Source organism: Achromobacter sp. GD03932 (assembly GCF_029839485.1).
Taxonomy (GTDB): domain Bacteria; phylum Pseudomonadota; class Gammaproteobacteria; order Burkholderiales; family Burkholderiaceae_B; genus Achromobacter; species Achromobacter bronchisepticus_A.
Genome location: NZ_JAOCAT010000012.1, coordinates 1 through 54243, shown reverse-complemented (window position 1 = coordinate 54243; position 54243 = coordinate 1). Strand labels below are relative to the sequence as shown.

Genomic DNA, 54243 nt, shown 5'->3' with positions numbered 1-54243 from the left:
ACCCAACCATCCTCAATCAGAGCAAGGAGCATCCATGAAGGCAGTAGTCATTCACGGACATGGCGGTCCGGAGGTCATGCAATATGACTCCGCGTTCCCCGATCCGAAGGCGGGCGAGGGCGACGTGATCCTGCGGGTCAAGGCGACGTCGATCAACTATCACGACGTCTTCACGCGCCGGGGCATGCCGGGCATCAAGCTGGATTTCCCGGTCATCATGGGCCTGGACGTGGCCGGCGAGATCGTCGAGGTCGGCCCGGGCGTCGAGGGCTGGGCGGTGGGCGACCGGGTGCTGGTCGATCCCATCAACCGCGCCGAGGGCGGCCTGATGGGGGAAACCGTCCACGGGGGCCTGGCGGAGCTGTGCAAGGCGCGCGTGCACCAGCTGATCCGCATCCCGGACGGGGTGAGCTACGAGCAGGCGGCGGCCTTGCCGGTGGCCTTCGGCACGGCCTACCGGATGATGCACACCATAGGCCAGGTCCAGGCCGGGGAAAAAGTGCTGGTGCTGGGTGCCAGCGGCGGCGTGGGCGTGGGCTGCGTGATGCTGGCGAAGATTGCGGGCACCGAGGTCGTCGCCTGCGCCAGCAGCGAGTCCAAGATGCAGCGCCTGCGCGAACTGGGCGCCGACCATGTCATCAACTACTCGCAGGCGGATTTCGCCCGCGCCATCTACGAACTCTATGGCAAGCCGCACCGTCGCAAGTTCGATGGCGGCGTCGACGTCGCCGTGAACTTCACCGGCGGCGATACCTGGGTCAAGTCCATGCGCTGCCTGCGGCGCGGCGGCCGGCTGCTGACTTGCGGCGCCACCGCGGGCTACGACCCGCAGACCGATCTGCGTTTCATCTGGACCTTCGAGCTGAACATCCGCGGCTCCAACGGCTGGATGCGCGAGGATCTGGATGCCTTGCTGGCGCTGGTGCAGTCGGGAAAGATGCAGGTTCCGGTGGACCGCGTGCTGAGCCTGGATGAGGCGGGCGAGGCGCTGCGCCTGATCGAGGATCGCGAAGTCATGGGCAAAGTGGTGGTGACGCCATGAGCGAAGTGATGACGATCGAAGAAATGCAGCAGCGTCTGCAGCGGGCCCCCTTCAACAGCTTCATGGGGCTTACCGTGCTGTCCGCCGACTACGACAGGCAGGAGATCGTGATGCAGATGAAGCTGCGTCCGGAATTCGAGCGCATGGCGGGCAGCGGGCAATTTCATGGCGGCGTGATCGCGGCGATGATAGACGCGGTCGGCCAGTACGTGCTGATGATGATGCTGGGCAAGCCGCTGGCGACCATCAACTTCCGCACGGACTATCTGCGTCCGGCCACCAACACCAGCCTGCGCGCCGTGGGCCGGGTGCTGCGCATGGGCAAGAGCATATGCGTGTCGGATGTGGAGGTGCGCGACGATGCCGACAAGCTGGTGGCGGTAGGCCGCGCCAACTACGCCACGCCATCCTGAACGCGGCCGGAGCCATTACAATCATCAACGCTTGCCCCCCTCTGATCGAGGCCGAATTCGCAGCCGCGGCGAACGTGATCCGCTCGCCGCCGCGCCGTCTCCCGCCGTGATGCCCGGCGGCCGGCGCAGGCTTCCGCAGCCCAAGACGAAAACAATGAACATGACAAGCATTGAACCGGCGGAAAAAGGTCGACGCGCTTTCTCGCACGTGCTGGAGAAGCTGCGCGAGATGGTGATTTCCTATGAAATCAAACCCGGCGAACGCCTCAACGAGGTCGCCCTGGCCGAACGCCTGGGCGTCAGCCGCACGCCGGTGCGGGAGGCCTTGCATCTGCTGGCGCGAGACGGTTTCCTGGAGGAAGCCGGACGCGGCTATGTGCGGCGCCAGCTGAATCTCAAGGAAATGATCGATCTCTACGAGACCCGCGAGGTGCTGGAACTCGCCTGTCTGCAACTGGCCTTCGAGCGCGCCACGCCGCAGAAGCTGGATGCGCTGGAGGCTTTCCTGGCGGACAGCCGCAGCAAGTCGCCGGACCTGCCGGTCACGCAGCTCGTGCACCTGGACGAAACTTTCCACCAGATGCTGGCGGAGATGTCGGGAAATCTGGAATTGCAGCGGGTGTTGGGCAACGTGAACGAACGCATCCGTTTCATCCGCTGGATCAACATGGAACGCATAGGGCGCGACAAGACCCAGGCTGAGCATGTTGCGATACTGGCCGCCCTGCGCGCGGGCGATCTCGCCGCCGCGCAGCGGAACCTGCGCAGCCATATTTCCAAGCGTACCGAACAGATCAAGGAATCGATCGCGCAAGGGTTGGCCCGGATCTACCTGGACGGGGTCGAAGACCTGCACGACGCCTGAAAAGGAACACACAATGAGAACATCCTTGCTTTTCCTGGCCGCCATCGTGACGGGCTGCGCCAGCGGTTCCAGCGACCTGCTGACCGAATCGAAGGTGGCCGCCATCAAGCTCAACGTCACCACCTACGAAGAGATGGTGCGGGACTACGGCCCGCCCCGCTCGCAAGGCGTCGGCCGCGATGGGCTGACGACGGCCACGTGGTTCTATTTCGACAACAGCGCCTATGGCGCGATGGACAACCAGCAGACGCTGACCGTGATCTTCAACAAGGACCGCACGGTAAAGGACTATGTGAACGCGTCCGCCGGGTCCGGCAAAAGCCGCTAGGCTGCGCAGGGGGCTGCGGCCCTGGGGGTCAGAGCACGAGCTTCAGTCCGATCGCGAACATGGCCGCGGCGACGCAGCCGTCCAGCACCCGCCACGCATTGGGATTGGCGAAGACCGGCCGCAGCAGGCGCGCGCCGTAGCCCAGCGCAAAGAAGAAGGCGAACGACGCCGATATCGCGCCCAGCGCGAAGGCGGTCTTGTGGCCGTCGTACTGGCTGGAGACCGAGCCCAGCAGCACCACGGTGTCCAGATACACGTGCGGATTGAGCCAGGTCAGGGCCAGGCAGGTCGCCAGCGCGGCGGCGCGTCCCGCGGTCTGGGTGGACGAGGGCGTGAGGCTGTCGTGGCGGGCGCGCAGCGCCGATATCAGGCTGCGCGCGGCATAGGCGAACAGGAATAGCGCGCCGCCGTAGCGCAGCGCGGACTCGAGCCAGGGCAGGGCGCCTACCGCCAAGCCGAAGCCGGCCACGCCGGCGCTGATCAGGATGGCGTCGGACAGGGCGCAGGTCAGGCAGACGGCAAAGACATGTTCCTGGCGCAGGCCTTGGCGCAGTACGAACGCGTTTTGCGCGCCGATCGCCATGATGAGGCTCAGGCCGAGCAGGAATCCGGGAATGTAGGCGGTGGTCATCGTCAACCTTGGATCAAGGGCGACAGACTAGCCTTGGACGCAAGATTAGGAAAACTAATTACCCTAATCCTTATTTAGCTGACCTAATTCAGCGCAGATTCCGGCAGCCAGAGAATGGCCGACGATGGCGGCAAGGGACCGGCGTTGTCCGATGCCGCCAGCAGCGATGCGATACCTTCAACTGCCGCCCTGGTCGGCAGCGCGCAGGATGCCGTACAGCTTGTCCTTCAGGTGCAGTTTTTCCTTCTTGAGCACTTCGACCTCGTTGCCCGACGCCGGCTGGATACCGGCCTCCATGTTCTTGATTTCCTGGTCCAGGTCATTGTGACGCTGGAACAGCGCGGAGAAATGCGCGTTTTCGGATTTCAGTTGGGTAATGAGGTGGCGGTATTCAGGGAACATAGGGGCCTCTTTAAAGAACCGGTTGATGGGCACTGCGGGAAACCGGGGAACCTGATGATCCATAAAGCTTTCGATTCCATGACACGCCAACCCCGCGCCCTTGTCAACCATCCGGGTGCATGCCTTCCGTCTGAGAATTGATACCGCGCAAAGCGGGGGCAGGGACGCCATTCTGTCGCGCCTGATCACGTTTTATTACATTGAGATCCGTCCCCGGCGATAAACTCGCTTCCCCGTGGTCTGCCATAAATTTGAAATGAATCAGCGCGCGTCCATCCTTCGCCAGGTCTTACAGCTTTTCAAGCAGGACGGCAGGATCCACCCGGGTACGGGCATGATGAGCGGCGTGATCGCGCTGTTCCTGGCGATCCTGGCGGTCCTGGGCGTCCTGGCGTTTCACTTCCCCGCCTACCTGACCACGCCGGAGCTGCGCAGCTTCTACAACGTGGACGCGATGCGGGGCCTGCTGTTCACCGCGCTGTTGATTTCGGGCACCATCGCGCTGGCCAACACCGTGCTGGGTCGGCAGCGCTGGCTGAACATCGCCGCTTTCGTGCTGGTGTGCGGCGCGGTGGCCGCCGGCGGCAGCAACGTGGTGGTGACCACGTCCAACACCGGCCACCATCCCTACCTGGGCCTGGACTGGTTCATCCTGGACCTGCTGGCTTCCAGCACCGTCTTCATCATTTTCGAGAAGCTGTTCCCGCTGTACCCGGGCCAGCCGGTGTTCCGCGGCGAATGGCAGGTGGACATGAAGCACTTCCTGTTCAACCACCTGTCGGTGGGGGCGGTGCTGCTGTGCATCAACTTTTTCGTGCACCGGCTGTTTTCCTGGGCGGCCTACGAGCCGCTGCAACAGGCCATCGTGTCGCTGCCTTACCTGGTGGAGCTGTTCCTGGCCGTGCTGGTGGCTGACCTGGTGCAGTACGCGGCGCATCGCGCCTATCACGAGGTGCCGTTCCTGTGGCGCATCCATGCGGTGCACCACAGCACCCGCACCCTGGACTGGCTGGCCGGTTCGCGGCTGCACATCGTCGAATTGCTGATCACGCGGGTCGCGGTGCTGGGCGTGCTGTTCGCGCTGGGCTTTTCCAAGCCGGTGCTGGACGCCTACATCATCATCGTCGGCTTCCAGGCGGTGCTGATCCATTCCAACGTGAGGCTGCCCTGGGGCTGGTTGCGCTACATCATCGTGACGCCGGACTTCCACCATTGGCACCACTCCTCGGATACCGAGGCCATCGACCGCAACTACGCCGCCCACTTCTCGTTCATCGATTACGCGTTCGGCACGGCGGTGCGCGGCGTGAGCAAGCGCCTGCCCGAGAACTACGGCATCCTGGACAACGACATGCCAGGCACGTTCCTGGCGCAGCAGGCCTACCCGTTCGCCCGCAAGAAATGAAACGGCGGCGCGCCCGGAGCGCGCCGCCGTGGAAGTCCGCGCCAGCCGGTCACGCGCCTGGGCGCGGCCGGCGGGGACCTTACCTGCTGCCCTTGACGGTGGAGTAGGCCGCCATCAGGTTGCGATAGTCGGGGATGTGGTTGGAGAACAGCGTCCCCAGGCCTTCGATGTCGTTGCGCCAGTCGCGGTGCAGCTCGCAGGCCACGCCGAACCAGCTCATCAGCTGCGCGCCGGCCTGTTCCATGCGGCTCCAGGCGGCATTGCGGGTCACCTCGTTGAAGGTGCCGGACGCGTCGGTCACGACAAACACCTCAAAGCCTTCCTCCAGGGCCGACAGCGCCGGGAAGGCCACGCAGACCTCGGTGACGACGCCGGCGATGATCAGCTGCTTCTTGCCGGTGGCCTTGACGGCCTTGACGAAGTCCTCGTTGTCCCAGGCGTTGATGTTGCCCGGGCGGGCGATGTAGGGCGCCTTGGGGAATTTGTCCTTCAGTTCCTGCACCAGCGGGCCGTTGGGGCCGTCTTCGAAGCTGGTGGTCAGGATGGTGGGCAGCTTGAAATAGTCGGCCAGGTCGGCCAGCGCCAGGACGTTGTTCTTGAACTGGTCGGGCTGGAAGTCCCGGACCAGGGACAGCAGGCCCACCTGGTGGTCGACCAGCAGCACCGCGGCCTGGGTCTTGTCGAGTTTCACATAGGGCTTGGTCATTGCGTACTCCATGAGGGAATTGCGCGCCCTGCGGCGCGCGGGGAACATCCGGGCGGACTCAACGTTGCGAGTCGAGCTGTTCGCCCTTCTTGATGACTTCCTGGGCCCGGTTGTAGCTTTCGATCAGCAACTGGTAGGGCGGGAAGATCTTGGTGTAGACCTCGGCCCACTTGGCCGCGTCTTCGCGGTGCCAGGTCTTTTGCAGTTCGGCCGCGACGGCGCCCGTGTCCATGGGTACGACGCCGGCCTGGACCACGCGCGCCAGGGTGATTTCCTGGGCCATCTTGCTGTAGGTGCCCGAGGCGTCGACCACCACGAAGACCTTGTAGCCCTCGGCCACCGCGCTGATGGCGGGGAACGCCATGCAGACGCTGGTGATGGTGCCGGCAATGATCAGGGTCTTGCGGCCGGTCGCCTTGACCGCGGCAACGAATTCAGGATTGTCCCAGGCATTGATTTCGCCCTTGCGCGCGACATATTTCGCGTGCGGGGCGTTTTCATGGATTTCGGGAATCAGCGGGCCGTTGGGGCCCTGCGGCACGGAGGCCGTGGTGATGACGGGCAGCTTCGCCAGGGTGGCCATGGAAGCCAGCGCGCCGGCGAGCGAGCGCAGCTCGGTCATCGGCATGTCGGCAACCGTCTGGAACAGGCCGCTTTGATGGTCGATCAGCAACATGACCGCATCGTTGGGATCGATGACGGGGCGCTGGCCATTGAAGTTGGCGGGGACGCTCATGGTGTGCTCCTGGTGACGTGGGGCTAATCATCCTAGGAGCAACGCGGGCGGCTGGGTAGGCAGGAAAAATGGGTTTCTGCGTCCCACTCGTCGGACGCTGCGCGAGCATGCTGCTACTTCAAGGTGGGCAGCTTGTGGCGCACTTGCGTGTCGTGTTCGCGCTTGGCCACGTCCTGATACTCCGAGCTCAGGAAATCCAGCAGCTCCCGCACGCCGGGCAGCAGGCCGCGGCGGGACGGGAAAATGGCATGCACGCTGCCCGCTTCCGGCTGCCAGGGGGCGCCCACGTCCACCAGGGTGCCTGCGTCCAGTTCGTCGCGAATCATGAGCAGGGGCAGGGCGACCACGCCCACGCCGCGCAAGGCGGCCTGCTTCAGCGCCAGCATGTCATCCGTCACCAGCCGTGGCGTGAACGGCACGACGATGCGCGCGCCGTCCGGCCCGTCCAGCCGCCAATGGGATTCGCGCTGTTCCGTGCCCAAGGCCAGCGTGGGCAGTTCGTTCAGGGCTTGCGGATCCGCAGGCAGCTTGATGCTGCGCGCCAGCGCCGGACTGGCCACCAGGCACTGGCAGCTCATGCCCAGCGGTTTCATGATGAGGTCGCTGCTCTCGATGGGGCCGAAGCGCACGCGCACGGCGATGTCGAAGCCCTCGCGCAGCACGTCCACGGGGCGGCTGAAGCTCTTCAGGTAAACGTGGACCTTGGGGCAGCGGACCATGAAGCGGGCCACCAGGTCGCCCAGGAAGTAGTAGATCAGCGCAGGCGGCGCGCTCAAGCGTATGGTGCCGGCAGGTTCGGCGCGGGTGCGGTCGATGACTTCCTGGGCGGCTTCCGCGCCTGCCAGCATCGACAGGCATTGCTCGTAATATTCCTGACCCAATTCGGTCACGGCGAAGCTGCGCGTGGAACGCTGGATGAGCCGCACGCCCAGCCGGTCTTCCAGCAGCGCAATGCGCCGGCTCAGGCGGGATTTTGGTATGCCCAGCGCTCGCCCTGCGGGTGCGAAGCCGCCGTTCTTGACGACCTGGACGAAGTAATAGAGGTCATTCAAGTCATGCATCGCTTCCCCGCTGTTCTGAAAATAGGACGTCAAGGGGAGCATATAACGGCTGCGGCGCCGTGCGGGCAGGTTTTCTTTTACATTTGAGCGTACCCTCAGGAGCCACCATGCCAGCTTCCGACCTCGCGGCGCTTGCCCGCGAAATCAAGGCGGCGCAGGACCATGCCTCTTACATTGCGCCGGTCACGGCACGGCGTCCGCGCTTCGACCTGGATGCCGCCTATGACGTGGCTGCTCGCATCCATCAGGCGCGGCTGGCCGAAGGCGCGCTGCTGGTCGGCCGCAAGATAGGTTTCACCAACGCCGCGATGTGGGCGGCGCTGGGCGTGGAATTTCCGGTGTGGGGGCGCGTCTATGAACACAGCGCGGTCTATGACGACACCGGCGAAGTCCATTGCCGCTTGGGCCGCTATGTCGAGCCGCGCATCGAACCCGAGATCGTGCTGCATTTCCATTGTGCACCGCCGCGCACGCGGGAGCCGGCCGCCATATTGGAATGCGTGGATTGGATCGCCCATGGGTTCGAACTGGTGCAGTCGCACTATCCCGCCTGGCAGTTCCAGGCCGCCGATACCGTGGCGGACAACGCCTTGCATGGCGCGCTGTACATCGGGCCGCTGATGGAGCCGGCCGAGCTCGGCCCGGGCCTGATCGAACGGCTGGCGGACTTCCGGGTGGAACTGTCCTGCAACGGCATCCGCCGTGAAACCGGTACCGGCGCCAACGTGTTGGGCAGTCCGCTGGCGGCGCTGGCCCATCTGCTGGAGGTGGTCGGGGAACGCCCGGCCGACGAGGCGATCCAGGCGGGCGAACTGGTCACGACCGGCACGTTGACCAAGGCCTATCCGGTGCACGCGGGCGAAACCTGGAGCACCAGGCTCGACGGCATCGGCTTGCCGGGCCTGCGCATCGTGTTCGACGAGTGAGCCCGCGCCGGTTGCCGACGCGCAGGGGACGCTAGGCGCTGGCGCGCTGGTTCAAGGTCAGCGGGAACACTTCCTGGCGCGCGGCGGGCGCGCCGCCATTCAGGCGTTGCAGCAGCAGTTCTCCAGCGCGGGCGCCCAGCTTGCGGCTGTCCACGCCGATGGTGCTCAGGCCGGGCTCGATTTCGCGGGCGATGTCGGTATCGCCGAAACCCAGGATGGCGATGTCGCGCGGAATCGCCAGCTTGCGGTCGCGCGCCTCGAACAGCGCGCCCACCGCCAGCAGGTCGTTGGCGCAGAACACGGCGTCGAAGGCCTGGCCCATGGCGAGCAACCGGCCCAGGGCCGCGCGTCCGTCGGCGATGGTTTGCGCATTGTCCACGGCCAGTTCCGCCACCACCTGCAGGCCCAGTTCGGCAGCGGCGGCATTGAAACCCTGGCGCCGCAGTTCGCCGCGGCCGCCCTGGCGCGCCACGAAGGCGACGCGGCGATAGCCGCGTTCGGCCAGATGGCGCGCGGCCATGACGCCGCCGTCATAGTTGGAAAAGCCCACCAGCATATCGATCGGGTCGCGCGGATAGGCCCAGGTCTCCATGATGGGGATGCCCAGCTCGCGCAGCGACTGGCGGTTTTCCTCGAGCTCGATAACGCCGGTGAACAGCACCGCCGCGGGCCGCAAGGCGCGCAGCGACGCGATCATGCTGGTTTCCTTGGCGTAGGAATACGAGGTCTGCCCGACCATCAATTGATAGCCCTGCGGCTCCAGCACTTCGGCGCAGCCCTGCACGGCCAGCGCGAACTGCTGGCTGAGGATGTTGGAGACGAACGCCGCCACCACGCTGGACTGCCCGGAACGCAGGGCGCGCGCGTGCGGATTCGAGGCATAGCCGGTCTGCGCCACCACCTGCAGGATGCGGTCGCGCTTTTCCTGAGCCACTTTCTCGGGCTGGCGCAAGGCCCGCGACACCGTGATGGGCGATACGCCCGCCAGCCTGGCCACTTCCTCGATGCGCGGCGGCTTGGCGGGGGCGGCCGCGCGCGCGGGCGCGGCGGCGCCCTCGGGACGCACGCGCAGCACGTCGTCGTAGGTGGGGGCGGAAGGAGGCGCGGGCCGGTGGGTCATGCGGTTTCTTTTGATTGTTCCGGGATCAGGCGGCAGGCGTCAGGATATCAGCCTGGCCGACGGGACGCGCAACCTGGATCAGGCTGTCGCCGGATTCGCAGTCGGTATGCAGCCGCCGCGAAATCACGATACCCGATACCCGGAAGCGCAGGACTTCCTCTTCCGTGTCCAGCTGGTTGAGGTCATGGTAGTAGCCCGCGACGTCGCCCGCGCGCACGCTGGCTCCGATGTCCACCGCCGGCTCGAACCAGCCGCGCCGGGTGGCGAAGATGTTCTGTTCGTGGCTGTCCAGTTCCAGCAGCTGCATGGCGGGCGCGCCGGGCTGGTGCGGGCCGAGCACGGGTGCGTCGGTCACGCCCAGCTTCTGCAGCAGGTTGTCGATGGCGCGCTGGGTCGCGGCCAGTGTGGCGGGTGTCAGCGTGCCGCCGCCGCCGAACTCGCCGCTGATGCCGATCGCGCCGGCGCGCGCGGCCGCCGCCATGGAGGTGGGCGCATCGCGGCCATTGGCGGCGACGAAGGCGTGGCCCATGCCCAGCGAGCCCATCAGGTCCAGCGCGCGCGCCATGCGCCCGGGCGAGTCCTGGCGCTCGATCAGGGCGGTGGGCAGGTGCGCCATCGAGGTGCCGCCGGAATGGATGTCGAACACCACGTCGTGGCGCGGGAACAGTTCGTGTTCGAGGAAGTGCGCCAGGCGCTCGGTCGGGGTGCCGCCGGGCACGCCGGGGAAGGCGCGGTTGAGGTTGCCGTTATCCAGCGGCGAGCGCCGCCGCGCCGCCATCACCGCAGGCAGGTTGGCGAGCGGCAGGATGGTGACCTCGCCGCGCATGCGGGCGGGATCCAGGCGGCGGATCAGCCGGCCCAGGGCGACTTCGCCTTCGTATTCGTCGCCATGGTTGCCCGCCATGAGCAGCACGCGCGGGCCGCTGCCGTTGCGGATGCGGCAGATGGGCGTCTTGATCTGGTAGTAAGGCGAACGGTCCACCGAGTAGGGGGTGCCCAGGAAACTGAGCGCCTTGCCGTCGGCATCGAAATCTATGTCGTGAAACAGGCCGGTATGCATGGGGAGATACAACAGCGCCGCGCGAGGCGGCGCGAAGAGGGATCGGAAGGCCGCAGCAAGGCGCGCTTAGCGCAGCGCGGCGACCGCGGTCATTTCGACCCGCAGGTCGGGGTCGGCCAGGCGGGCCTCGACGCAGGCGCGGGCCGGCGGATTGGCGGGGTCGACCCAGGCGTCGTAGACGCTGTTCATGGCGTCGAAGTCGCCGATGGCGGGCAGGAACACGTCCACGGCCAGCAGGCGCGATTTGTCGCTGCCGGCCTCGGCCAGCAGCGCTTCGATCTTGGCCAGCACTTCGCGGGTCTGTGATTCCAGCGAGCCCTGGCGATTGTCGGCCACCTGGCCGGCGATGAACACGAAGCCGTTGTACGAGACGGCCTGGCTCATGCGCGAGCCGGATTTGTAGCGTTTGATCATGCGAGTCCTTTGATGAAGCCGTTTACATCTGCGGCAGGGTCTGGGCTTCCTTGAACCACTTTTGCTGCAGCGCCGGCAGCTTGCCGTTCAGGCGGTTGGTGAAGAGGAAGGTATTGATCCAGTTCAGCAGGTTCTGCTGGCCCTGCTGCACGGCGGCGTGGGCGGGCGATTGGCGGATGAGGAACTTGAGTTCGGGCGCCTTCGCGGCGTTGTCCTCGGCCACCTTGAGCGCGATGGCGCTGTTCTCGGCGAACGACTCCGACTGACCGGCCAGATAGGCGGCCACGGCCGAAGGCGTGTCCTCGAAGCGCACCAGCTTGGCGCCCGGCGCGTTGTCGGTGAGCCAGATGTCCAGCGTGGAGCCCTTGGCGACGGCGATGCTGTGGCCCTTCAGTTCGTCCACGGTCTTGGCCTGCGGCATGCTGGCGCCGCCGTAGACGCCCAGGTTCACCGCGGCATAGGGCTGCGAGAACATGACCTGCTGGGCGCGTTCCGGGGTGGCGCCGGCGGCCGCGATCAGCACGTCGACCTTGCCGGCCAGCAGGCTGGGAATGCGGCTGGCGCCGGTGACCTGCACCAGCTCCAGCTTCACGCCCATGTCGGCGGCCATGAGCTTGGCCAGGTCGATGTCCAGGCCCGCGGCCTCGCCCTTGGCGTCCTTGAAGCCCCAGGGCGCGGCGTCCATCAGCACGCCCACGCGCAGCTTGCCCGCGCCCAGCACGTCCTGCAGTTTGTCGGCGGCCGAGGCGGGCGCGGCCAGGGAGAGACAGACGGCCGCGGCGGCGGCCAGCTTGGCGAACAGTTTCATGCAATGACTCCAGTGGCGGATGACTTAGTGGGAGGAAGGCGCGGCCGTGCCGATGAATTGGCGCAGCTCGGGGGTTTGGGGGTTGGCGAAGAGTTCGGCGGGCGGGCCTTGTTCCCAGACGCGGCCCTGGTGCATGAACACGACCTTGGAGGCGACGTTGCGGGCGAAGGCCATTTCATGCGTCACCAGCACCATGGTCATGCCCTGGCGCGCCATGTCTTCCATGACCTTCAGCACCTCGCCCACCAGCTCGGGGTCCAGCGCCGAGGTGACTTCGTCGAACAGCATCAGTTGCGGCGCCATGGCCAGGCAGCGCGCGATCGCCACGCGCTGTTGCTGGCCGCCCGACAACAGGGCCGGATAGGCGTCGATCTTTTCGGCCAGGCCGACGCGGCGCAGCACGTCCAGCGCCAGCGCGCGGCCCTGCGACTTGGCGATCTTGCCGTTGAGCGTGGGCGCCAGCGTGATGTTGCGTTCCACGTTCAGGTGCGGAAACAGGTTGAACTGCTGGAACACGATGCCCACGCGCTGGCGGAACTGGCGCAGGCCGGGCATGCCGGCGTGGATCCGTTCGCCGCCGATGCGGATGTCGCCGTCATCCACCGTCTCCAACGCGTTCAGGCAGCGCAGCAGGGTGGACTTGCCCGAGCCGGAGCGGCCGATGATGGTGACGATCTCGCCTTCGTTGACCTCGAGCGAGACGCCGTTGAGCACCGCGTTGGCGCCGAAGCGTTTGTGGATGTTGGAGACTTCAACGAGCGCCATGGAAGCGGCCCTCCAGGTTACGGGCCCACATCGTCAGGGGCAGGCACGCCGCGAAGTACAGCAACGCGACGCAGGAATAGACCAGCAAGGGCTGGAAGGTGGCCGCGCTGGCGATCTGCCCGGCGCGCGCCAGTTCGACAAAGCCCACCACCGAGGCCAGCGAGGTGCCCTTGACGAGCTGGACCAGGAAGCCCACGGTGGGCGGCAGCGACAGGCGGAACGCCTGCGGCGCGATCACGTGGCGGAACTGGTGCCACTTGGACAGACCCAGGCAGGCGGCCGCTTCCCATTGCTCGTGCTTCACGGCCTGGATGCCGCCGTACCAGATCTGGCCCAGGAAGGCCGCCGTGTAGATGATGAAGGCGACGCTGACGGCGGTCAGCGCGGGCACCTCGATGCCCAGGAACACCGGCATGCCGAAGTAGAAGAACATCAGCAGGCCCAGGAGCGGCACGCCCTGGACCAGTTGCTGCATGGCCGCGGCCAGCCAGCGCAGCGGCGCCGAACGGTGGCCGCGCAGCAGCGCCAGCCCCAGGCCCAGCGGCGCGCCGATGGCCAGCGCGATCAGCACCAGGGCCACGGTCCATTGCAGCGCGCTGAGCAGGGAGGCGAAATCACTCAGGGTAAACGTACGCATGCTCGCGACTCCTAGCGGCGCACGGGCCAGGTGAAGGCCAGGCTGCCGGCCAGGGCCAGCAAGGCCTTGGTGATCAGCACCAGCGTGAAATAGATGCCGCAGATCACGGCATAGACCTCGAAGCTGCGGTAGGTGCGGCTTTCGATGAAGCTGCCGGCATGGAACAGGTCCTCGGCCGATACCTGCGAGGCCAGCGAGGTGCCGAGCAGCAGGATGACCAGCTGCGTGCCCAGCGCGGGGTAGACGTTGCGCAGGGCGGGCGCCAGCACGATGTGGCGGTACACCTGCCAGGTGCTCAGGCCCAGGCAATGGCCGGCCTCGATCTGGCTGCGCGGAATGGAGTCCAGGCCGGCGCGCAGGATCTCGATGGCGTAGGCCCCGAAATACAGGCTGAGCGCCAGCGCCGCGGCCACGAAGGGCGGCATGCGCAGGCCCAGCCCCGGCAGGATGAAGAACACGACGAACAGCTGGATCAGCGACGGCGTGTTGCGGAACACCTCGACATAGGCGCGCAGCGCCAGCTTGACCGGCCTGGGACCATGGCGCGTCAGCAGGGCGCCGGCCAGGCCGATGGCCAGCCCCGCGACCACGGCGATGACGGTCAGCTCCAGCGTGACCTGGATGCCGTCCCAGAGCTGTTCGCGGTAGCGCCAGATCTGTTGGAAGTTCAGCTGTTGCATGGCTTATCCGAAGAACGTGCGGTAGGCCGACTGCACGCGGCCGTCCGCGTCCAGGCCGAAGAAGACGCGCCAGCGGTCCAGACAGGTGCAGGGATGCGAGATGCCGAACTCGATCACGTCGCCCGGCGCCAGCTCGCTGGCTGGCGCGATGGCGAGGAAGGCGTGCTGGTCGTTGAGCCGCGTGACGCGGGCTTGCATATCCCAGCCGGGCAGGGCCGCGCCGCCGCGGAAGGCGGCCAGCGGCGCGGGCAGGTCCTGGTCGTAGGACACGTCGCGCATGCCGAAGCCGCAGATCGCCAGGCCCGGTTCCGGGCGCGACAGGACTTCGCCCCACAGGCGCAGGGCCGGCCGGAAGTCGGCGGCGGCGTTGCGCGCCTGGCCGTTGACCTGGAAGCCCGCGCGGGCGTCCATGGCCTGCAGCGCGCGCTGGTAGGTGCCGTGGTCATGGAAGAAGATGGCGCCGCTGCGCAGCACCAGCTGGGCATTGCCGTCCTCGGCCAGCCAGCCCTTGGCCGCCTGCGTGACATGGTCGAAGAAGGCCGAGCCGCCCGCGGTGAACACCAGCGGCGCGTGCGGCGCCAGCGCGCGCACTGCCTTGAACGCGCGGGCGGCGCGCTCCATCAGCGCGGCGATATTGCTGGCGGTGAGCGCCGCGTCCGAGCTGGCGACGGCGCCTTCGTAGGTGGCCACGCCCGCCAGCGCGAGCTTGTCGCCCTGCTCGCGGATCGCGGCCAGGATGGCCGCGACCGCGGCATCGTCGCGCGCGCCCGCGCGGCCACCGCCGACTTCCACCAGCACCTCCACGGGCCGGCCGGCTTCAGCGGCCGCGGCGGCCAGCGAACGCACGGTGTCGGCGGAGTCCGCGAACGCCAGCAGGCGCGCGTCGGGGTAGCCTGCAAGCAGCTTGCCCAGGCGGGCGCCGCTGGCCGCGCCGCCGATCTCGTTACCCAGCATCAGGCGGGATACGCCGGCGCGCAACAGCACGGCGGCCTGCTGCAGGTTGGCGACGGTGGCGCCCCAGGCGCCTGAGTCGAGCAGGCGCTGCACGATCTGCGGCGACATCGGCGTCTTGGCATGCGGCGCCAGCGCCGCGCCGTGGCTGCGGGCGTACTGGAAGATCTGCTCGACGTTGTGGGCGAAGGCGGCCTCATCCAGCGTCAGGACGGGCAGGGCCATGTTGCCGCTCCTGGGCTGCCAGCCCCGGGCTGCGACGCCGCGCAGCGGGACGGCGGGTTCGCCCGGAGGAATGCCCCGGTAGGTGTCGTCCAGTGGAGTATCGAGCAGGGTTTCCAGGAAGGGATTCATGTGGCCGCCGAAGAAAAATCAGGGTTATGACAACGTTATCATTTGATGGCGGCAGTCTAATGGTAACGTTGTCAAATTAGGATTAGGGCAATCCCCTAGGGATGCCGGACCGGCGGCTCAGGCTGGCGCCGAGGCGGTTTCGTCCTTCCAGCGCTGCTTGTCGCGCAAAGGTGGCGAACCGAACAGGCGGCTGTATTCGCGGCTGAATTGCGACGAGCTTTCGTAGCCCACGGAATGGGCCGCCAGCGCCACGCCGGCGTCATCGGTCAGCATCAGGCGCCGCGCTTCCTGCAGGCGCAGGTGCTTCTGGTATTGCAGCGGGCTCATGGCGGTGGCCTGCTTGAAATGATGATGCAGCGAGGACACGCTCATGTGCACGTCGCGCGCGATCTCTTCCACGCGCAGGGGCAGGGCATAGTTGTCGCGCAGGATGCGGATGGCCTTGGCCACGCGGTTGAGCTGGCTGTCCTGCAGCACCGACTGGCGCAGCACCGCGCCCTGGCCGTTCATCAGCAGGCGGTACAGCAGCTCGCGCTTGACCAGGGGCGCCAGGATGGGAATGTCGCGCGGGGTGTCCAGCAGGCGCAACAGGCGCAGCACCGCGTCCAGCAGCGCGCCGCCCAGCGGATTGACGCAGAGCGCGCGCGCGGCCTCGGCCGGCGGTTGCGGCGGCAGGCTGTCGTCGCTGATCAGCGCGGTGATCTCCTCTACGTTCAGGTCCAGCCGCAAGCCCAGATAGGGCAGGGTCGGGCTGGCGACGGACACCTTGGCCACGACCGGCAGATCCACCGAGGAAATCAGGTAATGGAAGGGGTCGTACTCGTAGGCTTCATCGCCGATGAGCAGGCGCTTGGATCCCTGGGCGATAACGCCCAGGGCGGCTTTCTGCAGTCCGGGCTTGGCGCCGGTGGGCTGCGAAATGCGGTGCAGGAACAGGCCCTCGATGGGCGTATCCAGCGAACCCTCCAGGTCTCCGGTCATGCGTTCCAGCGTGCAGAGCAGTTCGCGCCGCGCCGGCTCATAGGCGACGTCCAGGGCCGGGACGGCGACGCTGGCGGCAAGTGCGGATGTGATGGTCATGGGGGCTCCCGTGGCGCGCCGTGCCGGGTAGGCATAGGGCGGCAGAAAGTCGGAGGATTGGGTGGCTTTCAGTGTATGCCTAAGCGAGCTTGCGTCCAGGCGGTGGCGCTTTTCATGGAGAAATGGGCAGAAAACTCGGAGGAATAAGCGGCCAGGCGCCACAGGCGGGGCAGCGCTGCAGGATTGGGCAAAAAAAGGGCAGGATCAAGCAGCGTCCGCGCCGGCCCCTGGACGCATACTTGCCTTCATCCCGGCAGGCGGGCCGCGGCCATTCCATCCCGGAGCGCCGGCTCCCGCCCAGCCCTTGAAGGAGCGCAACCATGCGGTACAAGAAATTCGGAAGCACCGGCCTGTTCGTGTCGGAACTCTGCCTGGGCACCATGACCTTCGGCGGCGAAGGCGAACTGTGGAGCAAGATCGGCAGCCTGCAGCAGGAAGACGCCAACCGGCTGGTGGGCCGCGCATTGGATGCCGGCGTCAATTTCATCGACACGGCCGACGTGTACTCCGAGGGCCGCTCGGAGGTCATCACCGGGCAGGCGCTGCGCGACCTGAAGGTGGCGCGCGAGGACGTCGTGATCGCGACCAAGGTGTTCGGACAGACGGGCGCCGGCGTCAATGCGCGCGGCAACTCGCGTTCGCACATCATGGACGGCGTCAAGAAGAGCCTGTCGCGCCTGCAGCTGGATCATATCGACCTCTACCAGATCCATGGCTTCGATCCCGCCACGCCGGTGGAAGAAACGGTCAGGGCGCTGGACAATCTGGTGCAGCATGGCCACGTGCGCTATGTCGGCGTGTCCAACTGGGCCGCCTGGCAGATCATGAAGGCGCTGGGCATCGCTGAACGCCTGGGGCTGGCGCGCTTCGAATCGCTGCAGGCCTATTACACGATCGCCGGCCGCGACCTGGAGCGCGAGATCGTGCCCATGCTGCAAAGCGAAGGCGTGGGCCTGATGGTATGGAGTCCGCTGGCGGGCGGCCTGCTCAGCGGCAAGTACAGCCGCGACGGGCAGGCCGAAGCCGGCAGCCGCCGCGCCGCCTTCGACTTCCCGCCGGTGGACCAGGAACGCGCTTATGACAGCATCGAGGTCCTGCGGCGCGTCGCCGGCGCGCGCGGCGTATCGGTGGCGCAGGTAGCCCTGGCCTGGCTGCTGCACCAGCAGGCCGTGACCAGCGTCATCATCGGCGCCAAGCGCGTGGAGCAGCTGGACGACAATCTGGCGGCCACGGCGATACGCCTGACGGCGGACGAACTGGCCGAACTCGACCAGGTCAGCGCCCTGCCGCCGGAGTATCCGGGCTGGATGCATGTGCGCCAGGGCGAATACCGGCGCAAGCAGCTGAGCGAATCCGGCGCGGTGTAAAACGCCGGAGGCGGGCGGGGCCGCCGCCGGCATGGCTGGCGGCCGGCGCGCCGGACCTCGCGCCGTGCCGCGGCGACTAGAATGTCATGCACTTTGCTGTGTATGGATTCTTGTCTTGAAGGGACACGCGTGGCCATTCCGTATCTACGCCGCCTGACGGCCGTCAGCCGCAGCCCCCAGGCCAACAGGCACCTGGCTTACGTCCTGACTTTCACCGCCGGCGCGGTCAACGCCGGCGGCTTCCTGGCCGTGCAGCAATACACCTCGCACATGTCCGGCATCGTCTCGATGATGGCCGATAACCTGGCGCTGGGCGGGGTGATCGTGGTGCTGCAGGGCCTGGCGGCGCTGCTGTCCTTTCTGGCCGGCGCCGCCAGCTCGGCCTTCCTGATCAACTTCGGGCGCCGCTCGCGCCTGACCAGCGAATACGCCATGCCGCTGCTATACGAAGCTGTGCTGCTGCTGGGCTTCGGCTTGCTTGGCGCCAACCTGGAGACGCTGCGCTGGTTCTATGTGCCGGGCACCGTCATGCTGCTTTGCTACATCATGGGTCTGCAGAACGCCATGATCACCAAGCTGTCGCGCTCCGAGATCCGCACCACGCACGTGACGGGCATGGTCACCGATATCGGCATAGAACTGGGCAAGCTGTTTTACTGGAACATGGCCAAGGGGGATCCCGCATCCATGCGGCCGGTGCGCGCGGACCGTAGCAAGCTTGTCGTGCTCACCGTGCTGGTGTCGTTGTTCTTCGTCGGCGGCGTGACGGGCGCGTATTCCTTCTTCAACTTCGGGTTCGGCTCGACGGTGCCGCTGGCGCTGATGCTCATGGCGTTGGCCGCGGTGCCCATCGTGGACGACATCCGCAGCCTGCTGCCGCGCATGTAGGGCCGGGACGCCCGCCGCCGCGCCGGCGAACTACAATGCCCCGCACCGATACACAGGAGGCAGACCGGGCATGGACGCGGAATTCTGGCTGGAGCGTTGGCGCGAAGGGCGCACGCATTTTCATCAATCGCGGGTCACGCCGCTATTGCAGAAGTATTGGCCGACGCTGGGCGTACCCAAGGACGGCCGGGTGCTGGTGCCGCTTTGCGGCAAGTCGCTGGACATGGTGTGGATCGCGGCCCAGGGGCATTCCGTGCTGGGCGTCGAGCTGTCGCAGCTCGCGGTCGAACAATTCTTCGAGGAAAACGAGCTCAAGCCGCTCACGCACGTGTCCGTCTATGGCAAGCACTACGTGGCGGGCAGCATCGAAATCATCTGCGGCGACATCTTCAAACTGGACGCGCAACTGCTGTCGCATTGCGTGGGCGCCTATGACCGCGCCGCGCTGGTGGCGTTGCCCGATACCATGCGCGCGGACTACGTGCGCCACGTCTACGGCAATCTGTCGCCCGCCTACCAGGGACTGCTGATCACGCTGGATTATCCGCAGGAAGAAATGCCGGGGCCGCCGTTCTCTGTCGTGGACAGCGAAGTGCAGAACATCTTTGCGGGCGTGTCGCCCGCCAGGATCATCGATCGCCGCGACATCCTGGAAAAGGAACCGAAGTTCCTGGCGGCCGGCGTCAGCCGGCTGGACACGGTGGTCTACCACCTGGGCGCGCACGGGTGAAGAAAGCGCCCGCCTGCGTTCGGGCGGGCGCTGCCTGCGATGCTCTCAGGTCATCAGCCAGCCGCCGGCCACGTCCAGCACCTGGCCGGTGACGAAGCGGGCCTGGTCCGACGCGAAGAACAGGCAGGCATCCGCCACTTCCTCCGGCGTGCCCAGGCGGCGCAGCGCGGTCACCTGCGCGACCGCGTCATTGATCTCCTTGGGCACGGTCTTCAGCAAGGGCGTGCTGATGCGTCCCGGCGCCAGGGCGTTGACCGTGACCTGATGCTCGCCCAGTTCGGCGGCCCAGTGGCGCGTCAGGCCGATCAGGCCAGCCTTGGTGGCCGCGTAATGCGCCGCCACGATGTCGCAATAGGCGCGGCCGGCCACCGACGACATGTTGATCACGCGGCCCTGGCGCTCGCGCACCATGTGCGGCGTGGCCAGGTGCGTCATGTAGAACACGCTGTTCAGGTTGACGGCGACCACGTTCTCCCATTCCCTGGGCGGCATCTCCCAGACCTTCAGCGCGCGTCCATCGGTCTTCGGTGAAATGCCGACGTTGTTGACCAGGATGGTGGCCGGACCCAGCTCCGCGCTGATGCGTTCGTAGGCCGCCTGGCACTCCTCGAAGCGCGCGACGTCCGCGTGCACGAAGCAGACTCCGTGGCCGCGCTTGCGCAGTTCCTTTTCGTAAGCCTGGCCGCCCTGCGCATTGAAATCGATGAGGCCCACGCGGCCGCCTTCGGCCAGGAAGCCTTCGACGATGGCCGAACCTATGCCGCCGACCGCGCCGGTCACGATGGCGACCTGGTCCTTGAAGCGCCCGCTCATGCGGCCACCTTCAGCATGATCTTGCCGATGTGTTTGCTGCTTTCCATCAGCGCATGCGCCTGGGCCGCTTCCGCCAGCGGGAACACCTTGTGGATGCGCGGCAGGCATTGCCCCTGTTCCATCAGCGGCAGCACCTTTTCCGCCAGCTTGCGGGTGATCGCACCCTTGTCCTCGTCGGAGCGGGGGCGCAATGTGGAGCCGGTGAATTGCAGGCGCTTGAGCATGATGGGCATGGCGTCGATCTCGGCCTTGCTGCCCTCCAGGAAAGCGATCTGCACCAGCCGGCCATTGAGCGCCAGCAGCCGCAGGTTCTTGTTCATGTAGGCGCCGCCCACCATGTCCAGGATCACGTCCACGCCCGCGCCGCCGCTGCCCTGGCGCACCGCTGCCTCGAAGTCGGCCTCGCGGTACAGCACGGCATGGTGCGCGCCGGCGGCCAGGCAGGCGTCGGCCTTTTCCTGATTGCCCACCGTGGTCCAGACTTCGGCGCCAAAGGCGCGCGCCAGCTGGATCGCGGTCAGGCCGATGCCGCTGGAACCGCCGTGCACCAGGAAACGCTCGCCGGCCGCCAGACGGGCGCGGTCGAACACATTGGTCCAGACGGTGTAGTAGTTCTCGGGGATGGCGGCGGCCGTCAGCAAGTCCAGGCCGCGCGGCACGGGCAGGCAATGGCGTTCGTCCGCCAGGCAGTATTGGGCGTAGCCGCCGCCCGGCGTCAGCGCGCAGACCTGGTCGCCGACTTTCCAGAGGCTGGCGTCGGGTCCGGCGGCGATGACGGTGCCGGACACTTCCAGCCCTAGGTGGGGCGAGGCGCCCGGAGGCGGCGGATAGGAGCCCGAGCGTTGCAGCACGTCGGGGCGGTTGACCCCGGCGTAGGCGACCTCGATCAGCACCTGGCGGCCGGCGGGCGCTTCCATGTCGCGTTCGGCCAGGCGCATGCAGTCGGGCGCGCCGCCCTGGCCGTGGTCGATGTATGTGCAGCGTAAAGACATAAGGAGTCCTTGGTATCAATGGCCCAGATAGGCCTTCTTCACATGCGGGTCGCTCAGCAGCTCCGCGCCGGTGCCGGTGCGCACGATGGCGCCGTTCTCCAGCACGTAGCCGCGGTCCGCCAGCCGCAGCGTGCGGAACACGTTCTGCTCCACCAGCAGTACGGTCACGCCGTGCGCGGTGACGCCGCGGATGATGTCGAACATCTGTTGCACCAGCAGCGGCGACAGGCCCAGCGAGGGTTCGTCGAACACCAGCAGCTTGGGATCGGCCATCATGCCGCGGGCGATTGCCACCATCTGCTGTTCGCCGCCGGAAAGCGAGCCGGCGTACTGGTTCAAGCGTTCCTGCACCCGCGGGAAGATGCCCAGCACCTCGTCCAGCTTGCGCTGCACGATGGGGCGCGCGGCGCGCTTGTACGAGCCCATCAGCAGGTTGTCGCGCACCGTGAAGTGCGGGAACAGCTGGCGGCCTTCGGGAATCATGGTGATGCCCGCGTCGACGATGTCGTAGGGCTTGCGGTTGGTCAGGTCCTGGCCTTCGAACTCGACCTTGCCGTCCATGGCGGCGATGACGCCGCACAGCGTCTTCAAGGTGGTGGTCTTGCCGGCGCCGTTGGCGCCGATCAGCGTGACGATCTCGCCCGCATGGACCTCGAAGTTCAGGCCGTTCAGGACCTGGCTCTTGCCGTAGCCCGAGGACAGATTCGAAACCTTAAGCATCCTGGTACTCCTTGCCCAAATAGGCCTCGATGACGGCGGGGTTCTCCACCACGTCCTTGGGCGCGCCGCTGACCAGCACCGCGCCTTCGTTCAGCACGATGATGCGGTCGGACAGCGCCATGGTGGCCTGCATCATGTGCTCGATCAGCAGCACCGACACGCCGGAATCTCGGATGCGCCGGATCATCTGGATCGACTTCTCGATGTCGGTGGGGTTCAGCCCCGCCATCACCTCGTCCAGCAGCAGGATGCGGGGCTTGATCGCCAGCGCGCGGGCGACTTCCAGGCGCTTCATGCCGCCCACGGTCAGGTTGCGCGCCTCGATGTCCAGGTACTTCACCAGGTCGGTCTGTTCGGCGACCTTAAGCGCGATCTGTTCGGCCTCGTCCCGGTTCGAGGTGCGGATAAAGGCGCCCAGCATGATGTTCTCCAGCACGGTCAGGCCGGTGAACGGCTTGGCGATCTGGAAGGTGCGGCCCAGCCCCTGGTGCGCGAACTCGTCGGGCGTCTTGCAGGTGACCCATTTGCCTTGCGCGTCCAGCATGGTGATGCCGCCCTTGTCCGGCGACAGGAAGCCCGACAGCAGGTTGAACACGGTGGTCTTGCCCGCGCCGTTGGGGCCGATCATGCCCAGGATCTCGTTCTGGTTCAGCGTCAGCGACACGTCGTTGGTGGCGCGCAGGCCGCCGAAGCTCTTGAACAGCTTGTCGGCCTTGAGCACCGGCTGATTCGTGCGTTCGGCGTTGTGTAGGCGCAGTTCGTCGGCCAGCTTGAGCTTGGCGCGAGGTGCGCCCAGATAGGGCAGACGCGACAGCCAGCGTTCGATGGCCGGGCCGAAGGCGCCGGCCAGGCCGCGCGGAATGGTCAGCACCACCGCGACCAGGATCAGGCCGTAGATCAGCCCGTGCATGCCGTTGCCCACGCTGCTGAGCCAGCCGCGCGCCAGTTCGGCGATGGGCAGCACCAGGAAGGTGCCGGCGATGGGGCCGGCCACCGTGCCGAGCCCGCCGATCAGCGCGAACATGGCCACCTGGATCGACAGTTCCAGCGAAAACGCCGAGCTGGGGTCCACGAAGGTCAGGTAGGTGATGTGGAAGGTGCCGATGATGCTGGTCAGCATGGCCGACACGACCGCGGCGATGATCTTCATGCGCACGGTATGGATGCCGACCGCCAGCGCCGCATCCTCGCGTTCGCGGATCGCGATCAGGTAGTGGCCGATGCGCGACTTGCGGATGTACCAGGAGGCCCAGGTCACCAGCAGGAACAGGCCAAAGGCGATGATCACGTAATTGACCTTCTCGCGGAACACGATCCAGGTCCAGCCTATGTTCAGCGGCAGGCTGATGCCGCTGGAGCCACCCGTCCAGCTTTCCTCGTGGATCACCAGGAGTCGCACCACTTCCAGGATCGCGATGGTGGCCAGCGCGAAGAACGGGCCGCGCAGGCGCAAGGTGGGATAGCTGATCAGGATGGCAACCGCGCCCGAGATCGCCGCGCCCGCCAGCATGCCGAACCACGGCGAAATGCCGAAGTTCTGCGTCAGCAGCGTGGCGGTGTAGCCGCCGATGCCGTAGAATACGGCGTGGCCCAGGGACAGCTGGCCGGCGTAGCCGCCGACGATATTCCAGGCCACGGACAGGGCCGAGAACACGAACAGCAGCACGAACAGGTTGGTCCAGAATGGCGTGCCCATGACCACGGGCACAAGGAACATCGCGATCAGCAGGATGAGGCTGACGTAGGTCTTGGGGTGTCGGATATCGGGAAACACATCTCGCTCCTTGTTGCTCTGATCACTCTGTGCCGACGCCGAACAGGCCGTTCGGACGCAGCACCAGGATCAAGAGGAAGATCCCGAAATAGACGACCTCTTTCAGGTCGGGGGCGATGTAGAAGCCGGCCAGCGTGTCCACGATGCCGATGATCATGGAACCGGCCACCGCGCCGTACAGGCTGCCCAGGCCGCCCAGCACCACGATCACGAACGCCGTCAGCACGAAGTACGTGCCCACGGTGGGAAACACCGGATATTGCGGCGCCAGCAGGCCGGCGGCGATGCCGACGAAGGCCGTGCCCAGGCCGAAGGCGATGGCGTAGACGTTGTTGACGTTCACGCCCATCAGGGTGGCGGCGTAGCGGTGCTGCGCCACGGCCCGCAGCGCGCGGCCCAGGTAGGTGCGGTGCATGAAGAGGTGCAGCAGCACCGCCAGGGTCAGGCCGATCACGAAGGTAACGAGCTGCCCGGTCACCATCGAATAGGGGCCGATGTCGATGGCATTGGTGCCCAGCTCCACCGGCGCGCGGTAGACGTTGGCGCCGAAGATCACCAGGGCGAGATTCAGCAGGATGGTGGACACGCCCACCGTGGCGAAGATCTGGATGTGCTGGTCGGCGTTGAGCAGCGGCTGGATGATGCCCTTCTGCGTCAGCGCGCCCAGCGCGAACAGGATGACGGCGACGGGTACCAGGCCGGCATAGGGATGCACGCCGAATTGCGCCGCGATCAGATAGACCATGTACATGCCTATCATCAGGAACTCGCCGTGCGCGAAGTTCACGACGCGCACCACGCCGAAGATCAGCGTCAGCCCCAGGCTGATGATGGTGTACGCGCCGCCTAGCAACAGGCCGTTGATGACCAGTTGAATGAATAGTTCCATGTTGCAACCTCTTAGAGCGGGACGCGGCCCCTGTGCCGCCGAGCTGTCGGTGGCACAAGGGCGCGCGGACCCCGGGAAACGTCAGGCGCCCCCGAGCGCCTGAGCACTGGCGTGGCGCTTATTTCTTGAAGACCGGCTTGCCGAGTGCGAGGTTGCTGGGTGCGATGGTGACCAGCTTGCCGTCCTGCCACTGCATCACGTAGAACGTGGATGCGTTGTTCTGGCCGTCTTCGCCGAAGTCGAAGGCCCAGCCGTTGGCGGTCTGGCCGGCCGGCTTCTTGTAGGCCAGGACCGCGGCGCGGATCTTGTCCTTGTCGGTGGACTTGGCGTTGCCGATGGCTTCGAAGAAGGCCTTGGCGCCGACGTAGTTGGTCAGGCTGTGGCCGGATTGGGGGTCGCTCTTGTAGGTGGCTTTGTAGGCTTCCAGGAACTTGTCCAGGCCGGGCGCGCCCGCGGGGTTGATGGAGGATTGCGGGAAGTCCAGGTCGAACACGCCGTTCATGTCGGCGCCCACGGCCTTGGCGGTGTCCGCCAGCGAATAGCCGCCGCCCGCGCCGATCACGACCTTGGGCTTGAAGCCCGCGGCGCGCGCCTGGCTGAAGAACAGGATGGCGTCGTTCTGGTAGGCCGTCTGCAGCACCACGTCGACCTTGGCGCCCTTCAGGCGCAGGATCAGCGAGGACAGGTCCACGGTCTTGGCCGAGTACGGCAGCACTTCCGCGACCGTATAGCCCAGTTCCTGCGCGCGCTTCTTCTCGGTGGCGGCCACGTCGGTGCCGTAGGGGCCGTCCTCGTGGATGATGCCGATCTTGATGTCCTTGGGGTTCAGCCCCATGCCCGGCGCGATGGTGTCGTGCAGCGCGTTGACCACCGACACGCCGTACAGCGCGGTGTTGGGGTTGCTGCGGAACAGGTACTTGTAGCCGCGGGTGGTGATCTTGTGCGCGGTGGCGCCCAGTTCGAAATAGGGCACGCCGGCCAGCTCGGTCACGGGCGAGGCCGCATAGGAGATGCCGGAAGCGTAGCTGCCGAACACGCCGACCACGTTGGAGGAAATCAGGCGCTTGGTTTCCGACACGGCTTGCGTCGGATCGACGGCGTCGGCCTTGATGATCTCGATCTTTTCGCCGTTGACCCCGCCGGCGGCATTGATCTCATTGACGGCCAGTTCCAGGCCGCGATAGCTCTCTTGTCCCAGAAGCGCGAGCGCGCCGCTGAACGGGAAGAGGGCGCCTACCTTCATGTCGGCCGCTGCGGTGCCGCTTGCCAGCGCGCCGCACAGGCCCAGCGCCAAAGCAATTTTGTTGAACTTGAACACTGTCTACGCTCCTTTGTCGGTATGGGATGCGGACTTTCTTGTTTGGTCCGTTTTTTTGAATATATGATATATCGGCCGGGCGGGTAGCAAACCCCGCCTTGGATTCTAGTTGGGGCCGTAACCCGCCGAATCGGGGAATTCCCTAAAGCCGCATGAATAAAGACTTAGCGGGCTGATATCAAGCAAATGGCGGGGGTTTTACGGCTTTGGGATGAAGCATTCCGGTGGCTGCAACGGTTGCAACAAACGCTAGAAAATAGCTGTTTTTTTCATATATCGTATATCATCAATCGGCCGTTTTTCATAAGAATCAGGAGACAGAGGCATGTTCGAGGAAGTGGATTTCGCCGGGAAAAAGGTGCTCATCACCGCCGGCGCGGACGGGCTGGGCCTGGAGATGGCGAAGGTGTTCCGCCATGCCGGCGCCTCCGTGTTCGTATGCGACGTGAACCAGGAGCGCCTGGCCGCGCTGCCGGCCGAATTGCCTGGCGTGCATGCGGCCCTGGCCGACGTCTCGGACGAAGACAGCGTCGCCGCGCTGTTCGACCAGGTCCGCGCCAAGCTGGGCGGCCTGGACATCCTGGTCAACAACGCGGGCGTGGCCGGTCCCACCGGCTACGTCGAAACCCTGTCCAAGGCGGACTGGGACCGCACGCTGGCCGTGAACATCACCGGGCAATTCCTGTGCGCGCGCCAGGCCATCGGCCTGCTCAAGGAGTCCAAGGCCGGCGTGATGATCAATCTGTCGTCCGCGGCCGGCCATCTCGGCTTTGCCGGGCGTTCCGTCTATTCCGCCTCGAAGTGGGCGGTGATCGGCTTTACCAAGTCCCTGGCCATCGAGCTGGGTCCCTATGGCATCCGCGTCAACGCCATCCTGCCGGGCGCGGTGGAAGGGCCGCGCATCCGCGCCGTCATCGCGGCCAAGGCGGATACGCTGGGCCGGCCGGTGGAGGAGATCGCCGCGCAGTACGAGAACCAGGCCGCGCTGGGCCGCATGGTCACGGCGCGCGATATCGCCAACATGGTGCTGTTCAATGCCAGCGAGGCCGCCCGCAGCGTTTCGGGGCAGGCCATTGTGGTGGACGGCTTCACGCAGAAGCTCTACTGATGGACGCCGGGTCCAAGGCGCAGCGCGCCGCCATCATCGGAACCGGCCTGATAGGCCAGGGTTGGGCCATCGTGTTCGCCCGCATGGGCTGGGAAGTGCGCCTGCACGACGTCAATGCCGCGATGCTGGCCGAAGCCCGCGGCCTGATCCTGCGGCAACTGCGCGAACTTGAAGCCCAGGGCTTGCTGACCGACGCCGAGGCCATAGGCGGACGCGTCCATGTGGCAAGCAGCCTGGCCGATGCCTTGAAGGGCGCCCGCTACGTCCAGGAGAACTCGCCCGAGAATCTGGAAATCAAGCGGGCGCTGTTTGCTGAACTGGACGCGGCGGCCGAACCCGACGCCATCATCGGCAGCTCCACATCCAGCATCCCCGCCAGCGAATTCACCGGGCATCTGCCCGGACGCCACCGCTGCCTGGTGGCGCACCCGGTGAATCCGCCGTACCTGATCCCGGTGGTGGAGCTGTGCCCCGCGCCCTGGACCAGCCCGGAGGCCGTCGATTCCGCCCGCGCCGTCATGGCCGGCATCGGCCAGAAGCCCGTGCTGGTGCGGCGCGAAATCGAAGGCTTCATCCTGAACCGCCTGCAGGGCGCGTTGTTGCATGAGGCGTTCCGCCTGGCCAGCGCGGGCGTCGCCAGCGCCGAGGACATCGACACCACGGTGAAGGACGGCCTGGGCCTGCGCTGGTCGTTCATGGGGCCGTTCGAAACCATAGACCTCAACGCACCCGGCGGCATTGCCGATTATTGCGCGCGCTACGGCGGGCTGTACCAGTCCATCGGCGCGACCCAGGGCGAACCCGTCGCCTGGGACGGCGCGCTGGTCGACGCGCTGTCGGAGGAACGCCGCGGCCTGCTGCCGCAGGAAGATCTTGCCAAGCGCCGCTTCTGGCGCGATGAAAAACTGATGCGCCTCATGCGCCATAAACAGGACAACGGAGACAACAATGGCTAAGCCCAAGCAGAAAGTCATCATCACTTGCGCCGTGACGGGCGCTATCCATACGCCCAGCATGTCGCCGCACCTGCCGGTGACGGCCGACGAGATCGCCGAAGCGGCCATCGGCGCGGCCAAGGCGGGCGCAGCGGTGCTGCACCTGCATGCGCGCGATCCGCAGACCGGCAAGCCGTCGCAGGACCCGGCGCTGTTCAAGCCCTTTCTGGAGCGGATCAAGCGGGAAACGGACGCCATCATCAACATTACCACCGGCGGCAGCCCGCATATGACGGTGGAAGAGCGCATGCGTCCGGCCACCACCTTCAAGCCGGAGCTGGCGTCCCTGAACATGGGATCCATGAACTTCGGCCTGTACCCGATGCTGGGCCGCTTCAAGGAGTTCAAGCACGACTGGGAACGCGAACATCTGGAAAACAGCCGCTCGCTGGTGTTCCGCAATACCTACCAGGACATCGAGTCCATCCTCGCGCTGGGCAACGCCAACGGCACCCGCTTCGAGTTCGAGTGCTACGACATCAGCCATCTGTACAACCTGGCGCATTTCGTGGACCGCGGCCTGGTCAAGTCGCCGCCTTTCATCCAATCGGTGTTTGGCATCCTGGGCGGCATCGGCCCGCACCCGGAAGACCTGATGCACATGAAGCGCACGGCCGACCGCCTGTTCGGCAACGACTATGAATGGTCGATCCTGGGCGCCGGCCGCGGCCAGATCCCGCTGGCCACCATAGGCGCGGCCATGGGCTCGAACGTGCGGGTGGGGCTGGAGGATTCGTTGTGGATCGGGCCGGGCGAGATGGCGCAATCCAATCAGGTCCAGGTGGAGCGCATCCGCACCATCCTGGAGGCGCTGAACCTGGAAATCGCCACGCCCGAAGAGGCGCGCGCCAAGCTCGACTTGAAGGGCAAGGACAACGTGGCGTTCTGATGCGGCCAGGGGCCGGCAGCTATCCGGCCCCCTGTCGCGTCAGGCGCGGCGGCGCAGCGCGGCGGCCAGCGTGTCGGTATCGAGCGCGCGGTCGAAGTTGGCGGCGTGGCGGGCCTTCAGGCTCAGCTCCGCAGCCAGCCGCAGTTCCGTGTCGTCCGGTATGTCGGCCGCACCCAGTTCGCGCAAGGTGGTGGGCAGGCCCACCTGGGCATACCAGCGGGTCAGCTCGGCCAGCATGCCGTCCGTCCGGTTTTCCAGGTCCAGCTGCACCAGCAGTCCGACCGCCACCTGCAGGCCATGCGGGGCGCTCGCCAAGCCGCTGATCCTGGGCAGCCCGCGCGTCAGCGCGTGAGCGATGGACAGGCCGCCGCTTTCGAAACCGAGGCCGCTCATGAGGATCATCGCTTCCACTACGCGTTCGAAGGCCGGCGTGGGCTGGCCGCTGCCGGCAACCGCCACGGCATCCGCGCCGTCGGCCAGCAGGGTGCGCAGGCAGCCGTCGGCGATGAACTGGGCGGTGAGGGGCGGCGCGCCGTCATACATGTTGCGGCCGCCGTTGCGGCTGCATTGCTCGGCTTCGAATTTCTTCGAGACCGCATCGCCCAGCCCGGCGAGAAAGAAATTCGCCGGCGCGGTGGCGATGACGGCGGTATCGACCAGCACGATGGTGGGGTTGAACAGCATGTGCTCCACCGCCAGGAGGTTGTGATGGGCGTCGTACAGGACGTAGTTCTTGCTGGTGGGCGCGTCGTTGGAGGCGACGGTCGGCACGGTGATGAGATGGCAGTGCGAGGACTTGGCCACGGCCTTGCCCGCGTCCAGCGCCTTGCCGCCGCCCACCGCGATCACCATGTCGATGCCGGCAGGCGCGGCCTGCGCGCGCAATTGCGTGATCGCCGCGGGCGTCAGGTCGCCTTCGACGATCAGCGGCGCGAGCGACACGTTATGCGCCGCGCACAAGGCTTCGATTCTTGGCCCCAGCACGCCATGCACATAGCTGTCTATGACCAGGGCGGCGCGGCGGCCGAACAGGGCTGCGTACTGTCCCAGGGTGTCCAGGGCTCCGGCGCCCTGGATGTAGCGGCTGGGCGCGCCAAAAATCTTCAGCATGGGGGATTCCTTCGGGTTTGCCTACTTGCGGGCAGCGGGGGGGCGGTAGTCGAGTTCCTTTTCGCGCTCGACCAGCCAGTCGATCATGATCTTGCCGCCCCAGACCAGATCGGCCTGGATGGCCTGCCTGGCGGCTTCGGAGTCGCGCGCTTCCAGGGCTTCCAATACCGCTTCGTGGCGGTGCTCGTTCTGCGAATAGTCCAGCCCAGAGGTCTTGACGTGGAACACCTTGAGGATGGGGCCGGTGATCACCCAGAACGATTCCACCGTGGCGCGCAGGATGGGCTTGTTGCTGGCTTCCAGGATGCCGAAGTGGAACTTGCGGTTGAGGTAGCTGGCGCGCTTGGGATCGCTGGATGTGCAGGAGATGAAATCCCGCTGCAGCGCGATCAGGTTGTCCAGCTGTTTGCGCGTGATGTTCTGTGCGGCTTCGGCCGCGCCCATGCCTTCCAGGTGGAAGCGGATCTGCTGGATTTCACGCAGCTTTTCCGAATTGACGTAAGGCACGTAGACCGCGGTGGCCGCCTGCATTTCCAGTCCCTGCTCGCTGATCAGCCGGAAGATGGCCTCGCGTACAGGCGTGATGGAGACGCCCATTTCCTGGGCCAGTTCGCCAATGATCAGGCGTTCGCCGGGTTCGTACTGCCCGTTGATCAGGGCATTGCGGATTTCGTTGTAGACCCTGACGGAGAGGTTCTCTTTCTTTACCGGTTTAAGGCTGGACATGACAGGCTCAGGCTTGCTGTATTGATGGGGGCGGGTGGATTCGGGATGAATTCTATCCCGCCATGGCAAATTCGAGCGCGATGGGTATATTATATATCATATATCCTAACAGCAAAAAGGAAGCGCCATGAGGAGTGACAGGGAGGTCCCCACCGAAGGGGAGGTCGGGCTGCTGCGGGAAAAGGCCCGCCATATCCGGCTGGAGACCATCAGGTTGATCGAGATCGCCAAGGTCGGGCACTACAGCTCGGTGTTCTCGTGCGCGGAAATCTTCGCCGCGCTGTACTACGACGTGATGCGGCTGCGTCCGGGCGAGCCGCAGTGGCCCGACCGCGACCGCTTCCTGATGGGCAAGGGCCATGCCGCCGTGGGTCTCTTCCCGGTGCTGGCGGACCATGGCTTCATCGCCCGCGAGCTGCTGGACGGCTACACCCGCCTGGGCAGCCCGCTGGGCGATCATCCCGACATGAGCAAGGTGCCGGGCGTGGACTTCAGCTCGGGTTCCATCGGCCACGCGTTGTCCAACGGCGTGGGCATGGCGGTGGGCGGGCGCATGAGCGGGCGCGACTTCAACGTCTTCGTGCTGCTGGGCGACGGCGAGATGCAGGAAGGCCAGGTTTGGGAGGCGGCGCTCTTCGCCGCCCACAACCGCCTGTCGCGCTTGGTTGCGATCGTCGACCGCAACGGCTACCAGCTCGACGGCAAGGTCGACGAGGTCATGGGCGTGGAATCGCTGAAGGAAAAATGGCTGGCCTTCGGCTGGGAAGTGCATGAGGTGGACGGCCACAACCTGGTGGAACTGACCGCTTTGCTGCGCCGCCTGCGCGCGGACGAGTCGCGCGCCAGGCCGGCCTGCGTGATCGCAAAGACCATCAAGGGCAAGGGCGTGTCCTATATGGAAACCGAGCCGGGCTGGCATCTGGGCTACCTGGCGCCGCAAGACGCGCAAAGCGCCGTTGAAGAAATCCTTTCCCGCGAGATCTGAATGGCACAGGCACAAGTCCTCTCTCCCGATTCCTGGCAGTACCGCGCGCTGAATGCGGTGAACCCCGGGCTGTCCTATCTTTCCGACGCGCTGATCGAGCTGGCTGCGGCCGGCCATCCGGTGGTCGCCGGTTCGGCCGACCTGCAGTACTCCAACGGCCTGAACCGCTTTGCCCAGGCCTATCCCGACCGCTATGTCCAATTCGGCATTTCCGAGCAGAACATGGTGTCGGCCGCGGCAGGCCTGGCGACCACCGGCATGATGCCCTTCGTCGCAACCTTCGCGTCCTTCCTGGGCCTGCTGTGCTGCGAACAGATCCGCATGGACGTGGCCTATACCAAGCTGCCCGTGCGCCTGATCGGCCACCACACCGGCATCAGCCTGGGCTTCTATGGCACCTCGCACCACGCCACCGAAGATATCTCGACGATGCGGGCGTTGGCCGGCCTGACGGTGGTCTCGCCCGCCGACGGCCCGCAGCTGGCATCCGCTATCAAGGCCTCGGTGGACTGGCCCGAGCCGATCTACTTCCGGATCGGCCGCGGCCGCGACCCGCAGGTCTATGAAGACGGCGCGCCTTTCCAGTTCGGCCGCGCCATTGTCCATTCCAGCGGCTCGGACCTGAACATCATCGCCTGCGGCATCACTGTGCACGCGGCCCTGGCGGCCGCCGAACAACTGCGCGGCGAAGGATTGTCGGTGGGCGTGATCGACATGCCCACCATCAAGCCCCTGGACCGCGACGCCGTGCTGGCCGCGGCGGGCAAGTCCCGCGTGCTGATGACGGTGGAAGAGCACAACGTGCTGGGCGGGCTGGGTTCGGCCGTGGCCGAGGTGCTGGCCGACGCGGGCACAGGCACGCGCTTGCGCCGCCATGGCATCTACGACGAATACAGCCTGATCGCGCCGCCCACCACCCTGTATGCGCACTACAAGCTGGACGCGGACGGCATCGCCGACGTCGCGCGCGCTACGCTCCAGCCCTGAGACACGGAGACAGACATGAAGGAAATCACCGGCACCACGCGCCTGTTCGGCATCCTGGCCGATCCCATTCACCACGTGAAGACGCCGCAGCGCATGAATGAGCATTTTGCCGCCATCGGCTTCGACGGCGTGTGCGTGCCGTTCCACGCCCGGCCGGATAACTTGGCCGAGGTGGTCGCTGGACTGCGGCGGCTGGAAAACCTGGGCGGCGTCATCGTCACGGTGCCGCACAAGACCGCGATACTGGAGCTGGTCGACGACGCCACTCCGGTGGCGCGCAAGATCGGCGCGGCCAACGTGGTGCGCCGCGAGGCGGACGGCAAGCTGGTGGCGCACATGCTGGACGGCGAAGGCTTTGTCCGCGGGCTGCAAAGCGCAGGCGTGTCGCCGCAGGGCAAGAGCGCCTATCTGGCGGGGGCGGGCGGCGCGGCCAATGCAATCGGCTTCGCGCTGGTCCAGGCCGGCGTGTCGCGGCTGACCATCGCCAACCGCACCACGGCCAAGGCCGAGGATCTGAAGGCGCGCATCCTGTCGCTGCATCCCGGCGCCCGGATCGACGTGGGCACGGCCGACCCCTCGGGGCACGACCTGGTGGTCAACGGCACCTCGCTGGGCATGAAGCCGGACGACGCCTTGCCGCTGGACGCCAGCCGCCTGACGCCGGACCAACTGGTCTGCGAAGTCATCATGCAGCCCAAGGACACGGCCTTGCTGCTGGCGGCGCAGGCCCGCGGCTGCAAGGTGCACTATGGCGCGCCGATGCTGGCCTGCCAGATCGAACTGATGGCGCAAATGCTGGGCGTGGCGGCGGACAAGCCGGCCGACGCGGGACGCTGATCCGTATGAGCGACTACGACTTCATCATTGCCGGGGGCGGCACGGCGGGCTGCATCCTGGCCAACCGCCTGAGCGCCGACGGCAAGTATCGCGTGCTGATGCTGGAGGCCGGACATGAGGCCCGCAGCATGTGGATCTCGATCCCGGCGGGCTTTTCCAAACTGCTGGTCAACCCGGAATACAACTGGCGCTTCGCCACCGAGCCGGAAGACAACGTCCACGGCAGGACCATTGCCGTGCCGCGCGGCAAGGGCGTGGGCGGGTCGACGCTCATCAACGGCATGATCTACGTCCGTGGCCAGCCGCAGGACTACGACGGCTGGGAGGCAGCGGGCGCGACCGGCTGGGGCTACAGCCAGGCCGAGCGCATCTTCCGCAAGATCGAATGCTACGAACCCGGCGACGCCAGTCGCGGCAAGAGCGGCCCGATGCATCTGGAAGAAGTGTCCGAACGCTTTCCCATATCGGATTCCTTCCTGAAGGCGGCGCAAGAGGACGGCCAGCCCTTGAATCCCGACTACAACGGCGGCAGCCAGGAGGGCGTGGGCTACTACCAGGTGCTGCAGCACCGGGGCAGGCGTTGGAGCGTGGTGGACGGCTACCTGAAACCCGCTTCCGGCCGCAAGAACCTCACGGTGGAATGCGGCGCGCACGTGACGCGGCTGGTGTTCGAGGGCAAGCGCTGCGTGGGCGTGGCCTATCGCAAGAACGGACAGGAGCACATCGTGCGCGCGCGGCGCGAGACGCTGCTGTGCATGGGCGCGGTGCAGTCGCCGCAGTTGCTGGAACTGTCCGGCGTTGGCAATCCCGCCTTGCTGCAAGCGTTCGGTATCGCGCCGGTGCTGGCGCAGCCGCAGGTCGGCGAAAACTACATCGACCACTTCGCGACCCGCATGAACTGGCGGGTGAAAGGCACGGTGACGCTCAACGAGATGTCGCGCGGTTGGCGCCTGGCGCAGCAGGTGGCGCGCTACTACGCCAGCCACAAGGGCATCCTGACCCTGGGCACGGGGCTGGTGCACGGCTTCGTGAAAAGCGCGCCGGACCTGCCGGCGCCTGACGTGCAGTACTTCTTCGTGCACGCCAGCTACGCCAATGCGGCCGAACGTATCCTCGACCGGCAGCCGGGCATGACGATAGGCGTGGCGCAACTGCGTCCCGAGTCGATCGGATCCATCCACATCAAGTCGGCGGATCCGCAGGCCGGACCGGCGATCCGGCCCAACTTCCTGTCGGCCCAGGTGGACCGCGACAGCCTGGTGGGCGGCATGCAGGCGGCCCGTCGCATCGTCGGCCAGCCGGCCATGCGGCGCTATATCGAATCGGAGATCAGCCCCGGCGCGGCGGTGGACAGCTACGACGAATGGCTGGACTTCGCGCGGCGCAACGGCCAGACCATCTACCACCCCATAGGCACCTGCCGCATGGGTTCCGATGCCGCCGCCGTCACCGACGTGCGCTTGCGGGTGAACGGCCTGTCCGGCCTGCGCGTGGTGGATGCGTCGGTGATGCCGAAGATGGTGTCCGGCAATACGCAGGGTGCCGTCATGATGGTGGCCGAGCGGGGGGCGGAGATGATTCTGGAGGACGCGGCTCGGCAATAGGTAAGCCAGCCGCGCGAGGGGCCTTTTGCCGCCGGGCCGCCCCAAGGCGAAAGAGCCCCCCTGGGGGGCAGCTAGCGCACGAAGTGCGCGTGGCGTGGGGGCCTTTCGCCGCCGGGCCGCCCCAAGGCGAAAGAGCCCCCCTTGGGGGGGCAGCTAGCGCACGAAGTGCGCGCGGCGTGGGGGGCAACACCCTTCAGCGGATGAGGAAGCCGGCGCCGACGGGGTCATTCTTGTCGATCACCCAGCGCGCCGTGCCCAGGATGCTGGCCGTGCCCTTGACCGTGGGACGCACGGCGCGGGTGCCGTTCAGGTCCACCTCGCCCAGCAGGCAGCCTTCGAACACCCCGCTGCCCAACAGGCCTTCCGACTTGATCGGCTGGTTCAAGCCCATCTTGCCGCGCGCTTCGAACATGGCCATCATCGCGCTGGTGCCGGTGCCGCCAGGAGAACGGTCCAGCTGGCCGGCGCTGAACACGTGGACGTTCTTGTAGAACGCGCCTTCGATGGTCGGCTGGTGCCAGAAGGTGATGAAGTTCAGGTTGTTGATGTGCGCTTCGGTCGGGTGCTGGATGCGGTGGCGGGCATTGAGCTGTTCGCGCACGATCAGGCCCATGCGCGACAGCTCCGTGCCGTTGTCCGGCGAGATGCGCAGGTCGCAGCCCGACAGGTCGACGATGCCGAAGTAGTTGCCGCCCCAGACGATGTCGGCGGACAGCTTGCCGTAGCCGGGCAGTTCCACCGGAATGTCTTGCGCGGCCACGTAGGCCGGCACGTTCTCGAAGCGCGTCCACAGCACGTTGTCGCCCTCGGACGCCACTTCCGACACCACCAGGCCGGCGGTGGTTTCAAAGCGGATCTTGGTGATGCCGTCCTTGCCGCGCGGCACCAGGCCATTGGCCACCATGGCCATGCTGACCGCGATGGTGCCGTGGCCGCACATGTGCGAGTACTCGGTGCCGTCGATGTAGATCAGGCCGGCGTCGTACTCGGGGCTGGACGGCGGCGTGAGGAACACGCCGAACATGTCCTTGTGGCCGCGCGGCTCGCGCATCAGCGCCTTGCGCAGCCAGTCGTAGTTCTGTTCCAGAAAGGCGCGCTTCTCCAGGATGGTGGAGCCGGCGGGGTACGGGATGCCGCTGTGCACGATGCACAGGGGCTCGCCTTCGGTATGGGTATAGATGACATCGAACGCGTCTTGCTTGCGCATGACTGTGGCTCCAGACAGTAAGGTAGGGAAGAAAGGTTATTTGCCGCGTTCGGACAGCATGTCCAGCCCGACGGTCAAATCCAGGATGACGATGGCGATCACCGCAACCACGATCGTGGCGCCCGATACGGCTGCGATGGTCGGATCTATCGTGTATTGCACGTAGTTGAAGAGCTTCACGGGGATGGTGTTCAGGTCCGCCGTGGTGTTGAAAATCGACAGCTCCACGTTGATCCAGGAAGAGATGAACGCGAAGATCGAACCGGTGACGATGCCTGGCCGGATCTGAGGCAGCACCACCAGGAAGAAGGTCGTCCAGGGATTCGCGCCCAGGTCGGCCGATGCCTCCTCCAGCGCGCGCTGTTCGGGCGTCAGCAGGGTCAGCGTGGACCGCAGCACGAAGGGCGCGATGATGACGATGTGCCCGATCAGCAGGGACAGGAAGCTGCGCGTCAGGCCGAAGTAGGCGCCGTACTGCAACAGCGCCGCACCCAGAACGATGTGCGGCAGCACCAGCGGCGACATCAACACCGAAGTCAATGCGGCCTTGCCCGGGAACTCGTAGCGCGCCACCGCCAGCGCGGCCGGCACCGTCAGCAGCACGGCCGCGGCCGTCGCCGCCAGGGCCAGCACCGTGCTGGTCGTGAACGCGGCGACGTAGCCGGCCTCGATCAGCAGCGTGCGGTACCACTCCAGCGTAAAGCCCTTGGGCGGAAACGCCAGGTAGGGCGTGGACGTGAACGAGGAACCCAGGATCACCACTAGCGGCAGGGCCAGGTAGGCCAGCACTCCCAGGGCGACCAGGCGGATCAGGTTGCGGGCAATCATCGCGCGGCTCCCGGCAGGACGGCGGCGCGGTTGGCAAGCGCCACCAGGATCAGGGTGAACACCAGCAGCACCATGCTCAGCGCGCCGCCGTAATGGAAGTCGAACACCGTGCTGTACTGCTGGAAGATCAGCATCGACAGCACCGACACGCGCCCGCCGGACAGCAGCGCAGGCGTCACGTAGGCGCTGACGGCCAGGGTGAAGACCATGATGGCGCCCGACACCACGCCGGGCAGCGTCAACGGCCAGGTGATGTGGAAGAAGGTGGCAGCGGGGCTGGCGCCCAGGTCGGCGGATGCCTGTTCGCAGGCCGGATCGACCCGCGCCAGCGCATTGCCGACCGCCAGCACCACGAAAGGCAGCAGCACGTAGACCATGCCGATCAGGATGCCCAGTTCGGTGCCGATGAAACGCATCGGACGGTCGGCGACGCCCGCGCCCACCAGCGCCTGGTTGACCAGCCCATTGCGGCCCAGCAGCACCATCCAGCCAAAGGCGCGCACGATATTGCTGGTGAACAGCGGCACCACCAGCAGGATCACGCAGAAGCGCCGCCAGGCCTGCCAGCGCACCACGCGTACCAGGTACCAGGCCAGCGGATAGCCCAGGATCACGCAGACGATCGTGGTGAAGAAAGCCAGCCGGAAGGTGACCAGGATCACGTCCCAGTGGTATTGGTCGCCCAGCACGCGCAGGTACTGCTGCGGAGTCAGGGTCAAGCCATCGGCGCCGCCTGTGATGCTGGCCAGCGCCACCACCGCCAGCGGCGCCAGGAAGAAGGCCGCGAAGAACAGCACGGGAGCCGCCAGCAGCAGGCAGGGCGAACGCCAGGCGCGCGCGTTCATGGCTGTTCACCGATCAGGTGCAGGTGCTCCGGCGCGAAGGCCAGGCGCGCCGCGGCGCCCGGGCCCAGCCCCGACGGCGCAATGCCGCCGTGGCGCGCCACCAGGATCTGTCCGCCGATGTCCACGTGGATCATGCAGTGGCTGCCCACGTTGATGACGTCGGTGACCGTGCCGTTCAACCCATGCGCCGCCGATTCATCGGCCAGGCGCAAATCCTCGGGCCGCAGCACCGCCACGCCGCGCGCGGGCGCGGCCTTGCCGGGGAACGGCACGCGCAGTCCCTGGGCATCCAGCTGCAGCGCATCGCCGCTGGCCGTGTAGGGCATGAAGTTGGCGTCGCCGATGAACTCGGCCACGAAGCGGGTGGCGGGATGCCGGTAGATCTCGGTCCCGCCGCCCACCTGTTCGATCTTGCCCGCATGCATGACCACCACCCGGTCGGCCATGGTCATGGCTTCTTCCTGGTCGTGCGTGACGAAGATGAAGGCGATGCCCAGCTTGGCCTGCAGGTGCTTGAGTTCCAGCTGCATGCGCTTGCGCAGCTTGAGGTCCAGCGCCGACAGCGGCTCGTCCAGCAACAGCAGCTTGGGCTGGTTCACGATGGCGCGCGCCAGCGCCACGCGCTGCTGCTGTCCGCCGGACATTTCGCGGGGATAGCGCGCACCGAAGTCCGCCAGGCCCACCATGTCCAGCGCCGACCGGGCGCGTTCGGCGGCTGCCTGCTTCGATGCGCCTTGGCGCCGCGGGCCGTAGGCCACGTTTTCCAGCACGCTCATGTGCGGAAACAGCGCATAGTTCTGGAACACCGTGTTCAGCGGCCGGTGGTGCGCGGCCAGGCGGCTGATGTCCTGGCCTTCAATCAGGATGCGGCCCGATTCGGGCCTGAGAAATCCGGCGATCGAGCGCAGCAGGGTGGTCTTGCCGCAGCCGCTGGGACCAAGCAGGGCCACGAACTCTCCCTGTTGGATCTCCAGGTCGATGCGGTCCAGCGCCTGGTAGGCGCCAAAGCGCATCGACACGCCTGCGATGGTAAGCAAAGCGGACATGTTCGATCCCGGTCTAGCGCTTGCGGGCAACCTGGCGGTTCCAGGCGTCCGTGACCTCGGCGCGGCGGCTGTTGATGAGGTTCCAGTCGAACAGGCTCAGGTTCTTGACCGAACCCTCCGCGCCCCAGGGCAGCTTGCGCGCCACGTCCTTCGGCACCTGCACATCCTTGACGGCGGGGCCCAGGTATAGGCGCGTGGCCAGGCAGGCGGCGGCATCCGGCGTGAGCGCGGTGTCGATGAACTTCTGCGCGGCGGCCTTGTTCGGCGCGTTCTTCACCAGATGCAGGCGCGCATCCGTGGCCCAGGCGCCTTCCTTGGGCACGGCGAAGCCGATGGGCAGTCCCTTGTCGATCAGATCCCAGGCGCCCACGTTGAAGTGCGCGCCGATGATGGCCTCGCCGCTCTGGTAGGCGTTGGTGGCGGCGCCCGAGCTGTCGAAGAACAGCGCGGTGTCCAGCGATGCCAGCTTGGCGTACAGCGGCTCCAGGTTCGACGGGTCGACCGCGAACACCCGCGCCAGGAAGAAGATGAACGGCACGCCCGACGAGTTCGCCGGCGAGGGTATGGCCACGGCGCCGGCGTACTCGGGCTTCCACAAGTCCTTCCAGCTGGTCGGCGGCTGGGGCACTTCCTTGGTGTTGTAGGCGATGCCCAGCGAGTAGTAGCCGGTGCTGACCGCGTAGGCGCTGCCGCCATTGCGGTACACGCCCTGGTCGATGACGTTCTTCAGATTGGGTATGCCGGCGGGATCCAGCGCGTCCAGCACGCCGGCTGCGGCGGCCAGTTCGCTGATGCCGCCGTCCATCCAGGCCACGTCCATGGTGGGCGCGTCCTTCTGCTGCTGCAGCTTGGCCAGCGTGGTGGTGGAGGTGCCCACTTCCGGCACCACGGTCACGCCGGTGGCCTTGGTGTAGGGCTCGGCCACGCAGGCGCGGAACGCGTCGCCCCAGTTGCCGCCGTACCAGGCGACGGTGATCTTCTGCTGCTGGGCCAGCGCCTGGCCGGCGCTCAGCAGTCCGGCTGCCAGCAATGCGGCGCGCAGGGCGCGGCGGGTAGGTGTTGCCATGTCGGATTCCCCTTGTCGATTTATCGGCTCCGATCGGCCTGCGCCGGCGGGCGCTGCGGGACGGTGCCATAGGTGCATCTTGGGCGATCCCCGGGAAAACCAGCTTGAAGGCCTGGGACAAAAACTTGAATAATTGCGACATGGAAACCGCTATGTCCGCCGCTGCACCGTCTTTCTCCTATGACGATGAGTACAGCGGCCTGCCTCAGGGGAAACCCGCACTGACCGTAGGCATCGTGCTGCTGGACCAGTTCACGCTGGCCGCCTTTGCCGGATTGGTGGACGTCTTGCGGCTGGCGGGCGACCACGGCGGACGCAGCCGCCAGATCCATACTGCCTGGCGCGTCATGAGCTGGGACGGCAAGCCGCGCTGCTCCAGTGCGGGCTTGACCATAGACGTGGCCGACGGCCTGCCCGAAGACCCGACCCAGTTCGACTACGTGGCGGTTTGCGGCGGCAACGACTACTTCAATGGCCGCCTGCCCGAGCCCCTGCGCGACTGGCTGCGGCTGGCGGCGGCGCAGCGCGTGCGGCTCTTGGGCATCTGTACGGGCACCTTTGCGCTGGCGCAGGCCGACGTCATCGGGCCGCGCACGGTCTGCGTGCACTGGAACGTGCTGGATACTTTCCGCGAACGCTTTCCGCAGGCCCGGGCGGTGGTGGACCGGCTGTTCGTGGATGAAGGCGACCTGATTTCCTGCGCGGGCTCCACGGCCGCAATCGACCTGGCGCTGTACCTGGTGGCCCGGCACTGCGGGCGCGACAAGGCCCAGCAGGCGATGCGGCACATGATGCTGCAAGGCGTGCGCCCGGGGCGCGTGCCGCAGGCGCATTTCCACACGGACCTGTCGGGCATCCAGGATCTGCGCGTGCGCCAGGCCGCGCACTTCATCGAGCAGCGCATCGACAATCCGCCACCGCTGGATGCGATCGCGCGCTACGTCGGCGTCGGGCGCAGGCAGCTGGAGCGCGCCTTCCGCATGGCCACGGGCATGTCGCCGATGGCGTTCCAGCGGCAGTTGCGGCTGGAATACGGCAGCTGGCTGCTTTTGAACAATCCCAGCAGCATCACGCAGATCGCGCTGGACTGCGGGTTTGCGGATGGCGCGCATTTCTCGCGCGATTTCCGCGCGCATTTCGGCCAGTCGCCGCGCCAGTATCAGCAGGCCGCCGGCCGCGACGGCGGAGTCAGCGTGTTTCCCGCCTGAGGCTTCTGCACGGCTCGTTCCGGCGCCGGCAAGCCATGGGCTTATCAACGGAAGGAGACGACATGACCTATGACCTTTGGTACTGGGACGGCATCCCCGGGCGCGGCGAGTTCGTGCGCCTGGCCCTGGAGGCCGGCGGCATTCCCTACCGCGAATGCGCGCGCGAGCCCGGCGCGGATGAAGGCACGCTGGCCGCGGACCTGAGTTCGGCGCGCAAGCATCCGCCGTTCGCGCCGCCGTATCTGGTCGCGGGCAAAATGACGCTGGGGCAGACCGCCAACATCCTGCTGTTCCTGGGCGAAAAGCACGGCCTGGCGCCGGACTCGCTGGAAGGGCGGCTGTGGGTGAACCAGCTGCAGCTCACCATCGCCGACATGGTGGCCGAAGCGCACGACACGCATCATCCGATATCCGCCAGCGAGTACTACGAAGACCAGAAGGTCGAGGCCGCGCGCCGAGCGCGCAGCTTTCGCGAGGAGCGCATGCCCAAGTTCCTGGGCTATTTCGAACGCGTGCTGGGCGGGCCGCAGGCCTGGCTGGCGGGCGGCAAGCGCTGGACCTACGTGGACCTGTCGCTGTTCCACCTCGTGGATGGCCTGCTCTACGCTTTTCCGAAACGCATGGCGACCCTGGCCGTGCGTTATCAGAACGTCATGGCGCTGCATGCGCGCGTGGCGGCGCTGGCGGAATTGCAGCCTTACTTTGACAGCGGCAGGCGCTTGCCTTTCGGGGAAGGGATCTTTCGCCAATATCGCGAATTGGACGCGGCTTGAGTCCGGACAAACCCTGGTGTTGCTGAATCCCGATTTTTTTGATCGGTCTCTTGAAAATCTTGAGACCCGCTCATTTTTAAGATTAAATATTTGCAAATTGTTTAATAAATATTTCCATTTGTCTCGCGGCAGATAGGTCGAACGGCATCAAACCACCCGGACTCCGGGCAGGAGACGTCAAGATGAAATGGATCACTCTCAGCCAACTGCTGCGCATGGACCGTGGCATACAGAAGGCCGACATGCTTGGGCAGGTCGCGGCAATCCACAACGCCCAGGCCGTCATCGAGTTCGACCTGGACGGGCACGTCCTGGCGGCGAACCCGAACTTCCTGAACACCATGGGTTATGCGCTGGACGAGATCGCGGGGCAGCACCACCGCATGTTCGTCGATCCGGCAGAGCGTGCATCGGCCGCCTATGCGGAATTCTGGAGCCGCCTGCGGCAAGGCGGGCGCGATGCGGGGCGTTACCGCCGCATCCGCAAGGACGGCAGCGACGTCTGGCTGCAAGCGTCCTACAACCCGATTCACGACCGCCGCGGCAGGCTGGTGAAAGTGGTCAAGTACGCCGTGGACATCACCGCGCAGCAACAGCGGCAGGCGGACGTGGAAGGCCAGCTGGCCGCGATCTCCAAGGTGCAGGCCATCATCGAGTTCGAGCTCGACGGCACCATCATCCGCGCCAACGATCTGTTCCTGGGCGCGGTGGGCTATCGCGCGGACGAGATCCAAGGGCGCCACCACAGCATGTTCGTCCCGCCTGAAGAGGCGCGCGGCGAGGCATACAAGGAATTCTGGCGCAGGCTGCGCAACGGCGAACATGACACCGGGCAGTACCTGCGCATCGGCAAGGGCGGTCGCCAGGTCTGGATCGAAGCCAGCTACAACCCGATCTTCGATGCCGAGGGCCGCCCGGTCAAAGTCGTCAAATACGCGACCGACATCACGCGGCGTTTCACCGCCGCGCAGACCTTGCGCGTCGCGGTCCAGGGCCTGACCGAAAACGCCGAGCGCGCGGGCCAGGCCAATACGCTGGCGCTGGACGCCTGCAGGGTGGCCGAGCAGGGCGGCCATACCGTGCAGGAAGTGGTGCAGACCATGGGCGGCATCACCCAGAGCTCGCGCCGCATCTCGGAAATCATCGGAGTCATGGACGGCATCGCCTTCCAGACCAACATCCTGGCGCTGAACGCCGCGGTCGAGGCCGCGCGCGCCGGCTCGCACGGCAAGGGGTTCGCCGTGGTCGCGGCCGAGGTCCGCAGCCTGGCGCAGAACAGCGCGGCGGCAGCCAAGGAGATCAAGGACCTGATCACTTCCTCGGTGCAGCAGGTCGAAAGCGGCGCGCGCCAGGTCCAGTCGGCAGGCTCTACCATGGACGATATCGTGGCATCGTCGCGCCGCGTGACTGAAATCATGGCGGAGGTGGTGGAGGTGTCGCTGGCCCAGTCCGCCAGGCTCGGCGAAGTCACCGAGGACATCACGCAGCGGGCGGGAGAGGCTGCGCGCGGCGCGCCGCCGGCGGCCGCCGCGGTCAGGCCCGTGGCGCCAGCGCTGCGGGCCAGGCCGGCCGCCAATGGACCGCTGCAGCCGCAGGCCGAGCGGCAGTACGTGCGCTACTGAGCCGGCGCCGCCGGTCCGATGCGCTATAAAGACGGTATTGATCTGAACCCGCAGGCCCGGGCAGGGACCCTCTGCCCGGGCCGCGTCATTTGCAGCCACCGTCCATGACCGAATCCGAAGCACTGGCTCTCGCCTCGCACCGCCATTACAAGGGCGGCCTCTACCTCTATGTGGGCACCGCCCGCCACTCCGAAACCGAGGAATCCCTGGTGGTCTATGAACACCTCTGGCCTCACGAGCGGGGCTTGTGGGTGCGTCCGGCCGATATGTTCTTCGGTCAGCTGCCCGACGGCACGCCCCGCTTCGCGCCCTTGCGGCCGGCGGAGTAAGGCCGTGGCGTTCTACTACCGGCGGCCGCGCGCAAGCGGCGCTGCGCCTGCCCGCGCGACGGGCGGCAAGGCGGGCGGCGAGGCGTTGGCCGCCGCGTTGCAGGCATTGCGCGGTCCGTTCATCGTGGCCGACCTGGAAACCACCGGCCTGTCCACAGCTACCTGCGAGATCCTGGAGTTCGCGGCGGTGCGCGTGGGCGCGGCAGGCGCGCTTGAGCGGGAGTACACGCAGGTCGTGCGCACGCGCGGGCCGGTGCCGCCCTTCATCAGCCGCCTGACCGGCATCACGCAGGCCGAGGTCGACCGCGACGGCGTGCCGGTGGCGCAGGCGTTTTCCTCCTTCCTGGATTTCGTCGAAGACCTGCCGGTGTTCTTCCACAATGCCTCGTTCGACCGGCGTTTCCTGGGCGCGGCGGCGGATCTGACCGGCCTGCCGTTTGCCAACTCGACCCATTGCACGCTGGCGCTGGCGCGGCGCGCATGGCCGGAGCTGCCCTCGCACAAGCTGGAGATCCTGGCGCGCCATGTGGGCGCTTCGGATCCCACCCACCGCGCGCTGGCCGACGTGCGCACCACCGTGGCCGTGGCGTTGGCGGCGAGTTCCCGCCTGGCCGCGGGCTAGGAGTTTCGATGTCTGACCTGGAACAGATCCGGCTGGCCGTGCGCCGGTTTACCGAAGAGCGGGAGTGGCAGCCCTTTCATACGCCCAAGAACCTGGCGATGGCGCTGGCCGGAGAGGCGGGCGAACTCGTGTCCCTGTTCCAGTGGCTGAGCGAGGCCGAGTCGCGCCAGATGCCGCCGGAGAAACTGGCGGATGCCGCGGACGAAATCGCGGATGTGCAGATGTACCTGGTGGCCCTGGCCGACCAGCTCGGCATCGATATCGCCGACGCGGTCGCAGGCAAGATGGTCAAGAATGCGCGGAAGTATCCGGCGGATCGTTTTCGCGGCAGCGCGCGCAAGTACGACGATCCGCCCGAACAGCCCTGACTCGCGCGCGGCGCGGCCAGGCCGGCCGCCTCAGAGCACTTTTTGCTCGTGATGCACCTGCGGCGGTTCAACGAAAAAGCCCGCCACCAGCTTGCGCCATTCCTGGAAATCGCTGGATTCGCGGAAATCCACCATGTGGTTCTCGACGGTTTCCCAGTCCACCACCAGCGTATAGCGCTGCGGTTGTTCGATGCTGCGGTATAGCTCCATGCCGTGGCAGCCGCGGGCCCGCAAGAACAGCGGCTTCGCCTGCGCGACGCCTGCTTCGAACAGCGCTTCCTGTCCTTCGCGGACATGGATGCTGGCAATCTCCTGGATCATGGTCTGGTCTCCAAACAGATGAGGCCGGGTAGCGCCCGGCCGGCCGCCGTAGTATCGCTGAAATTTCCGGACCGGGCGCGCCCAGGACCCTGCCGCTTCAGTTGTGCGCGTTAGGGAAATTGCCCGAGGCGGCGACGCTCATTCCCATCCATAGAGTTGAACCCGCATGCGCGCGCGGCGCCGCAGGCGCGGTTTCCCTCGTCCATACGCACGGGCGCCGCGCAAGATTGCCGCAAATCTGGCCGATTGTTTTACAGCCGGGCGTCGTCCATCGGGACCCGGTCGCCCGTTTAGGCGATATCGACTTGCCTAGGACGGCGCAATCATTCCGTACCAATACGAAAGTCCCACGCCTTTCGTCATTGTCCAGGCGTGGCGCTGAGCGGTAACGGTCCGCGCCGGTCGGTCGCCGGTAATCGTGAATCCGTGCATGCACGGAGCAGGAGGAGCTGAAATGAAAAAGCTCATGGCAGTCGCCGCGTTGTCCTTGTTCGCTGTCTCGGCCTATGCGGACCCTGGTGGCTCAATCACGGGTCACGCGGGCGCAATCAATGGCACCGCGTCATCCATCTCCACGGGTAGCTCCGTGGCCGCCACCCAGATCAATGGCTACGGTTCATCCACCCAGGTGTCGTTCGGCATGACGGGCGGCGTTGCGGAGGTGGGGGGTACCTTCAGCCGCGATGGCACGCAAGTGGTCACCAGCACGCGACAGTACGCCAATAGCGATTCGTACGGCCATGTCTCGGGCAATGCGCCCATCATGGTGGGCGACAGCATCGCCAATGGCGGCGCCACGTTCGCCAAGACGGATACCAGCGCTTCGGCGACGGGCTCCTTCCATGCGGTGAATGTGGGTGCGTTCGGGTCGATACACGGCATCGGCCCGGTGGGCCATGTCGGCGGTTTCAATCACTGACCCAGTTATCCGGACGGCTTCGGCCGTCCGGGCGAGGGGACATCATGAAGACCATAGTGCTTGCCATTTCCCTGTCGCTGGCGGCGGTGTCCGCCGGCGCCCAGACCAGCAGTTCCAGCGCGACGACATCGGCGTCCTCGGGATCGACCAACGCCGGCAACAATCAGGGCATCACGCTCAACTCCAGCAACAGCGGGACCAGCACGCTGCGCAGCGTGCCGCCGCTGGGCGGACAGAGTTTCTACGGTTCATTCTCGTCCGACAGCTGCATGGTTTCGGCGGGCGGGGGCGGCGCCGTGGTTGGCTTCGGCATGAACGTTGCGATTCCGATCGAGGACCAGAAGTGCAGCCTGCGGCGCAACTTCGAGCGGACCATGCAGGCGGCCGCCTCGACCAAGGATGCGGACCGTTCGCGCCGTCTGGAGACCGCGGCCATCGACATCCTGTGCCAGACCGACGACCGCACCAAGGCGGCGCTGGTGGCGCAGGGGCTGTGCACCAATCCCGCATTGACGACGGCGGATCACCGTTTCGACAGCAACGCGGTGGCGCAGGCGGCGCCGCCCGCAGGCGGCCCGGTGCTGGCCGACCGGCCTGCGCCGCCCGCGCCTCCCGCGCCCGAGGCGCAGGCCTATCCGGTGCGCAGCGTGCAGAGCGCCGCGCTGGCGTCTCCGCCGCTGCGCAACCGCACCTATACCGATCTGTATACGCCGGGCTGAGGCGGGAGTCCTGTGCGTCCCGCGCGGGGCGGGACGAAGCCAGGATGTGTGGACGCTAGGATTGCGCGGGCGGCGGGACGGCGAGAGGGGCCGACGCCGGCAGCGGGGCCGAGGCCAGCAGCATGGTGGGCGGCGACGACACCTCCAGGCCCGCGTCATGCAGGCGCTTGAGCAGGGTGAACAGCAAGGCGCTGCGCACGCCGTAGGCCGCCCGGGGCGAGGACACGTAGCCCTTGGCGTTGAAGATCAGGTTGCCGCCTTCGATGCCGTCCAGAAAGACGTTGGGAGCGGGCGTGTCCAGCACGTCCTCGTGGTCCGAGAAGGCTCGTAGAATCAATTCGCGCACCTGCTCGGCATCGGTGGATAGCGGCAAGGGCAGCTTGATCTGCACCAGCCCCAACGGATTCGAACGGGTCACGTTGCGCACGGTCTTGGTGACGAACTCCGAGTTCGGCACGATCACCGTGGAGCGGTCGCCCATCTGGATTTCCGTGGCGCGCACGTTGATGCGCAGGATGTCGCCCTCGACCCCGCCCAGCGACACCCAGTCGCCCACCTTGACCGGGCGCTCGGCCAGCAGGATCAGGCCGGACACGAAGTTCTGCACCACCGCCTGCAAGCCAAAGCCGATACCCACCGACAGTGCGCTCGCGATCCACGCCACGCGTTCCAGTCCTATGCCCGCGGCCGACAGCGACAGCGCCACGGCGATCACGAAGCCGGCATAGCCGAACAGCGTGGCGGCCGACAACTGCATGCCCGGATCCAGCTCGGTCGTGGGCAAGTAGCGGTTGGACAGCCAGCGCTTGAGCATCTTCACGGCCAGCAGCGACAGCCCCAGCACCATCAGCGCCTGCAGCACCGCGCCGGGGCGGATCTGGGCTTCGCCGATGGCGAGCCCCTTGCGCAACTGATCGAAGCGCTGCAGCAGGTCCATCGGCGCTTCGCCGAAGGGCGCCAGCAGCAGGATCACGGCCAGCAGGCCGACCGCCACGCGGCCCACGCCCGACAGCAGCACGGCAGCCTGGTCGCGCATGCTGGGCGCTTCGTGCTCGCCGCCGTCGCGGTGCGAGGTGCCCAGCAGCGTGCTGAAGCCGTCCTCGATCAAGGTGGACAGCAGATAGGCCGAGGCCAGCACGATCAGCACCCACAGCACCTGCTTGACCATGAAGCTGCCGAACGCCACATAGCCCGCCAGCAGGCTGGCCAGGCTCAGGATCAGCACGGTCCAGACCGCGCCCAGCAGCAGCGACACCCAGAAGGGGATCGGCGCCTCGTTTTCCTGCATGGCCTGGCGCCGCAGCCGGCGGCTGATGGCCAGCACCGCGCCCAGCGTCGCCATGGTCAGGACCGCGACGATGCCGGTCAGCGTGATGGTGGTGGTCAGGCTGGCGTTCAACAGCACTGGCAGGCGTTCGGCCAGCCAGATCATCACCACCAGCACGCCCAGCACGCCGGGCAGCCAGCGCAGCCGCGTCGCCACAATGTCGCTGACGGGCGGCAGGCGCCACGACGGCCGGTTCGCGGACAGCAGCGCATAGCCCAGGCCGGACACGTAGCCGCCGAAGCACACCGTTCCCACCAGGTTGGCCAGCAGCGACGAGGTGTTGTCGCTCAGCTGCGAATTCCAATCCAGCCCCATATGGATCAACAGCGCGACCACACCCGGCGTGGCGACGGCCAGGACCACATGCGTAACCGCTAGAAAGGAGCGGCGCAGACGCCCCGGCGGCACGCGTGTGGCGGTTATCCGCAGCAGCACCCGGCCGATGGCGACACGCAGGGCGATCGTCAGCGCGATCGCCGCGCCCAAAAGCAGCCAGCCCCATTTCGGCGTCTGTCCGACCGCGGTCGCGAGGTCGTCGCGTAGCGCTTCCAGGCGTTCCAGGTCGCGCGGGAACTCCTCCCGGAACTCGGTCCAGAATTGGTCGGACAGGAAGGAATCGCGCCGCTCGCCCAAGCGCGCCTGGAACTGCTTGCGCCGCTGCGCCGAGATCTGCTCGGCCGTTTGCCCGGCGTCCACGGACAGCAGCCTGGCCAGCTTGATCTGCGCGTCCAGCGCCCGGCTGGTCTTGTCCAGCTGCATGCGCTGGGCGGCGACGTCGGAGGCTTCCTTGATGCCTTCGGGCGGCGTGCCCAGCTCGCTCAGCCGGGCCGTCACGCTGGCCAGCTGAGGCGTCAGGGCCTCGGCGGCGGCGTCGGCCTTGGACTGGATGTCCAACGCGTCGCTGCGCTGTTTCACCAGGGTGGCGTCATCGGTTTCGTCGGCGACGCGCTTGCGGATGTCGTCGATCTGCTTGCGCGCGGTCGCCAGCGCCGCTTCCGTGTCCGCCGGCGTGGGCGGCGCCGCGGCATGGGCCGGCAGCAGGACAAGCACTAGCAGCAGCGCCGCGATCAGCGCAGTGAAAATGGAGGCGCGGGCGCGACGAGGTTGCGCGCGCAGGGTTAGGGAAGTCTGTGTCATGTTCTGGGGCGAGTCGCTCGCATTCGAGGCGGGAGCATAGCAAGCCGCCGCCTCATCCGTTGCAACAAAAACGAGCGCTGCGGCCCTATTTTTTTTGGTGCGCCCGACGGCCGTTGTGGCGGCGCGGACCCAGGGTAGAAATAGGGCCGGATAGGCGATCGGACGCCGCAGGCAGGCTCTGCTGCGGGCGCCGTCCGCAAACCCTATTTACGCGGCCAACGTTTGGATTCAACTCAAACAGGACGGGCGCTCGGCGCGGCGCGCTTTTTCGGCTTGCCCAGCACCGCGTCGCATACCTCCAGCCAGGCGTGGGCGGCATACGACAAATAGCCGGACCGCTGCCAGATATGGCCGACCTCCCATTGCATGCCGGACTTGGCCAGCTTGGCGGTGCTCAGGCCGCGCGTCTTCATGCGCTGCATCAGGGGTTCCGGCAGCAGCGCCACGCCCAGGCCCGCCGAGGCCATCGCCACCAGAAAGTCCCAGTGCGCGCTCTGGGCCGCGATGCCGGGCTGGAAGCCGGCATCGGCAAACGCCTGACGCAAGCGCCGGGTGATGGCGAAGTCGTCCGTGGGTATCAAGAGGCGCGCATCGCGCAGGGCGGAGAGCGGCAGCGAGGTCTTGCCGGCCCAGGGCGCGTCGGGCGGGCCGATCACCCAGATCGGGTAGCTGCCGAAGGGCTGGGCGGCCAGGCCGCCGTCTGGCGCAATAGGAAGAATGGTTGCGCCCACCTCCAGTTCGCCGCTGGCGACCAGGCCTTCCACGGCCTGGCCGGTGCCTTCGCGCAGGGTCAGGTGGATGCCCGGATGCAGTTCACGGAAGCGCTTGACCACAGGCGTGAACAGCAAGTTGATCATGGGCGGAATTCCGACCTCGAGCGCGCCGCGGCGCAGGTCCGCGGTCTGGCGCAATTCTTCGGACAGCTGGCGCATCGTTTCCAGCACCTGCAGGCCGCGCTGGTACATGACCCGGCCGGTGTCGGTGGGGCGGGCGGTGTGGCCGTCGCGGATCAAGAGCGGCGTGCCGGCCTCTTCCTCCAGCTGGCGGATCATCTTGCTTACCGTCGACTGCGTCACGAACAGCGTCTTGGCCGCCTGCGTGAAGCTGGCGTGCTTGACGGTTTCGACGAAGTACCGCAATGCGCGCACGTCCATGGACCGGGACTCCCTCGCGCGTTATGCGCAAAACTCTCAAACGATGAAAAAAATGACTTATTTGGATGATTTTAAGTCATTACGAGATTTGAGCCGGCCTTCCTATACTGCCGAAAATTCGTTCCCGGACCGCTTCGAGTCGGCCCGGGAACCTCGGGAAACGCCGCGTCAGACGGCGCCTGGGCGCACAGCGGCAACGCCGCGCCCCGCCGCACGTAGGCCCTTGAATCTGGAGACACCATGCATCTCGACCGTATCCGCCACCCTGGGCTGCGCGCCAAGATCACTTCCGCCGATCAGGCGGCTTTGCTGGTTCAGGACGGCATGACCGTCGGAATGAGCGGCTTCACCCGCGCAGGCGACTGTAAGTCGGTGCCGGCGGCGTTGGCGGCCCGCGCCGAGCGCGAGCCGCTCTCCATCACCCTGATCACCGGCGCATCACTGGGCCATGACACGGACAAGATGCTGGCGCAGGCCAACGCGCTGGCGCGCCGCATGCCGTTCCAGGTCGACACGACCCTGCGCCGCAAGATCAACCAAGGTGAAATCGCCTTCATCGACCAGCACCTGTCGGAAACGGTCGAACAGCTGCGCGCGGGCCATATCGGCCCCATCAACGTCGCCATCATCGAGGCCGCCGCCATTACCGAGACCGGCGCCATCGTGCCGACCATGTCGGTAGGCAACTCCGCCTCTTTTGCGCAGCAGGCGGACGTCATCATCATTGAATTGAACATGGGCGTGCCCGCCGCCATCGAGGGCCTGCACGATATCTACGTGCCCGAAGCCCGTCCGGCGCGCCAGCCCATCGGCCTGGTTTCCCCCGACCAGCGTATCGGCCAGTCCTGCATCGAAGTGGATCCGGCCAAGATCGCCGCCATCGTCATCACGCAAGAGCCGGACAGTCCGTCCAACGCCTTGCCGCCCGACGAGGAAACCAATGCCATCGCCGGCCACATCAATGACTTCCTGCGCCGCGAGGTCGACGCCGGCCGCCTGACCAACGAGCTGCTGCCCTTGCAGGCCGGCATCGGCACCATCGCCAACGCGGTGCTGCACGGCTTCGAGTCGTCCAGCTTCGAGAACCTGACGATGTATTCGGAAGTGCTGCAGGACAGCGCCATCGAACTGCTGGACCAGGGCAAGCTCGCGTTCGCGTCGGCCTCTTCGATCACGGTGTCCAAGCCCGTGTACGAAAAGATCCTGGCCAACATGGAGCACTACCGCGAGCGCATCGTGCTGCGCCCGCAAGAGATCAGCAACGCGCCCGAGATCGTGCGCCGTCTGGGCATCATCGCCATCAACACGGCGCTGGAGTTCGACATCTACGGCAACGTCAATTCCACCCACGTGGGCGGCACGCACATGATGAATGGCATCGGCGGTTCGGGCGACTTCGCGCGCAACGCGCACCTGGCGATCTTCGTGTCCAAGTCCATGGCCAAGAACGGCGACATCTCCAGCGTGGTGCCCATGGTGTCCCATGTCGACCACACCGAGCACGATGTCGATGTGCTGGTCACGGAATGCGGCCTGGCGGACCTGCGCGGCCTGGCGCCGCGCGAACGCGCGCGCGCGGTGATCCAGAACTGCGTGCATCCGTCCTACCGCGACGCCCTGCAGGATTATTTCGACCGTGCCTGCGAACGCGGCGGCCAGACGCCGCATCTGCTGGAGGAAGCGTTCTCCTGGCACCAGCGCTTCAATGAAACCGACACGATGCGGCCGGCCAGCCCGGCTGCGCGCAAGGTAGCCTGAGGTCCGCCGCGACGCGAGCCTGCCGCCGCCGCGACGCCTGCCGGGTTTGCGTGCGTAGCGCATCCCGGCTTGCGGATCGTGGTTTTCGCTGGCGTCGCGATTTGGTAGAGGTAAGGCAGCGGAGGCTGTCTTACCTTTTTTTTGCGTGGGTTTTCTTGCCGGGGCCGGACTTGGGGATGGTCAGGTTTTCGCGCGACATCTCCAGCTCGTCGCGCAGCCACTGCTTCAGTTCCACCAGCGGCGCCCAGTCGCGCAGGCTGGGCCGGTAGACCAGGTGATAGGTCTGCGCCTGTTCGTACTCGATGCTGATCGGAGAAATCTGCACCAGCCGGCCTGAGCACAGCGCATCCGCGGCCAGCAGTTGGCGTCCCAGCGTGATGCCCAGCCCTTGCTCGGCGGCCTGCATCATCATGCCGGCATCGTTGAAGGAAGCCACCGGCGTGACGGGTGTGTCCAACCCGGCGGCGCTGAACCACGATTGCCAGAGCTCGCGCTCGCCCAGCAACGGTTGGCGCGCCAGCGTCTGGGGCGAGTAGTCTGGAAGCGCCGCCGCGGTTTCGGGCGACGCCAGGACGATCAGGGGCAGCGGCGTGTTGAACAAAGGTTCCGATTCCACGCCCGCCCAGGGGCCGCGCCCAAAACGCAGCGCGGCGTGAAAACCGTCGCGCAACAGATCCACCACCTGCTGCGACGTTTCGATTTCCAGTGTCAGACCCGGATTGCGCTCGCGCCAGCGCGCCATGCGCGGCAACAGCCAGCGTTGCGCGAAAGAGGGCAGCACCGACACGCGCAAGCGCTGCTCGCTGCCAGAGGCTGCGGCCGACGCCGCCATCGTCCCTTCATCCAGCAGCGCCATGGCGCCCTGCACACTGCACAAGAGCGCGGCGCCGGCCGAATTCAGAACGATGCCCCGGCCGCTGCGCTCGAACAGGGGAAAGCCCAATTGGGTTTCCAGCACCTTGATCTGCTGGCTGACGGCGCTGTGGGTCAGATGCAGCCGTTCGGCGGCCGCGCGCAGATTCTGCAGCTCGGCCACGGCACGGAAGGCGGGGAGGGTACTGAGCGGCAGGCGCATGATGGGGACCCAGGGAGAGATTGGTCATCATAGCTTACCGATATCCCCAAAACAATTCGATTTTCAGCGGGGTATTGGGCGACTACGCTTACCAAAGTGCATAAATACCTGGAGCCCATCATGTCTGCACAGCTTTGCACCCCGTCTTCTTCCGCCCTGGCCGCCATTGCCAGGGATCGCCAACAGTCCCCCGCACAGCCGGTCGCGGCGCAGCCCGCCGAGCTGGCGGCGCCGCGCGCGGGATTCATCGCGATGCTTGCGGCCGCCTATCGCAAGCGCCGCAATGAAGCGCGCCTGCGCCAACTGGCTGCCGATCTGGATGAGCACATGCTGCAGGATCTGGGCGCGCCCGGATGGCTGATGAACGAGGTCGCGGTCAAGCGCGACCTGGCGCGCTTGCGCGACGTGGACTACCTGCGCTGGTAGGTGGGGCTTTGGCCTCTGGTAAGCGGCCCGGCGTCCTTGCCGATTCCCCTTCGCGGCCCCGTCTCCTATTAGGCAGGAGCGGGGCCGCGCGCTTGCCAGGAGGATGGTCTGTCTCTAGCTCTCTATATATAGCGAGGCGGAGGGCGCTAGAGCGCGCGGCTGGTGAGGCGTCGCAGATGGTGGATGCATCTGGAACAAATATTTGGCCGCATGGCATGACAGACGGAAAACTTGTGCTATAGTCTCGCTCCTTCGCAGTTCGGACAATTCTGAAACGCGAAGCCAAGCAAGCACAACAGGTCAAGCAAGAAGATTCGAGCCAGGCCTGCCGCAAAGCACTCAGAAATGAACGCCGCGCGGTTATTGCAAGGATTGCA

The 54243-nt window shown here is 66.4% G+C and carries 57 protein-coding genes and 1 pseudogene (1 of these 58 only partly in view); 27 read left to right on the top strand and 31 right to left on the bottom strand.

Annotation, left to right across the window (positions count from 1 at the left end):
* The 5 genes from N5C88_RS13400 to N5C88_RS13380 all read left to right on the top strand — a co-directional run.
* Nucleotides 1-38: the 3' end of a class I adenylate-forming enzyme family protein gene (locus N5C88_RS13400; protein WP_280015467.1), read on the top strand. Its footprint begins 1507 nt before the window's first position; only the last 38 of its 1545 coding nucleotides appear in the window; its start codon lies beyond the left edge, outside the window; it ends in the stop codon at nt 36-38.
* The gene (locus N5C88_RS13395; protein ID WP_280015466.1) at nt 35-1042 is read left to right on the top strand and encodes a zinc-binding dehydrogenase; all 1008 of its coding nucleotides are present in this window, start codon (nt 35-37) and stop codon (nt 1040-1042) included. The genes N5C88_RS13400 and N5C88_RS13395 overlap by 4 nt, the downstream gene beginning before the upstream one ends.
* Nucleotides 1039-1455: a PaaI family thioesterase gene (locus N5C88_RS13390; RefSeq protein ID WP_059379564.1), complete on the top strand. Its 417-nt coding sequence runs from the start codon at nt 1039-1041 to the stop codon at nt 1453-1455. Before N5C88_RS13395 ends, N5C88_RS13390 begins: the two co-directional genes overlap by 4 nt.
* Nucleotides 1456-1609: 154 nt before the next feature.
* Nucleotides 1610-2320, top strand: a complete 711-nt coding sequence (locus N5C88_RS13385) for a GntR family transcriptional regulator (protein ID WP_118933721.1) — start codon at nt 1610-1612, stop codon at nt 2318-2320.
* 13 nt (nt 2321-2333) lie between these two features.
* Complete coding sequence (locus N5C88_RS13380) at nt 2334-2648, top strand: hypothetical protein (RefSeq protein ID WP_059379562.1); 315 nt, start codon at nt 2334-2336, stop codon at nt 2646-2648.
* Nucleotides 2649-2676: 28 nt separating this feature from the next.
* Here N5C88_RS13380 and N5C88_RS13375 read toward each other — a convergent pair whose 3' ends face one another.
* Nucleotides 2677-3279 carry a LysE/ArgO family amino acid transporter gene (locus N5C88_RS13375; protein ID WP_118933723.1) on the bottom strand — a complete coding sequence of 201 codons (603 nt, stop codon included), beginning with the start codon at nt 3277-3279 and terminating at the stop codon, nt 2677-2679.
* 177 nt (nt 3280-3456) lie between these two features.
* The gene (locus N5C88_RS13370) at nt 3457-3681 is read right to left on the bottom strand and encodes a YdcH family protein (protein ID WP_013395499.1); all 225 of its coding nucleotides are present in this window, start codon (nt 3679-3681) and stop codon (nt 3457-3459) included.
* A gap of 256 nt (nt 3682-3937) precedes the next feature.
* Between N5C88_RS13370 and N5C88_RS13365 the strand changes: the two genes are divergently transcribed.
* Nucleotides 3938-5086, top strand: coding sequence for a sterol desaturase family protein (locus N5C88_RS13365; protein ID WP_059379554.1), 1149 nt, complete (start codon nt 3938-3940; stop codon nt 5084-5086).
* Between the two features lie 79 nt (nt 5087-5165).
* Here N5C88_RS13365 and ycaC read toward each other — a convergent pair whose 3' ends face one another.
* From ycaC to N5C88_RS13350, 3 genes are all read right to left on the bottom strand, one after another.
* Nucleotides 5166-5792 carry an isochorismate family cysteine hydrolase YcaC gene (gene ycaC / locus N5C88_RS13360; protein WP_118933728.1) on the bottom strand — a complete coding sequence of 209 codons (627 nt, stop codon included), beginning with the start codon at nt 5790-5792 and terminating at the stop codon, nt 5166-5168.
* A 58-nt stretch (nt 5793-5850) separates the two neighbouring features.
* The gene (locus N5C88_RS13355; protein ID WP_054457838.1) at nt 5851-6528 is read right to left on the bottom strand and encodes a hydrolase; all 678 of its coding nucleotides are present in this window, start codon (nt 6526-6528) and stop codon (nt 5851-5853) included.
* A 113-nt stretch (nt 6529-6641) separates the two neighbouring features.
* Nucleotides 6642-7589 carry a LysR substrate-binding domain-containing protein gene (locus N5C88_RS13350; protein ID WP_059379552.1) on the bottom strand — a complete coding sequence of 316 codons (948 nt, stop codon included), beginning with the start codon at nt 7587-7589 and terminating at the stop codon, nt 6642-6644.
* A 107-nt stretch (nt 7590-7696) separates the two neighbouring features.
* On the opposite strand from N5C88_RS13350, the gene N5C88_RS13345 reads away from it, so the two are divergent.
* Nucleotides 7697-8515 (top strand): fumarylacetoacetate hydrolase family protein, encoded by an 819-nt coding sequence (locus N5C88_RS13345; RefSeq protein ID WP_059379551.1) that lies wholly within the window; start codon nt 7697-7699, stop codon nt 8513-8515.
* A gap of 31 nt (nt 8516-8546) precedes the next feature.
* On the opposite strand, the gene N5C88_RS13340 is transcribed toward N5C88_RS13345, so the two are convergent.
* The 9 genes from N5C88_RS13340 to N5C88_RS13300 form a co-directional block, all read right to left on the bottom strand.
* A complete protein-coding gene (locus N5C88_RS13340; protein ID WP_059379550.1) occupies nt 8547-9635 on the bottom strand; it encodes a LacI family DNA-binding transcriptional regulator in 1089 nt (362 codons plus the stop codon).
* A 25-nt stretch (nt 9636-9660) separates the two neighbouring features.
* Nucleotides 9661-10695 carry a succinylglutamate desuccinylase/aspartoacylase family protein gene (locus N5C88_RS13335; protein ID WP_280015465.1) on the bottom strand — a complete coding sequence of 345 codons (1035 nt, stop codon included), beginning with the start codon at nt 10693-10695 and terminating at the stop codon, nt 9661-9663.
* 66 nt (nt 10696-10761) lie between these two features.
* Entirely contained in the window at nt 10762-11109 is a 348-nt protein-coding gene (locus tag N5C88_RS13330) for a RidA family protein (RefSeq protein ID WP_059379548.1), read from the bottom strand.
* Nucleotides 11110-11131: 22 nt separating this feature from the next.
* The gene (locus N5C88_RS13325; protein WP_059379547.1) at nt 11132-11917 is read right to left on the bottom strand and encodes a transporter substrate-binding domain-containing protein; all 786 of its coding nucleotides are present in this window, start codon (nt 11915-11917) and stop codon (nt 11132-11134) included.
* Between the two features lie 24 nt (nt 11918-11941).
* Nucleotides 11942-12682: an amino acid ABC transporter ATP-binding protein gene (locus N5C88_RS13320; RefSeq protein ID WP_118933730.1), complete on the bottom strand. Its 741-nt coding sequence runs from the start codon at nt 12680-12682 to the stop codon at nt 11942-11944.
* Nucleotides 12669-13319: an amino acid ABC transporter permease gene (locus N5C88_RS13315; protein WP_054457830.1), complete on the bottom strand. Its 651-nt coding sequence runs from the start codon at nt 13317-13319 to the stop codon at nt 12669-12671. The genes N5C88_RS13320 and N5C88_RS13315 overlap by 14 nt, the downstream gene beginning before the upstream one ends.
* A gap of 11 nt (nt 13320-13330) precedes the next feature.
* The gene (locus tag N5C88_RS13310) at nt 13331-13999 is read right to left on the bottom strand and encodes an amino acid ABC transporter permease (RefSeq protein WP_118933731.1); all 669 of its coding nucleotides are present in this window, start codon (nt 13997-13999) and stop codon (nt 13331-13333) included.
* Nucleotides 14000-14002: 3 nt separating this feature from the next.
* The gene (locus tag N5C88_RS13305; RefSeq protein ID WP_280015464.1) at nt 14003-15304 is read right to left on the bottom strand and encodes an alanine racemase; all 1302 of its coding nucleotides are present in this window, start codon (nt 15302-15304) and stop codon (nt 14003-14005) included.
* 117 nt (nt 15305-15421) lie between these two features.
* Nucleotides 15422-16384 (bottom strand): AraC family transcriptional regulator, encoded by a 963-nt coding sequence (locus N5C88_RS13300; protein WP_059379544.1) that lies wholly within the window; start codon nt 16382-16384, stop codon nt 15422-15424.
* Nucleotides 16385-16704: 320 nt separating this feature from the next.
* Between N5C88_RS13300 and N5C88_RS13295 the strand changes: the two genes are divergently transcribed.
* From N5C88_RS13295 to N5C88_RS13285, 3 genes and pseudogenes are all read left to right on the top strand, one after another.
* Complete coding sequence (locus N5C88_RS13295; protein ID WP_059379543.1) at nt 16705-17751, top strand: aldo/keto reductase; 1047 nt, start codon at nt 16705-16707, stop codon at nt 17749-17751.
* Nucleotides 17752-17880: 129 nt separating this feature from the next.
* Nucleotides 17881-18618 (top strand): annotated as a pseudogene (locus tag N5C88_RS13290) (YoaK family protein); the annotation flags it as partial.
* A gap of 91 nt (nt 18619-18709) precedes the next feature.
* Nucleotides 18710-19369: a thiopurine S-methyltransferase gene (locus N5C88_RS13285; RefSeq protein WP_251881224.1), complete on the top strand. Its 660-nt coding sequence runs from the start codon at nt 18710-18712 to the stop codon at nt 19367-19369.
* Between the two features lie 45 nt (nt 19370-19414).
* Here the strand turns inward: N5C88_RS13285 and N5C88_RS13280 are convergent, their stop codons facing one another.
* The 6 genes from N5C88_RS13280 to N5C88_RS13255 all read right to left on the bottom strand — a co-directional run bounded on the left by N5C88_RS13280 (nt 19415) and on the right by N5C88_RS13255 (nt 25875).
* Entirely contained in the window at nt 19415-20182 is a 768-nt protein-coding gene (locus N5C88_RS13280) for an SDR family NAD(P)-dependent oxidoreductase (protein WP_059379540.1), read from the bottom strand.
* The gene (locus N5C88_RS13275; protein WP_280015463.1) at nt 20179-21174 is read right to left on the bottom strand and encodes an NAD(P)H-quinone oxidoreductase; all 996 of its coding nucleotides are present in this window, start codon (nt 21172-21174) and stop codon (nt 20179-20181) included. Before N5C88_RS13275 ends, N5C88_RS13280 begins: the two co-directional genes overlap by 4 nt.
* Nucleotides 21175-21189: 15 nt before the next feature.
* The gene (locus tag N5C88_RS13270; RefSeq protein WP_118934500.1) at nt 21190-21894 is read right to left on the bottom strand and encodes an ABC transporter ATP-binding protein; all 705 of its coding nucleotides are present in this window, start codon (nt 21892-21894) and stop codon (nt 21190-21192) included.
* Nucleotides 21887-23668, bottom strand: a complete 1782-nt coding sequence (locus N5C88_RS13265) for a branched-chain amino acid ABC transporter ATP-binding protein/permease (protein WP_280015462.1) — start codon at nt 23666-23668, stop codon at nt 21887-21889. Before N5C88_RS13265 ends, N5C88_RS13270 begins: the two co-directional genes overlap by 8 nt.
* A 22-nt stretch (nt 23669-23690) precedes the next feature.
* Nucleotides 23691-24557 (bottom strand): branched-chain amino acid ABC transporter permease, encoded by an 867-nt coding sequence (locus tag N5C88_RS13260; protein WP_054457820.1) that lies wholly within the window; start codon nt 24555-24557, stop codon nt 23691-23693.
* Nucleotides 24558-24675: 118 nt separating this feature from the next.
* Nucleotides 24676-25875, bottom strand: coding sequence for an ABC transporter substrate-binding protein (locus N5C88_RS13255; RefSeq protein ID WP_118934496.1), 1200 nt, complete (start codon nt 25873-25875; stop codon nt 24676-24678).
* Nucleotides 25876-26200: 325 nt separating this feature from the next.
* On the opposite strand from N5C88_RS13255, the gene N5C88_RS13250 reads away from it, so the two are divergent.
* The 3 genes from N5C88_RS13250 to N5C88_RS13240 are packed head-to-tail and all read left to right on the top strand — an operon-like array spanning nt 26201 to nt 28867.
* Nucleotides 26201-26983, top strand: coding sequence for an SDR family oxidoreductase (locus N5C88_RS13250; protein WP_054457818.1), 783 nt, complete (start codon nt 26201-26203; stop codon nt 26981-26983).
* Nucleotides 26983-27939 carry a 3-hydroxyacyl-CoA dehydrogenase gene (locus N5C88_RS13245; RefSeq protein ID WP_280015461.1) on the top strand — a complete coding sequence of 319 codons (957 nt, stop codon included), beginning with the start codon at nt 26983-26985 and terminating at the stop codon, nt 27937-27939. Before N5C88_RS13250 ends, N5C88_RS13245 begins: the two co-directional genes overlap by 1 nt.
* Nucleotides 27932-28867 (top strand): 3-keto-5-aminohexanoate cleavage protein, encoded by a 936-nt coding sequence (locus N5C88_RS13240; protein ID WP_013395474.1) that lies wholly within the window; start codon nt 27932-27934, stop codon nt 28865-28867. Before N5C88_RS13245 ends, N5C88_RS13240 begins: the two co-directional genes overlap by 8 nt.
* Before the next feature lie 39 nt (nt 28868-28906).
* On the opposite strand, the gene N5C88_RS13235 is transcribed toward N5C88_RS13240, so the two are convergent.
* Entirely contained in the window at nt 28907-29977 is a 1071-nt protein-coding gene (locus tag N5C88_RS13235) for a glycerol dehydrogenase (protein ID WP_280015460.1), read from the bottom strand.
* A 21-nt stretch (nt 29978-29998) separates the two neighbouring features.
* Nucleotides 29999-30703: a GntR family transcriptional regulator gene (locus N5C88_RS13230; RefSeq protein WP_059379533.1), complete on the bottom strand. Its 705-nt coding sequence runs from the start codon at nt 30701-30703 to the stop codon at nt 29999-30001.
* Between the two features lie 127 nt (nt 30704-30830).
* Between N5C88_RS13230 and N5C88_RS13225 the strand changes: the two genes are divergently transcribed.
* From N5C88_RS13225 to N5C88_RS13210, 4 genes are read left to right on the top strand one after another with little or no spacing between them, the layout of a single operon-like run.
* Entirely contained in the window at nt 30831-31688 is an 858-nt protein-coding gene (locus N5C88_RS13225; protein WP_118934490.1) for a transketolase, read from the top strand.
* On the top strand, nt 31689-32675 hold the full coding sequence (locus tag N5C88_RS13220; RefSeq protein ID WP_059379531.1) for a transketolase C-terminal domain-containing protein: 987 nt from the start codon (nt 31689-31691) through the stop codon (nt 32673-32675).
* Between the two features lie 15 nt (nt 32676-32690).
* Entirely contained in the window at nt 32691-33512 is an 822-nt protein-coding gene (locus N5C88_RS13215; RefSeq protein WP_059379530.1) for a shikimate dehydrogenase, read from the top strand.
* 5 nt (nt 33513-33517) lie between these two features.
* The gene (locus N5C88_RS13210) at nt 33518-35116 is read left to right on the top strand and encodes a GMC family oxidoreductase N-terminal domain-containing protein (protein ID WP_280015459.1); all 1599 of its coding nucleotides are present in this window, start codon (nt 33518-33520) and stop codon (nt 35114-35116) included.
* Nucleotides 35117-35309: 193 nt separating this feature from the next.
* On the opposite strand, the gene N5C88_RS13205 is transcribed toward N5C88_RS13210, so the two are convergent.
* The 5 genes from N5C88_RS13205 to N5C88_RS13185 are packed head-to-tail and all read right to left on the bottom strand — an operon-like array spanning nt 35310 to nt 40108.
* The gene (locus N5C88_RS13205) at nt 35310-36323 is read right to left on the bottom strand and encodes a proline racemase family protein (protein ID WP_059379528.1); all 1014 of its coding nucleotides are present in this window, start codon (nt 36321-36323) and stop codon (nt 35310-35312) included.
* A 36-nt stretch (nt 36324-36359) separates the two neighbouring features.
* Entirely contained in the window at nt 36360-37151 is a 792-nt protein-coding gene (locus tag N5C88_RS13200) for an ABC transporter permease (RefSeq protein ID WP_054457808.1), read from the bottom strand.
* Nucleotides 37148-37996: an ABC transporter permease gene (locus tag N5C88_RS13195; protein WP_280015458.1), complete on the bottom strand. Its 849-nt coding sequence runs from the start codon at nt 37994-37996 to the stop codon at nt 37148-37150. Before N5C88_RS13195 ends, N5C88_RS13200 begins: the two co-directional genes overlap by 4 nt.
* Nucleotides 37993-39042, bottom strand: coding sequence for an ABC transporter ATP-binding protein (locus tag N5C88_RS13190; protein ID WP_280015457.1), 1050 nt, complete (start codon nt 39040-39042; stop codon nt 37993-37995). The genes N5C88_RS13195 and N5C88_RS13190 overlap by 4 nt, the downstream gene beginning before the upstream one ends.
* Nucleotides 39043-39055: 13 nt before the next feature.
* On the bottom strand, nt 39056-40108 hold the full coding sequence (locus N5C88_RS13185) for an ABC transporter substrate-binding protein (protein ID WP_118934482.1): 1053 nt from the start codon (nt 40106-40108) through the stop codon (nt 39056-39058).
* Nucleotides 40109-40260: 152 nt separating this feature from the next.
* On the opposite strand from N5C88_RS13185, the gene N5C88_RS13180 reads away from it, so the two are divergent.
* From N5C88_RS13180 to N5C88_RS13155, 6 genes are all read left to right on the top strand, one after another.
* Complete coding sequence (locus tag N5C88_RS13180) at nt 40261-41316, top strand: GlxA family transcriptional regulator (protein WP_280015456.1); 1056 nt, start codon at nt 40261-40263, stop codon at nt 41314-41316.
* A gap of 62 nt (nt 41317-41378) precedes the next feature.
* On the top strand, nt 41379-42089 hold the full coding sequence (locus N5C88_RS13175) for a glutathione S-transferase (protein WP_280015455.1): 711 nt from the start codon (nt 41379-41381) through the stop codon (nt 42087-42089).
* Nucleotides 42090-42271: 182 nt separating this feature from the next.
* Nucleotides 42272-43711 carry a methyl-accepting chemotaxis protein gene (locus tag N5C88_RS13170; protein WP_280015454.1) on the top strand — a complete coding sequence of 480 codons (1440 nt, stop codon included), beginning with the start codon at nt 42272-42274 and terminating at the stop codon, nt 43709-43711.
* 104 nt (nt 43712-43815) lie between these two features.
* Entirely contained in the window at nt 43816-44040 is a 225-nt protein-coding gene (locus tag N5C88_RS13165) for a DUF1653 domain-containing protein (protein WP_059379521.1), read from the top strand.
* Between the two features lie 85 nt (nt 44041-44125).
* Nucleotides 44126-44662, top strand: a complete 537-nt coding sequence (locus N5C88_RS13160; RefSeq protein WP_223283525.1) for a 3'-5' exonuclease — start codon at nt 44126-44128, stop codon at nt 44660-44662.
* Nucleotides 44663-44670: 8 nt separating this feature from the next.
* Entirely contained in the window at nt 44671-45030 is a 360-nt protein-coding gene (locus N5C88_RS13155) for a nucleotide pyrophosphohydrolase (protein WP_059379520.1), read from the top strand.
* Nucleotides 45031-45060: 30 nt separating this feature from the next.
* Here N5C88_RS13155 and N5C88_RS13150 read toward each other — a convergent pair whose 3' ends face one another.
* A complete protein-coding gene (locus N5C88_RS13150) occupies nt 45061-45351 on the bottom strand; it encodes an antibiotic biosynthesis monooxygenase family protein (RefSeq protein ID WP_059379519.1) in 291 nt (96 codons plus the stop codon).
* A 454-nt stretch (nt 45352-45805) separates the two neighbouring features.
* Between N5C88_RS13150 and N5C88_RS13145 the strand changes: the two genes are divergently transcribed.
* Nucleotides 45806-46270, top strand: coding sequence for a hypothetical protein (locus N5C88_RS13145; RefSeq protein ID WP_059379518.1), 465 nt, complete (start codon nt 45806-45808; stop codon nt 46268-46270).
* 44 nt (nt 46271-46314) lie between these two features.
* On the top strand, nt 46315-46989 hold the full coding sequence (locus tag N5C88_RS13140; RefSeq protein WP_059379517.1) for a hypothetical protein: 675 nt from the start codon (nt 46315-46317) through the stop codon (nt 46987-46989).
* A gap of 55 nt (nt 46990-47044) precedes the next feature.
* Here N5C88_RS13140 and N5C88_RS13135 read toward each other — a convergent pair whose 3' ends face one another.
* Together N5C88_RS13135 and N5C88_RS13130 are read right to left on the bottom strand one after the other, a co-directional pair.
* Nucleotides 47045-49453, bottom strand: coding sequence for a DUF3772 domain-containing protein (locus tag N5C88_RS13135; protein WP_280015453.1), 2409 nt, complete (start codon nt 49451-49453; stop codon nt 47045-47047).
* A 233-nt stretch (nt 49454-49686) separates the two neighbouring features.
* Nucleotides 49687-50607 (bottom strand): LysR family transcriptional regulator, encoded by a 921-nt coding sequence (locus N5C88_RS13130; RefSeq protein ID WP_059379515.1) that lies wholly within the window; start codon nt 50605-50607, stop codon nt 49687-49689.
* 240 nt (nt 50608-50847) lie between these two features.
* Here N5C88_RS13130 and N5C88_RS13125 point away from each other — a divergent pair, with 240 nt between their 5' ends.
* Nucleotides 50848-52365: an acetyl-CoA hydrolase/transferase family protein gene (locus N5C88_RS13125; RefSeq protein WP_125472970.1), complete on the top strand. Its 1518-nt coding sequence runs from the start codon at nt 50848-50850 to the stop codon at nt 52363-52365.
* A gap of 130 nt (nt 52366-52495) precedes the next feature.
* Here the strand turns inward: N5C88_RS13125 and N5C88_RS13120 are convergent, their stop codons facing one another.
* Nucleotides 52496-53440, bottom strand: a complete 945-nt coding sequence (locus N5C88_RS13120; protein ID WP_280015452.1) for a LysR substrate-binding domain-containing protein — start codon at nt 53438-53440, stop codon at nt 52496-52498.
* A gap of 120 nt (nt 53441-53560) precedes the next feature.
* Here N5C88_RS13120 and N5C88_RS13115 point away from each other — a divergent pair, with 120 nt between their 5' ends.
* Entirely contained in the window at nt 53561-53866 is a 306-nt protein-coding gene (locus N5C88_RS13115; RefSeq protein ID WP_280015451.1) for a hypothetical protein, read from the top strand.
* The last annotated feature ends 377 nt before the right edge of the window (nt 53867-54243 follow it).

Excerpts from the sequence above, each read along its gene's own strand:
- N5C88_RS13250 (WP_054457818.1), top strand. The coding sequence starts at position 26,201 with ATGTTCGAGGAAGTGGATTTCGCCGGGAAAAAGGTGCTCATCACCGCC.
- N5C88_RS13215 (WP_059379530.1), top strand. The coding sequence starts at position 32,691 with ATGAAGGAAATCACCGGCACCACGCGCCTGTTCGGCATCCTGGCCGAT.
- N5C88_RS13185 (WP_118934482.1), bottom strand. The coding sequence starts at position 40,108 with ATGGCAACACCTACCCGCCGCGCCCTGCGCGCCGCATTGCTGGCAGCC.
- N5C88_RS13320 (WP_118933730.1), bottom strand. The coding sequence starts at position 12,682 with ATGGCGCTCGTTGAAGTCTCCAACATCCACAAACGCTTCGGCGCCAAC.
- N5C88_RS13125 (WP_125472970.1), top strand. The coding sequence starts at position 50,848 with ATGCATCTCGACCGTATCCGCCACCCTGGGCTGCGCGCCAAGATCACT.
- N5C88_RS13350 (WP_059379552.1), bottom strand. The coding sequence starts at position 7,589 with ATGCATGACTTGAATGACCTCTATTACTTCGTCCAGGTCGTCAAGAAC.
- N5C88_RS13205 (WP_059379528.1), bottom strand. The coding sequence starts at position 36,323 with ATGCGCAAGCAAGACGCGTTCGATGTCATCTATACCCATACCGAAGGC.
- N5C88_RS13280 (WP_059379540.1), bottom strand. The coding sequence starts at position 20,182 with ATGAGCGGGCGCTTCAAGGACCAGGTCGCCATCGTGACCGGCGCGGTC.
- N5C88_RS13300 (WP_059379544.1), bottom strand. The coding sequence starts at position 16,384 with ATGACCATCACATCCGCACTTGCCGCCAGCGTCGCCGTCCCGGCCCTG.
- N5C88_RS13355 (WP_054457838.1), bottom strand. The coding sequence starts at position 6,528 with ATGAGCGTCCCCGCCAACTTCAATGGCCAGCGCCCCGTCATCGATCCC.
- N5C88_RS13305 (WP_280015464.1), bottom strand. The coding sequence starts at position 15,304 with ATGAATCCCTTCCTGGAAACCCTGCTCGATACTCCACTGGACGACACC.
- N5C88_RS13365 (WP_059379554.1), top strand. The coding sequence starts at position 3,938 with ATGAATCAGCGCGCGTCCATCCTTCGCCAGGTCTTACAGCTTTTCAAG.
- N5C88_RS13275 (WP_280015463.1), bottom strand. The coding sequence starts at position 21,174 with ATGTCTTTACGCTGCACATACATCGACCACGGCCAGGGCGGCGCGCCC.
- N5C88_RS13240 (WP_013395474.1), top strand. The coding sequence starts at position 27,932 with ATGGCTAAGCCCAAGCAGAAAGTCATCATCACTTGCGCCGTGACGGGC.
- N5C88_RS13130 (WP_059379515.1), bottom strand. The coding sequence starts at position 50,607 with ATGGACGTGCGCGCATTGCGGTACTTCGTCGAAACCGTCAAGCACGCC.
- N5C88_RS13340 (WP_059379550.1), bottom strand. The coding sequence starts at position 9,635 with ATGACCCACCGGCCCGCGCCTCCTTCCGCCCCCACCTACGACGACGTG.
- N5C88_RS13140 (WP_059379517.1), top strand. The coding sequence starts at position 46,315 with ATGAAGACCATAGTGCTTGCCATTTCCCTGTCGCTGGCGGCGGTGTCC.
- N5C88_RS13380 (WP_059379562.1), top strand. The coding sequence starts at position 2,334 with ATGAGAACATCCTTGCTTTTCCTGGCCGCCATCGTGACGGGCTGCGCC.
- N5C88_RS13225 (WP_118934490.1), top strand. The coding sequence starts at position 30,831 with ATGAGGAGTGACAGGGAGGTCCCCACCGAAGGGGAGGTCGGGCTGCTG.
- N5C88_RS13195 (WP_280015458.1), bottom strand. The coding sequence starts at position 37,996 with ATGAACGCGCGCGCCTGGCGTTCGCCCTGCCTGCTGCTGGCGGCTCCC.
- N5C88_RS13165 (WP_059379521.1), top strand. The coding sequence starts at position 43,816 with ATGACCGAATCCGAAGCACTGGCTCTCGCCTCGCACCGCCATTACAAG.
- N5C88_RS13385 (WP_118933721.1), top strand. The coding sequence starts at position 1,610 with ATGAACATGACAAGCATTGAACCGGCGGAAAAAGGTCGACGCGCTTTC.
- N5C88_RS13220 (WP_059379531.1), top strand. The coding sequence starts at position 31,689 with ATGGCACAGGCACAAGTCCTCTCTCCCGATTCCTGGCAGTACCGCGCG.
- N5C88_RS13230 (WP_059379533.1), bottom strand. The coding sequence starts at position 30,703 with ATGTCCAGCCTTAAACCGGTAAAGAAAGAGAACCTCTCCGTCAGGGTC.
- N5C88_RS13335 (WP_280015465.1), bottom strand. The coding sequence starts at position 10,695 with ATGCATACCGGCCTGTTTCACGACATAGATTTCGATGCCGACGGCAAG.
- N5C88_RS13115 (WP_280015451.1), top strand. The coding sequence starts at position 53,561 with ATGTCTGCACAGCTTTGCACCCCGTCTTCTTCCGCCCTGGCCGCCATT.
- N5C88_RS13175 (WP_280015455.1), top strand. The coding sequence starts at position 41,379 with ATGACCTATGACCTTTGGTACTGGGACGGCATCCCCGGGCGCGGCGAG.
- N5C88_RS13310 (WP_118933731.1), bottom strand. The coding sequence starts at position 13,999 with ATGCAACAGCTGAACTTCCAACAGATCTGGCGCTACCGCGAACAGCTC.
- N5C88_RS13395 (WP_280015466.1), top strand. The coding sequence starts at position 35 with ATGAAGGCAGTAGTCATTCACGGACATGGCGGTCCGGAGGTCATGCAA.
- N5C88_RS13325 (WP_059379547.1), bottom strand. The coding sequence starts at position 11,917 with ATGAAACTGTTCGCCAAGCTGGCCGCCGCCGCGGCCGTCTGTCTCTCC.
- N5C88_RS13155 (WP_059379520.1), top strand. The coding sequence starts at position 44,671 with ATGTCTGACCTGGAACAGATCCGGCTGGCCGTGCGCCGGTTTACCGAA.
- N5C88_RS13345 (WP_059379551.1), top strand. The coding sequence starts at position 7,697 with ATGCCAGCTTCCGACCTCGCGGCGCTTGCCCGCGAAATCAAGGCGGCG.
- N5C88_RS13295 (WP_059379543.1), top strand. The coding sequence starts at position 16,705 with ATGCGGTACAAGAAATTCGGAAGCACCGGCCTGTTCGTGTCGGAACTC.
- N5C88_RS13245 (WP_280015461.1), top strand. The coding sequence starts at position 26,983 with ATGGACGCCGGGTCCAAGGCGCAGCGCGCCGCCATCATCGGAACCGGC.
- N5C88_RS13270 (WP_118934500.1), bottom strand. The coding sequence starts at position 21,894 with ATGCTTAAGGTTTCGAATCTGTCCTCGGGCTACGGCAAGAGCCAGGTC.
- N5C88_RS13235 (WP_280015460.1), bottom strand. The coding sequence starts at position 29,977 with ATGCTGAAGATTTTTGGCGCGCCCAGCCGCTACATCCAGGGCGCCGGA.
- N5C88_RS13390 (WP_059379564.1), top strand. The coding sequence starts at position 1,039 with ATGAGCGAAGTGATGACGATCGAAGAAATGCAGCAGCGTCTGCAGCGG.
- N5C88_RS13170 (WP_280015454.1), top strand. The coding sequence starts at position 42,272 with ATGAAATGGATCACTCTCAGCCAACTGCTGCGCATGGACCGTGGCATA.
- N5C88_RS13260 (WP_054457820.1), bottom strand. The coding sequence starts at position 24,557 with ATGGAACTATTCATTCAACTGGTCATCAACGGCCTGTTGCTAGGCGGC.
- N5C88_RS13145 (WP_059379518.1), top strand. The coding sequence starts at position 45,806 with ATGAAAAAGCTCATGGCAGTCGCCGCGTTGTCCTTGTTCGCTGTCTCG.
- N5C88_RS13210 (WP_280015459.1), top strand. The coding sequence starts at position 33,518 with ATGAGCGACTACGACTTCATCATTGCCGGGGGCGGCACGGCGGGCTGC.
- N5C88_RS13190 (WP_280015457.1), bottom strand. The coding sequence starts at position 39,042 with ATGTCCGCTTTGCTTACCATCGCAGGCGTGTCGATGCGCTTTGGCGCC.
- N5C88_RS13180 (WP_280015456.1), top strand. The coding sequence starts at position 40,261 with ATGTCCGCCGCTGCACCGTCTTTCTCCTATGACGATGAGTACAGCGGC.
- N5C88_RS13370 (WP_013395499.1), bottom strand. The coding sequence starts at position 3,681 with ATGTTCCCTGAATACCGCCACCTCATTACCCAACTGAAATCCGAAAAC.
- N5C88_RS13330 (WP_059379548.1), bottom strand. The coding sequence starts at position 11,109 with ATGATCAAACGCTACAAATCCGGCTCGCGCATGAGCCAGGCCGTCTCG.
- N5C88_RS13200 (WP_054457808.1), bottom strand. The coding sequence starts at position 37,151 with ATGATTGCCCGCAACCTGATCCGCCTGGTCGCCCTGGGAGTGCTGGCC.
- N5C88_RS13375 (WP_118933723.1), bottom strand. The coding sequence starts at position 3,279 with ATGACCACCGCCTACATTCCCGGATTCCTGCTCGGCCTGAGCCTCATC.
- N5C88_RS13285 (WP_251881224.1), top strand. The coding sequence starts at position 18,710 with ATGGACGCGGAATTCTGGCTGGAGCGTTGGCGCGAAGGGCGCACGCAT.
- N5C88_RS13120 (WP_280015452.1), bottom strand. The coding sequence starts at position 53,440 with ATGCGCCTGCCGCTCAGTACCCTCCCCGCCTTCCGTGCCGTGGCCGAG.
- N5C88_RS13315 (WP_054457830.1), bottom strand. The coding sequence starts at position 13,319 with ATGCGTACGTTTACCCTGAGTGATTTCGCCTCCCTGCTCAGCGCGCTG.
- ycaC (WP_118933728.1), bottom strand. The coding sequence starts at position 5,792 with ATGACCAAGCCCTATGTGAAACTCGACAAGACCCAGGCCGCGGTGCTG.
- N5C88_RS13150 (WP_059379519.1), bottom strand. The coding sequence starts at position 45,351 with ATGATCCAGGAGATTGCCAGCATCCATGTCCGCGAAGGACAGGAAGCG.
- N5C88_RS13135 (WP_280015453.1), bottom strand. The coding sequence starts at position 49,453 with ATGACACAGACTTCCCTAACCCTGCGCGCGCAACCTCGTCGCGCCCGC.